Genomic DNA, 57,671 nt, shown 5'->3' with positions numbered 1-57,671 from the left:
ACTCTGGTCTGACCAATGACGAGCTGCAGCGATGTCATTATCACGTGCACATCCCATCAGACCCTGAATTCAGCTCGCTGAACCTCGGGGCAGCGGTGCAGGTGTTGAGTTATGAAGTGCGCATGGCCTGGCTGGCAGCACAAGGCCAGCCGAGCAAAGTGGAGAAGGACGAGGTTGCATCCACCAAAAGTGGCGAATTGGCCACCATGGATGAGCTGGAGCGGTTCTATGAGCACTTGGAGCAAACCCTGGTGGCCATCGAATTCCTCGATCCGGAAAAACCGAGGCACTTGATGGCGCGCCTGCGAAGGCTTTACGGACGTAGCTCGGTCAGCCGGGCAGAGATGAATATATTGCGTGGCATCCTCACGGAGACCCAGAAAGCGGCCCGTGGCGAGCTTCTGAAGCGGAAGGATTAAAAATGTTCGAGCGTCTGCGAGAAGATATCCAAAGTGTTTTCCATCGTGACCCGGCGGCGCGCAATGCCTTTGAAGTGCTGACCTGCTACCCGGGCATGCATGCGATCTGGATTCACCGCTTGTCCGGCGCCTTGTGGGGCATGGGCTGGAAGTGGTTGGCGCGGCTGGTGTCGAACTTTGGGCGCTGGCTGACCGGGATCGAGATTCATCCGGGGGCCAAGGTCGGTCGTCGCTTCTTCATCGACCATGGCATGGGCATCGTGATTGGTGAGACGGCCGAGATTGGTGATGACGTGACCCTGTACCAGGGCGTGACGCTGGGCGGCACCACCTGGAACAAGGGCAAGCGTCACCCGACCCTTGAAGATGGTGTGGTGGTCGGGGCGGGCGCCAAGGTCCTGGGCCCGTTTACGGTCGGTGCCGGTGCCAAGGTTGGCTCCAATGCCGTGGTCACCAAGGCTGTGCCGCCAGGCGCAACCGTAGTGGGGATTCCGGGGCGGATCATCGTCAAGCCGGAAGTCGGCACTGAGCAGGAGGCCAAGCGTAAGGCTATGGCCGAGAAGATCGGCTTCGACGCTTATGGTGTCAGCGAAGACATGCCGGATCCGGTGGCGCGCGCCATTGGCCAGTTGCTCGACCACCTGCAGGCGGTGGACGGCAAGCTGGATGGTATGTGCGGCGCGTTGAAAGATCTGGGTAGTCCTTACTGTGCGAAAGATCTGCCTGAGTTGCGCGAAGAAGACTTCGCCGAGATCAAGGATGAGGCCGGTGCCACCAAGGTGGGTTAGGTTTTAAGATTGATAAAGTCCCCTGTGGGAGCTGGCTTGCCGGTGATAGCGGTCTGCCAGTCATCCCATGGGCGGCTGATCCGCCGCCATCGCAGGCTAACCCGCTCCAGCATTTGACCTCCGTTGGTCTTGAGGTTGGGCCCTCGCCAGGTTCCTGCTGTTCGATTCCACCCCACCCTGCTATGATTCGCGCGCCCTTTTTACGGGTATTCCTGACTAAAGTACTAGGTCTTATAGTTGACTTAAATACTCGGGAATCGCATACTTGCTCCCATTCTGAAACACCTTGGTACTTGTCCATGAGACTGACTACAAAAGGCCGATACGCGGTGACCGCCATGCTCGATCTGGCCTTGCACGCGCAAAACGGGCCGGTGTCCCTGGCCGATATCTCCGAGCGCCAAGGCATTTCCCTGTCTTATCTTGAGCAACTGTTCGCCAAGTTGCGCCGCAGCAACCTGGTTTCCAGTGTGCGTGGCCCGGGCGGCGGTTATCAGTTGTCCCGCGACATGCAGGGCATCCAGGTCGCCCAGGTGATCGATGCGGTCAATGAATCCGTCGATGCCACCAAGTGCCAGGGCCTGGGTGATTGCCATGCCGGCGACACCTGCCTGACGCACCACTTGTGGTGTGACCTGAGCCTGCAGATCCATGAGTTTTTGAGCGGTATCAGCTTGGCTGATCTTGTGACTCGCCGTGAGGTGCAGGAAGTAGCCCAGCGTCAGGACCAGCGCCGATGCAATACCAAGGCGCCGCGTCTGGACAAGATTGAAGCGTCCGCCGTCGAGTGACAGCCGAAGAGCTAACGGCACGCCAGCCAGCCTGATTTAGGAGAAAGTCCATGAAATTGCCGATTTACCTTGATTACTCAGCGACCACCCCGGTTGATCCGCGTGTCGCGCAAAAGATGAGCGAATGCCTGCTGGTTGACGGAAACTTCGGCAACCCGGCGTCCCGTTCCCACGTTTTCGGCTGGAAAGCCGAGGAAGCGGTGGAAAACGCTCGTCGCCAGGTCGCCGACCTGGTCAATGCTGACCCGCGTGAAATCGTCTGGACCTCCGGTGCCACCGAGTCCGACAACCTGGCAATCAAGGGCGCCGCGCATTTCTACGCGACCAAGGGCAAGCACCTGATCACCACCAAGATTGAGCACAAGGCTGTCCTCGACACCATGCGCCAACTGGAGCGTGAAGGTTTCGAGGTGACTTACCTCGAGCCCACCACTGACGGTATCGTCACCCCGGCCATGATCGAAGCCGCGATGCGTGAAGACACCATCCTGGTTTCCGTGATCCACGTGAACAACGAAATCGGCACCATCAACGACATCGCCGCCATTGGCGAGCTGACCCGCTCCAAAGGCGTGTTGCTGCATGTCGATGCTGCCCAGTCTACCGGCAAGGTCGACATTGACCTGTCCAAGCTGAAAGTCGACCTGATGTCGTTCTCGGCCCACAAGACCTACGGCCCTAAAGGCATTGGTGCGCTGTACGTGAGCCGCAAGCCTCGCGTACGTATCGAAGCCACCATGCACGGCGGCGGTCACGAGCGCGGCATGCGTTCTGGCACCCTGGCGACCCACCAGATCGTCGGCATGGGCGAAGCCTTCCGCGTAGCCAAGGAAGACATGGCTGGCGAAAACGTGCGCATCAAGGCCCTCAGCGATCGCTTCTATAAGCAGGTCGAGAACCTTGAAGAGCTGTACATCAATGGCAGCATGACCGCCCGTGTACCGCACAACCTGAATTTGAGCTTCAACTACGTCGAAGGCGAGTCGCTGATCATGGCGCTCAAGGACCTGGCGGTTTCGTCCGGTTCGGCCTGCACCTCGGCCTCCCTCGAGCCGTCCTACGTCCTGCGTGCCCTGGGCCGCAACGACGAGTTGGCACACAGCTCGATCCGCTTTACGTTCGGCCGTTTCACCACCGAAGAAGAAGTCGACTACGCAGCGCAGAAAGTCTGCGAAGCGGTCACCAAGCTGCGCACCCTGTCGCCGCTGTGGGACATGTACAAAGACGGTGTCGATATTTCCAAGATCGAGTGGGCGGCACACTAAATATAGAAGCCGCCACCCAAGCTCTGTAGGAACGTGGCGGAAAACGCAGGCGTTTTTACAGGGTTCCAGAGCGGCCCTGATGAGTGAGGATTCAGTACCATGGCTTACAGCGAAAAGGTCATCGACCACTACGAAAACCCGCGCAACGTCGGCAAGATGGACGCGGAAGATCCTGATGTGGGCACCGGCATGGTCGGCGCCCCGGCGTGCGGCGACGTCATGCGCCTGCAGATCAAGGTCAACGACGCTGGCGTTATCGAAGACGCCAAGTTCAAGACCTACGGCTGCGGTTCAGCCATCGCCTCCAGTTCCCTGGCGACCGAATGGATGAAAGGCAAGACCCTGGATGAGGCTGTCACTATCAGCAACACCCAGTTGGCTGAAGAGCTGGCCCTGCCGCCCGTGAAAATTCACTGCTCGGTACTTGCAGAGGACGCCATCAAGGCGGCCGTTCGCGACTACAAGCAGAAGAAAGGCTTGATCTAAGCATTTGGCGACGAGTAAGGAGTCAACGATGGCTATCAGCATGACAGAAGCGGCTGCGCGGCACGTGCGACGCTCCCTGGATGGGCGCGGTAAAGGTGAGGGGATTCGTCTGGGTGTGCGCACCACAGGCTGTTCCGGCCTTGCCTATGTGCTGGAGTTCGTCGACGAGGTGGTTGCGGAAGATCAGGTGTTCGAAAGTCACGGCGAGAAAGTGATCATCGACCCGAAAAGCCTGACCTACCTGGACGGCACCGAGCTCGATTTCGTCAAGGAAGGGTTGAACGAAGGCTTCAAGTTCAACAACCCTAACGTGCGCGGTGAATGTGGCTGCGGCGAAAGCTTCAACATCTGAGGCTATTTGTGGGTACTCCTTGTCATTTCGCTTTATTCGAGTTGCAGCCGAGTTTTCGCCTGGACCTCGAGCAGCTTGCCACGCGCTACCGTGAATTGGCGCGTGGAGTGCATCCGGATCGCTTTGCCGACGCTTCCGAGCGTGAGCAGCGCCTGGCGCTGGAGCAGTCAGCCAGCCTCAACGAAGCCTATCAGACGCTCAAAAGCCCTCCCAAGCGCGCGCGTTACCTGCTCGCCATGGGGGGTGGCGAAATGCCGCTGGAAGTCACGGTCCATGACCCTGATTTCCTGATGCAGCAGATGCAATGGCGTGAAGAGCTCGAAGACCTGCAGGACGAGGCCGATCTGGCTGGCGTCGCGGTCTTCAAGCGGCGTCTGAAAGTGGCCCAGGATGCACTCAACGAAAGCTTCGCAGCCTGTTGGGACGATGCAGCGCAACGTGAGCAGGCCGAACGCCTGATGCGGCGCATGCAGTTCCTCGACAAGCTCACTTACGAAGTGCGCCAGCTAGAAGAGCGCCTCGACGATTAACCCAGTGCTGCACAGATTGCACGCCTGATAGACAGATAAGACCTGATTACCATGGCTCTACTGCAGATCGCCGAACCCGGCCAAAGTCCTCAACCGCACCAGCGTCGCCTGGCGGTTGGCATCGACTTGGGTACTACCAATTCACTGGTCGCCGCACTGCGCAGCGGTCTCTCCGAGCCGTTGCCCGATGCTGATGGCCAGGTGATCCTGCCGTCGGCGGTGCGCTATCACGCGGATCGCACCGAAGTGGGCGAGTCCGCTCGACTGGCGGCGTCTACCGACCCGCTCAATACCGTGCTGTCGGTCAAGCGCTTGATGGGTCGTGGGTTGTCCGACGTCAAGCAATTGGGCGACCAACTGCCATATCGCTTTGTCGGCGGCGAATCCCATATGCCGTTCATCGACACTATCCAGGGGCCGAAAAGCCCGGTGGAAGTATCGGCCGATATCCTCAAGGTGCTGCGCCAGCGTGCAGAAACCACCTTGGGCGGTGAATTGGTTGGCGCGGTAATCACTGTTCCTGCCTATTTCGACGATGCTCAGCGCCAAGCCACCAAGGATGCAGCGAAACTCGCTGGCCTCAATGTGTTGCGCCTGCTCAACGAGCCGACTGCGGCCGCCGTGGCATACGGCCTGGACCAGCACGCTGAAGGCCTGGTTGCGATTTACGACCTGGGCGGCGGCACCTTTGATATTTCGATCCTGCGCCTGACCGGCGGTGTGTTTGAAGTGCTGGCTACCGGTGGCGACAGTGCCCTGGGCGGTGATGACTTCGACCACGCCATCGCCGGTTGGATTATCACCAGCGCCGGCTTGTCCGCCGACCTGGATCCGGGCGAGCAGCGTAACCTGCTGCAAACCGCCTGCGCCGCCAAGGAAGCCCTGACCGACGCCGCATCTGTTGAAGTTTCCTACGGCTCCTGGTCGGCCCAACTGACCCGTGACGCCTTTGATGCGCTGATCGAGCCAATGGTTGCCCGCAGCCTGAAAGCCTGTCGTCGTGCGGTTCGTGATTCCGGCATTGAGCTGGAAGAAGTGGGTGCGGTGGTCATGGTTGGCGGTTCGACTCGTGTGCCACGGGTTCGCGAAGCGGTGGCTGAAGCCTTTGGCCGCCAGCCGTTGACTGAAATCGATCCGGATCAAGTGGTGGCCATTGGGGCTGCGATCCAGGCCGATACCCTGGCCGGCAACAAGCGTGACGGTGGCGAATTGTTGCTGCTCGACGTGATTCCGTTGTCCCTGGGCCTGGAAACCATGGGTGGCCTGATGGAGAAGGTGATTCCGCGCAACACCACCATTCCCGTCGCCCGCGCCCAGGACTTCACTACTTACAAAGATGGCCAGACGGCCATGATGATCCATGTGCTGCAAGGCGAGCGCGAGCTGATCAGCGACTGCCGCTCCCTGGCGCGTTTTGAATTGCGCGGCATCCCGGCCATGGTCGCGGGTGCGGCGAAGATCCGCGTGACCTTCCAGGTCGACGCCGACGGCCTGCTCAGCGTAGCTGCACGCGAACTAGGTTCGGGCGTTGAGGCCAGCATTCAGGTCAAGCCGTCCTACGGCCTGACTGACGGCGAAATCGCCAAGATGCTCAAGGATTCGTTCCAGTATGCCGGTGACGATAAGGTCGCCCGTGTGTTGCGTGAGCAGCAAGTCGATGCCCAGCGCCTGCTTGAAGCGGTGCAGGGCGCGCTTGAGGCAGACGGTGAGCGCCTGCTGGATGCTGAAGAACGCCTGGTCATCGACCTGCAGATGCAGGAGCTGGCCCAATTGATGAAAGGCACCGATGGCTATGCCATCGAACAACAGACCAAGCGCCTTTCACAAGTAACCGATGCCTTTGCCGCCCGTCGTATGAACCAGACGGTGAAAGCCGCCCTGGCGGGACGCAACCTGAATGAAATCGAGGAATAACTGATGCCGCAGGTCATTTTTCTGCCACACGCCGAGCATTGCCCGGACGGTATGGTCGTGGAGGCTGAGACCGGCAAGTCCATTCTCGAAGTTGCCCACGACAACCACATCGAGATCGAGAGTGCTTGTGGTGGCGTTAACGCCTGTACCACGTGTCACTGCATTATCCGCGAAGGTTTCAATAGCCTTGAAGAGGCCGATGAGCTGGAAGAGGACTATCTTGATAGGGCGTGGGGCCTGGAACCGACGTCGCGTCTGAGCTGTCAGGCCAAGGTGGGAACAGAGGACCTTACCGTCGAAATTCCGAAGTATTCGCTCAACCATGCGGCCGAAGCGCCGCACTGATTCAAGGAAGTGTCATGAGTCTTAAATGGGTTGATGTGCAAGAGATCGCTATTCTGCTGGCCGATGGCCATCCGGATACGGATCCCTATTCCGTGAACTTTGTAGCTTTGCGTGACATGGTCATGGCCTTGCCAGGGTTCGAAGACGAGCGGGATCGCGGCGGTGAAAAGGTTCTTGAAGCTATCCAGACTGCCTGGAAAGAAGAACAGGACTGAAGCCTCCCTCACGCAGTTAGGCAATACCCAAGAACCCGCGTATAATTCGCGGGTTTAATTTTTCGCAAATTACCGTTTCTGGAGTTACACCATGGCTGTTCAACGTACTTTCTCCATCATCAAGCCTGACGCTGTTGCAAAAAACGTCATCGGCGAGATCACCACTCGTTTCGAAAAAGCCGGCCTGAAGGTTGTAGCTTCGAAACTCAAGCAACTGTCCAAGGCTGAAGCTGAAGGCTTCTACGCTGAGCACAGCGCTCGTGGCTTCTTCGGCGACCTGGTTGCCTTCATGATCTCCGGTCCTGTTGTTGTACAGGTTCTGGAAGGCGAAAACGCTATCGCTCTGAACCGTGAGCTGATGGGCGCTACCAACCCTAAAGAAGCTGCTGCCGGCACCATCCGTGCTGACTTCGCTGACTCCATCGACGCCAACGCTGTACACGGTTCGGACTCCGAAGCCGCTGCTGCTCGCGAAATCTCGTACTTCTTCGCAGCTACTGAAGTAACCACTCGCTAAGCATTGGCTTAAAGAGTGAAGGTGAATCCATGACTACATCGACTGTAAAAACCAACCTGCTGGGTCTGACTCAACAGGAAATGGAAAAATTCTTCGACTCAATCGGGGAGAAGCGTTTCCGTGCCGGTCAGGTAATGAAGTGGATTCACCACTTTGGCGTCGACGATTTCGACGCCATGACGAACGTCAGCAAGGCCCTGCGCGACAAGCTCAAGGCGATTGCCGAGGTTCGTGGTCCCGAGGTTGTCAGCGAGGACATCTCCAGCGATGGCACCCGTAAGTGGGTGGTGCGCGTGGCGTCCGGCAGTTGCGTCGAGACCGTCTACATTCCCCAGGGCAAACGCGGCACCTTGTGCGTTTCGTCCCAGGCAGGCTGTGCCCTGGACTGCAGTTTCTGCTCCACCGGCAAGCAAGGCTTCAATAGCAACCTCACCGCCGCCGAAGTCATCGGCCAGGTGTGGATTGCCAACAAATCCTTTGGCAGCGTACCGGCGACCGTCGACCGTGCCATCACCAACGTGGTGATGATGGGCATGGGTGAGCCGCTGCTGAACTTCGACAACGTGATTGCGGCCATGCATCTGATGATGGACGACCTGGGCTACGGCATTTCCAAGCGCCGTGTGACCCTGTCGACCTCCGGCGTGGTCCCGATGATCGATGAGCTGGCCAAGCACATCGACGTCTCCCTGGCGTTGTCGCTGCATGCGCCCAATGACGCATTGCGTAACCAATTGGTGCCGATCAACAAGAAGTATCCGCTTAAGATGCTGCTCGAATCTTGCCAGCGTTATATGGCGACCTTGGGCGAGAAGCGCGTGCTGACTATTGAGTACACCATGCTCAAGGACATCAACGACAAGGTCGAACACGCGGTCGAGATGATCGAACTGCTTAAGAACACCCCGTGCAAGATCAACCTGATTCCGTTCAACCCGTTTCCCCATTCTGGCTACGAGCGGCCGAGCAACAACGCCATTCGTCGTTTCCAGGATCAACTGCACCAGGCAGGCTACAACGTCACTGTGCGCACCACCCGTGGTGAAGACATCGACGCCGCCTGTGGTCAATTGGTAGGACAGGTGCTGGATCGCACCCGTCGTAGCGAGCGTTATATCGCCGTGCGCGAGTTGAGCGCCGACAGCGATCTGGCGCAGAACGCCGCGACACGAACCTGAGAGAGGAACTCTATGCCCCTGCGCCTTGCGCTGCTTTTGCTTGTTGCCAGCCTCTCGGTTGGCTGTGTTTCATCGGGCTCTGACAGCCCGCTGCAAACTGGCAAGGGCCGCGACGAAGCGCGTGCTGCCTATGTGCAGCTGGGGTTGGGTTACTTGCGCCAGGGCTTGAGCGAGCAGGCCAAGGTTCCGCTGCAAAAGGCCCTGGCCCTCGATAATCAGGATGCCGACGCCAATGCTGCGCTAGCGCTGGTGTTCCAGGCCCAGGCCGAGCCCGAGCTGGCCGACCAGTATTTCCAGAAGGCCCTGGCGGTTCGCCCCCATGATCCGCGCCTGCTTAACAACTACGGCAGCTTCCTGTTTCAGCAGGAGCGTTATAAGCACGCGGCCGGTTATTTCCAGCAAGCAGCTACTGATACCCTATATCCTGAGCGTTCGCGGGTTTTCGAAAACCTGGGAGTGACCTCCATGCGCCTTGGCCAACGTGAAGACGCCCGCCGGCAACTGGAAAAAGCCCTGCACCTGAACCAGCGCCAGCCACGGGCCTTGCTTGAAATGGCCCAGTTGTCGTTTGAAGACAGGCATTATGTGCCGGCACGTGACTATTACGAGCGTTTTAGCCTGCTCAGTGGGCAAAATGCACGTAGTCTATTGCTTGGTGTGCGCCTGGCCACAGTTCATGAAGAACGCGACAAGGCCGCACGTTTTGGCCAGCAACTAGAACGACTCTATCCCGGTACGCCGGAATATCAGCAATACCTGTCGGAGCAATGATGAAAGCCGCGCACCCGGAAGTTGTAGCCGCTAATCGCGTAAACCCAGGCGAGACCTTGCGTCAGGCCCGCGAAAGCAATGGTTGGTCGCTCGAAGAAGTGGCCCTCAAGCTCAATTTGACCACCACTTCCCTGGGCAACCTGGAAAACGGCGCGTTCGACAAACTGCCCGGGCATACCTTCGCCCGCGGTTATATCCGTGCCTACGCCAAGCTGCTGGGCACCGACCAGGCCATCCTGGTCCAGCAATTCGACCAGTTCACCGGTACTGATTCCCAGGGCAGCAACGTACACGGTCTTGGTCGTATTGAAGAGCCCGTGCGTGTTTCCCACACGATTTTGCGAATTGTCAGTCTGTTGCTGCTGATTGCGGTGATCGGTGGTGGTTTTGTCTGGTGGCAGGACCAGACCTCGCTGCGCAGCAAGGACTTGATCAGCAACGCTATGGAGCACGTCGAAGTCGAAAGCGCCGACGGCACCACCCAGATTCATCCCCTGGACGAGCCGGAAGACCAGGCTGTCGCCCAGGGCGAGGCCACGGCTGAAACCAATCTTGACCTGCAAGCAGGCCAACCGCCTGCCGAAGCCGGCACCGAGTCGGCCCCGGCCGTCGTTGCAGCCGCTCCAGCCGCGCCCGCAAGCCAGGTTCCGGCCACTGCGGCCCAGGCCCCCGTTGTGCCGGCACCGGTCGCACCCGTCGCTCCAACGGTCGCCGCACCTGCCGCCCAGGCGCCTGCCAGCGTGGCGGGCGATGGCCGTCTCCAGATTACCTACGTCGCTGACTGCTGGACACAAGTCACCGATGGCAATGGCAAGGTCCTGTTCAGTGCTTTGAAGCGTAAGGGAGATACGCTTGATCAGGTCGGCAAGCCTCCTTTGACGCTGCGTCTGGGCTTCGCCCGTGGCGCGCAAGTGGCCTACAACGGCCAGCCTGTGGACGTGGCGCCGTTCACCAGTGGCGAGACCGCTCGCCTGAAGTTGGGACAATAGTCATGCACGGCGAATCTCCAATCAAACGTCGCGTATCGCGCAAGATCTGGGTCGGCTCGGTGCCGGTGGGTGGCGATGCCCCCATCGCCGTACAGAGCATGACCAACAGCGACACCAATGATGTGGCTGCCACAGTGGCCCAGATCAACCGCTTGGAAGCCGCCGGCGTCGATATCGTGCGGGTTTCCGTGCCGGATATGGACGCTGCCGAGGCGTTTGGCCGCATCAAGCAATTGGTCAAGGTGCCACTGGTCGCCGATATCCACTTCGACTACAAGATCGCGTTGCGCGTGGCCGAACTGGGTGTCGACTGCCTACGGATCAACCCGGGCAACATCGGTCGCGAAGACCGCGTGCGTGCCGTGGTCGATGCGGCCCGTGATCGCGGGATCCCGATCCGTATCGGCGTCAACGCCGGTTCCCTGGAAAAAGACCTGCAAAAAAAATATGGCGAGCCTACCCCGGCAGCCCTGGTCGAGTCTGCACTGCGCCACGTTGAGCACCTTGAGCGCCTGAATTTCCAGGACTTCAAGGTCAGCGTAAAGGCTTCCGACGTGTTCATGGCGGTAGAAGCCTACCGCCTGCTGGCCAAGGAAATCGTGCAGCCGTTGCACCTGGGCATCACCGAAGCCGGTGGTTTGCGTTCAGGCACAGTGAAATCTGCGGTGGGTCTCGGTATGCTGCTGGCCGACGGGATTGGCGATACCATTCGCATCTCCCTGGCGGCGGACCCGGTAGAGGAAGTGAAAGTCGGCTACGACATTCTCAAATCCCTGCATTTACGCTCCCGTGGCATCAATTTTATTGCCTGCCCGAGTTGCTCGCGGCAGAACTTCGACGTGGTGAAAACCATGAACGAGTTGGAAGTACGCCTGGAAGACCTGCTGGTGCCGCTGGATGTCGCGGTGATCGGTTGCGTGGTCAACGGGCCGGGTGAGGCCAAGGAGGCGCATGTGGGCCTGACCGGCGGTACCCCGAACCTGATTTACATCGACGGCAAGCCGTCGCAGAAATTGACGAATGATAATCTGGTGGATCAGTTGGAACGGCTGATTCGCGAGAAAGCGGCCGAGAAGGTCGCCTCTGACGCAGCGCTTATCGCTCGCGGCTGATCGAACGAATTTAAGGATTTGATGTGAGCAAGTCTCTGCAAGCCATTCGTGGCATGAACGACATCCTGCCCGAGCAGACGCCCCTGTGGCGCTATTTCGAGAGCACGGTCGCGCGCCTGCTGGATAACTACGGTTACAAGCAGATCCGCATGCCAATCGTCGAGTTCACCGAGCTGTTCAAACGCTCCATCGGTGAAGTGACCGACATCGTCGAAAAAGAGATGTACACCTTCGAAGATCGCAACGGCGACTCCCTGACCCTGCGTCCGGAAGGTACCGCTGCGTGCGTGCGCGCTGTGCTTGAGCATGGCATCACCGGTGGTGGCCAGACCCAGAAGCTGTGGTACATCGGCCCGATGTTCCGCCACGAGCGCCCACAAAAAGGCCGTTATCGCCAATTCCACCAGATCGGTTGCGAAGTCTTCAACCTCGATGGTCCGGACATCGACGCCGAGTTGATCGTGCTGACCTGGCGCCTGTGGGGCCAATTGGGCATCCGCGACGCGGTCAAGCTCGAGCTCAACAGCCTGGGCACCAGCGAGTCCCGTGGCCGTTACCGTGAAGCCCTGGTCGAGTACCTGTCGGCCCACCTGGACAAGCTCGATGAAGACAGCCAGCGTCGCCTGAAGACCAACCCGTTGCGCGTCCTCGATACCAAGAACGCCGACACCCAGGCCGTGCTGGTCGACGCGCCGAAAATGGCCGACTACCTGGATGACGAATCCCGCACCCACTTCGAGGGCCTCAAGGCTCGCCTGGATGCGGCCGGTATTCCCTACGTGATCAACCCCAAGTTGGTGCGCGGCCTCGATTACTACAGCAAGACCGTGTTCGAGTGGGTCACCGACAAGCTCGGCGCCCAGGGCACCGTGTGTGCCGGTGGGCGCTACGACGGCCTGGTCGAGCAGATGGGCGGCAAGCCGACCACGGGCGTGGGTTTTGCCATGGGCATCGAGCGGCTGATCCTGCTGCTGGAAACCCTGGAGCAGATCCCTGAAGAAATTTCCCGTCAGGTGGACGTGTACCTGTGCGCCTTTGGCGAGGCAGCTGAATTGGCTGGCCTGGCCTTGAGCGAACAGCTGCGCGACCAACTGCCGAGCCTGCGCCTGCTGGTCAATGCCGGCGCTGGCAGCTTCAAGAGCCAATTTAAGAAAGCCGACAAGAGCGGCGCGTTGTACGCGCTGATCCTGGGCGACGATGAACTGGCCCAGCAAGTGGTAAGTGTCAAACCCCTGCGTGGCCAGGGCGAACAACAAAGCATTGCCTTTGATGCGCTTGCCGCGCACTTGGCCACCTGCATCGTGCAGGGTTGAAGCTGTCAAACAGCCGAATTTAGCGATTAAGGAGTATTGGGGTGTCGAGTACTGAAGATGATCAGCTGGCCGAGTTCAAAGACTGGTGGCAGCGTAACGGCAAACCCTTGGTAACTGGCGGCCTGCTGGCGCTGGTGGTGGTGTTCGGTTGGCAGGCGTTCCAGAAGTATCAGGGCAATCAGTCGCAAGGCGCCTCGATGCTCTATCAGCAGCTGCTGGAAACCACGCTGACGCCCACTGGCAAGCCTGATCCTGCCCAAGTGGCGGACCTGGCCGGCAAGCTGAAAAACGAATTTGGTGGTAGCACCTACGCCCAATACGGCAGCCTGTTCGTCGCGAAAGTCGCGGTCGATACCGGTAAGCTGGATGATGCAGCCTCCGAGCTCAAAGCCATCGCCGACAAACCGAGCAACCCGACCCTGGGTGAAATCGCACGTCAGCGCCTGGCCCAGGTCCTGGCCGCACAGAACAAAGCCGACGAAGCACTGAAACTGCTCGACGGCGATGCTGACAAGGCATTTGTAGCCACTCGCGAAGAGCTCAAGGGCGACCTGCTGGTCCAATTGGGTCGTACCGACGAAGCCAATGCTGCGTACCAAAAAGCCAAGGCTGCGCTGTCTGATGAAGCAGCGGTCGGTGGCTTACAAATCAAGCTGGACGACTTGGCCAAAGGGGATGCGTGACGTGATCCGTTGGAAACATGCAGCATTGCTGGCTCTGGCCGTTTTGGCCGCGGGTTGCAGCAGCAACAGCAAAAAAGAACTGCCTCCGGCCGAGCTGACCAGCTTCAAGGAAGAAGTGGTCCTGCAAAAGCAGTGGAGCCGCTCCATCGGTGACGGCCAGGGCGACACCTACAACATGCTGGTACCGGCAATCGACGGTGACAACATTGTGGCCGCTGACGTGACGGGCGTGGTGATCTCCATGGATCGCATGAACGGCGACGTCAAGTGGAAGAAAGACCTCGAGCTCCCGGTTTCCGGCGCCGTCGGCGTGGGTTACGGCATGGTGATGATCGGCACGCTTAAAGGCGAAGTCGTGGCCCTGGATTCGAGCAACGGTGAAGAGAAATGGCGCGCTCGCGTGACCAGTGAAGTCCTCGCACCGCCTGCCACCAACGGCGACATCGTCGTGGTGCAGACCCAGGATGACCGTGTCATCGGCCTCGACGCCAACACCGGTGAGCAGCGCTGGCTGTATGACAGCACCCCTGCGGTGTTGACGTTGCGCGGTACCAGTGGTCCGGTTGTGACCAATAACCTGGCGCTGGCAGGTCTTTCGACCGGTAAAGTGGTCGCCCTGGATACCCAGAACGGCGTGCCGGCCTGGGAATCGCGGGTCGCCATTCCACAAGGTCGCTCCGAGCTGGACCGTGTCGTGGACATCGACGGCGGCTTGCTGCTGTCGGGCGAAACCCTGTACGTCGCCACTTACCAGGGCCGTGTCGCGGCGCTGGACCTGCAAAGCGGTCGTGTCCTGTGGCAGCGTGATGCTTCCAGCTACGCCGGTGTCGCCCAAGGGTTTGGCAGCGTCTACGTGAGCCTGGCATCCGGTACCGTTGAAAGCGTCGACGAACGTTCCACCACAGCCCTGTGGAGCAACGACTCGTTGGCTCGCCGTCAACTGTCGGCTCCGGAAGTATTCTCCAGCTATGTAGCGGTAGGCGACCTGGAAGGTTACCTGCACCTGCTGAGCCAGGTGGATGGCCGCTTTGTCGGCCGTGAGCGTATCGACAGCGACGGCCTGCGTGCGCGTCCGCTGGTAGTAGGCAACATGCTTTATGTGTTTGGTAACAGCGGCAAGCTGGAAGCCCTGACCATCAAGTAAGAACTATGCTTGGGGTAACCCCCAGGCGGCCCTGCTTCGGCAGGGCATGCGGCACCTTCGGGTGTTGCCCCGAGCACCAGCCGCTGCCTTGCAGCGGCTTTTGTATTTTCTGAAATAACGCAGTGGAGAGCCGCATGGTTCCCGTAATCGCCCTGGTGGGCCGACCTAACGTCGGCAAGTCCACCTTGTTCAACCGCCTGACCAGGACTCGCGACGCCATCGTCGGCGACTTGTCCGGTCTGACCCGTGATCGCCAATACGGTGAGGCAAAGTGGCAAGGGCGCTCCTACATTATTGTCGACACCGGTGGTATCTCCGGTGACGAGCATGGCATGGACGAAAAGATGGCCGAGCAGTCGCTGCTGGCCATTGAAGAAGCCGATGTCGTGTTGTTCCTGGTGGACGCCCGCGCGGGCTACACCGCTGCCGACCAAATGATCGGCGAGCACTTGCGCAAGCGTAACAAGCGCTCCTATTTGATCGCCAACAAGATCGACAACATCGATCCTGAGGCGGCCCGTGCCGAATTCAGCCCGATGGGCCTGGGTGACGCGATTCCTGTCGCCGGTGCCCACGGCCGCGGCATCACCCAGATGTTGGAAATCGCCCTGAGCGACTTCCCCAAGGATGACGCCGAAGAAGTTGAAGGTGAAGAAGAGATCGTCGCTGAAGGTGAGGAAGCCAAGCGCATTCCTGGCCCGAGTGAAAAAGACGGGATCAAGATCGCCATCATCGGCCGCCCGAACGTCGGCAAGTCGACCCTGGTCAACCGCATGCTCGGTGAAGACCGGGTAATCGTCTATGACCAGCCCGGCACCACCCGCGACAGTATCTACATCCCGTTCGAGCGTAACGACGAGAAGTACACGCTGATCGACACCGCCGGTGTGCGCAAGCGCGGCAAGATCCACGAGGAAGTTGAAAAGTTCTCGGTGGTCAAAACCCTGCAGGCGATCAAAGACGCCAACGTGGTGATCTTCGTCATGGACGCCCGCGAAGGCGTGGTCGACCACGACCTCAACCTGCTGGGCTTTGCCCTGGAGGCCGGTCGGGCATTGGTGATCGCGATCAACAAATGGGACGGCATGACCCCGAGCGAGCGCGACTTCGTCAAGGTCGAGCTGCAACGTCGGTTGTTCTTCGTCGACTTCGCCGATATCCACTTTATCTCGGCGCTGCACGGCACTGGCGTGGGCAACCTCTACGCTTCGGTACAGAACTCGTTCAAGTCGGCGGTCACCCGCTGGCCGACCAACCGTCTGACCCAGATCCTCGAAGACGCCGTGGGCGAACACGCGCCACCGATGGTCAACAACCGTCGGATCAAGCTGCGTTACGCCCACTTGGGTGGTGCCAACCCGCCGATTATCGTGATCCACGGTAACCAGATCGAGAAGGTGCCCAAATCCTACGTGCGTTACCTGGAAAACACCTACCGCCGTGTCCTGAAGCTGGTCGGTACACCGATCCGCATCGAGTTCAAAGGTGGTGAAAACCCGTACGAAGGCAACAAGAACAGCCTGACTGACCGCCAAGTGAACAAGAAACGTCGCTTGATGAGCCACAACAAGAAGGCTGACAAAAAGCGTAAAGATCGCCGCTAGCCCTGGGAGCAGGCTTGTGTGGGAGCAGGCTTGCCCGCGATAGCGACAGGTCAGACACCGATGTGCTGACTGACCCAGCGCCATCCCAGGCAAGCCAGCTCTTATGTAAGTTAGGCGTTACCCAAGAAGGGGCTCTGAACGAGCCCTTTTTTGTGCCTCACGATTGACCCTTCGGCGCTTGCAGCTTACAACTTGTAACTCACCGCCAGGGGCCCACCGAATGATCACCAGCAAGCTGCCAAATGTCGGCACCACCATTTTCACCACCATGTCGCAACTCGCTGCCGAAACCGGCGCGTTGAACCTGTCCCAGGGATTTCCCGACTTCAATGGCCCCCAGGCCTTGCTCGACGCGGTGGGCAAACACGTTGCCAGCGGCCATAACCAATACGCGCCGATGACCGGCGTACCGGCCCTGCGCCAGCAAGTGGCGGCCAAGATCGCCCGCAGCTATGGCGTGCAGGTCAGTCCCGACAGCGAAGTGACCATCACCCCCGGCGCCACCCAGGCGATCTTCTGTGCGATCCAGGCGGTGATCCGCAGCGGTGATGAAGTGATTGTCTTCGACCCGTGCTACGACAGCTACGAACCTGCGGTGGAGCTGGCCGGTGGGCGTTGCGTGCATGTGCAGTTGGGGCTGACGGACTTCAGCCTGGATTTCGAGCAGATCGAGGCGGCGCTGTCACCGCGTACGCGGATGATCATCCTCAACACCCCGCACAACCCCAGCGGCGCCCTGATCAGCCGCACCGAGCTGGACCAATTGGCCGAGCTGATCCGCGACCGCGATATCTACCTGGTCAGCGATGAAGTCTACGAACACCTGGTTTTCGATGGCGTGCCCCACGTCAGCGTCCTGGCCCACGAAGAGCTGTATCAGCGCGCGTTCGTGGTCAGCTCCTTTGGCAAGACCTACCACGTCACCGGCTGGAAGACCGGCTACGTGGTGGCCCCAGCGGCCTTGAGCGCCGAGCTGCGCAAGGTACATCAATACGTCAGCTTCTGCGGTGTGACGCCGTTGCAGTTCGCCCTGGCCGACTTTATGGCCGAGCACCCGGAGCATGTCGAGGAACTGCCAGCCTTTTACCAGGCCAAGCGCGACCTATTCTGCGATCTGCTGGCCCCCTCGCGTTTCAGTTTTACGCGGGTGGCCGGTACTTACTTTCAACTGGTGGATTACTCACAGATTCGCCCGGACCTGGATGACGTGGCCATGTCGCTGTGGATGACCCGCGAGCATGGCGTGGCGACAATTCCGGTCTCGGTGTTCTATCGGACCCCACCCCAAGGCCAGCGCCTGGTGCGCCTGTGCTTTGCCAAACGCGAGGAGACGCTGCGCCAAGCAGCCGAGAAACTATGCGTGATCTAAGTGCTTTACCCGACCTGAATATCGCCCTGGTACAGACCACCCTGGCCTGGCATGACCGCCAGGCCAACCTGGAGCATTTCGAGCTGCTGCTGGAGCAGGCCGCGGGCGCCGACCTGATCGTGCTGCCAGAAATGTTCACCACCGGATTTTCCATGGAATCCCAACTGCTAGCCGAAGCCGAAAACGGCCCGACCCATGAATGGCTCAAGGCTCAGGCACATAAGCACAACGCGGTGATTACCGGCAGTGTGATCATCCAAGCCGCCGATGGCAGTCACCGTAATCGCCTATTGTGGGCACGGCCTGACGGTGAGGTGTTGCACTACGATAAGCGCCACCTGTTTCGCATGGCCGGCGAGCACAATCACTACACGCCTGGCGAGCGTCAGGTGCAGTTCGAGCTCAAGGGTTGGCGGATACGCCCGCTGATCTGCTATGACCTGCGCTTCCCGGTGTGGAGCCGGGACGCCCAGGACACCGACCTGCTGCTGTACACCGCCAACTGGCCGGGGGCGCGGCGCCAGCACTGGAACCGCCTGTTGCCGGCCCGGGCCATCGAAAACCTGTGCTATGTGGCGGCGGTGAATCGGGTGGGAACGGATGGCAAGGGTTTTGCCTACACCGGGGACAGCCAGGTCCTGGACTTCCAGGGTGAAAGCCTGCTGAGCGCGGGGGAGGCGGACGGGGTGTTCCAGGTGTGCCTGGAGGCGGCGCAATTGGCGGAGTACCGCACGCGGTTTCCGGCGAATCTGGATGCCGATAGCTTTCAGTTTGTCTGACAGGAGCCCGTTGCCAGTGAGGTAGCTATCGCGGGCAAGCCCGCTCCCACAGGGTACTGCATTGCAAATGTGGGAGCGGGCTTGCCCGCGATAAGGCCATCAGCACCACCACAACCACAAATAAAAAAGGCCCCTGGGTTCTCACCCAGGGGCCTTTTACATTCCAGCAGGCAGTTACGCCGCTTTCGCTTCCAGCTGGCTCAACGAACGGTTCAGCGCGCTGAACACTGCCTTGAAGCTGGCCGTGGTGATGTTTTCATCAATCCCCACACCGTGCACCGGACGCTCGCCGTTCACGCGCAGTTCAATGTAAGCGGCAGCCTTGGCGTTAGTACCCGCGCCAATCGCGTGCTCGTTGTAGTCCATGATCTCGACCCCAATCGGCAGGCCGGCCACCAGCGCTTCCAGCGCGCCATTGCCCTTGCCGTGCCAGCGCAGGTTGGTTTCGCCCTGACCTTTGCCGGACACTTCAACTTCTACCGAGCTGTTGCCGTTCTCTTCCTGCAAGCGGTGGCTGACCAACGCGTACGGGGTGTTGGCCTGCAGGTATTCACGCTGCAACAATGCGTGGATCTGCGCGGCGGTCATTTCCAGGCCCACGCGATCGGTCTCGGCCTGTACCACCTGGCTGAACTCGATCTGCATGCGGCGTGGCAAGCTGATGCCGTATTCCTGCTCCAGCAAGTAGGCGATGCCGCCCTTGCCCGACTGGCTGTTGACGCGGATCACCGCCTCGTAGCTGCGGCCAATGTCGGCCGGGTCGATTGGCAAGTACGGTACTTCCCACAAGGTGTCCGGTTTCTGCTGGGCGAAGCCCTTGCGGATCGCGTCCTGGTGCGAGCCGGAGAACGCGGTGTGGACCAGGTCGCCAACATACGGGTGACGCGGGTGGACCGGGATCTGGTTGCATTCCTCGACCACTTTGCGCACGCCGTCGATGTCGGAGAAGTCCAGCTCAGGGTTCACGCCCTGGGTGTAGAGGTTCAACGCCACGGTGACGAGGTCGACGTTACCGGTACGCTCGCCGTTGCCGAACAGGCAGCCTTCGACACGATCGGCGCCGGCCATCAGGCCCAGTTCGGTTGCTGCAACGCCAGTGCCACGGTCGTTGTGGGTGTGCAGGCTGATGATCACGCTGTCACGACGGTTGATATGGCGACCGAACCACTCGATCTGGTCGGCATAGATATTCGGCGTGGCGCATTCCACGGTGGCCGGCAGGTTGAGGATCATCTTGTGCTCGGGCGTCGGGTTCCACACCTCGATCACCGCGTCACACACTTCCTTGGCGAATTCCAGTTCAGTAGCGCTGAAGGTCTCCGGGGAGTACTCGAAGGTCCACTGGGTTTCCGGCTGCTGGGCAGCGTACTTGACGAACAGCTTGGCTGCGTCGACTGCGATGGCCTTGATCCCATCCTTGTCCTGGTTGAACACGATACGGCGGAACGACGGCGAAGTGGCGTTGTACAAGTGCACGATGGCTTTCTTGGCGCCGCGCAGGGATTCGAAGGTACGGGCGATCAAGTCTTCACGGCCCTGGGTCAGCACCTGGATGGTGGTGTCCTCGGGGATGTGGTTGTCTTCGATCAGGGTGCGCACGAAGTCGAAGTCGGTTTGCGACGCGGCCGGGAACGAGGCTTCGATCTCTTTCACGCCCACCGCGACCAGGGTTTTCCAGAAACGCAGTTTTTTCACCGCATCCATGGGCTCGATCAGCGACTGGTTACCGTCGCGCAAGTCGGAGCTGCACCAGATCGGCGCGGTGGTGATGGTCTTGGATGGCCAGGTGCGGTCCGGGATATCAATGGTCGGGAACGCGCGGTATTTCGAAGACGGGTCTTTGAGCATGCTCATCAGAAGAATCCTTGTTGTAGGGCCGAGAAGAGGCGGCCTGCCAGAAAGCGTTTATTAGGGATGCAAATCGGGGACGAGGCAGATCGATTCAGCCTGGCAGTCGTGCGCTTACGAGGCACAGGCTGCGGTGCTGGCGGAGCTGAATGAGGGTGTGAGAGGTTTTCATAAGCTCAACCCTAACCGCCGGGGTGAAAGATGGCAAGCAGTCGGAAAAAATTGAGAGAAGTTCTGCTATTGCTGTAGGAAACGAGATTTTATTGTGGGAAAAGTCGGGAGGCTTTGTTCTATTTGCGTTGGGGTTTCCAGATGCGCAATCAGTGGCGACTGATCGGGCGCCATCGCATGCAAGCCCGCGACGGCGCCAGTAAGCTCAACGATCACATCAAGGTTGGAACGCGCCAATAAAGATCGCCGGATCCACCCGCGCATCATTCAAGCTGATATTCCAGTGCATATGCGGCCCGGTCGCCCGGCCCGTCGCCCCGACCTTGCCGACCACCGCCCCTCGCACCAATTGCTGGCCCACCTTCACGTCAATCTTCGACATATGGCAGAACATGCTGATAAAGCCCTGGCCGTGGTCGACGAACACCGTGTTGCCGTTGAAGAAGTAATTACCCACCAGGATCACCTTGCCATTGGCCGGCGTCTTGATCGGCGTGCCGGCAGGCACCGCGAAGTCCAGGCCCGAGTGCGGGTTGCGCTCTTCACCGTTGAAGAAGCGGCGCACGCCGAACCTGCTCGACAGCGGACCATTCACCGGCTTGTCCAGTACCAGGTTGCTCGGCAGGTTCGGGCTGAAGCTGCGGTAAGCCTTGAGCTGCACCGCCAACTCGCCCTCGATGCGCTTGAGTTGCGCCGGCTCAGGGTTGACCTGGCTTTTGTTCTTCAGGGTGATGCGCTGTTCCGGATACTTCTTGAAACCAACGATAAACGGCAGGGTGCGCCCGCCACTGCTGATCCGCTCGTTACCGGGCTTGACCGTCAACGGGATGCCGACAATCGCCAGCCAGTTGTTCTGTTCCTTGACCACCAGCACCGGTTTGCCTTGGTAAGTGGCTTTCGGCGCGGCGGCTCCAGGGCCCAGGTCGACCACGGCCACACCGCCAGGCACCGGCTTGTTCAGAGTGCGGGTGATGTAGCTGTCGGCGTGGGCATTGAAGGTCAGGCACAGCAACATCAACAGGCTAAATAGACGAGGCATCAATCAATCCAGTAATGAAAGGGTGACGGGTGTCAGGTGGTTGTCTTCCACCCGCACTTGCAATTGGCCTTCACCGAGGCGCGCGGTCAGGCGCTGGCCGGTGTGGGTTTGTGCGGCATTGCGAATGGCCTGGCCGCGCTCGTCCAGCAGGATGCTGTAGCCACGGCCCAAGGTCGCCAGCGGGCTGACCACCTGCAACGTCTGCACCTGGCTTTGCAGTTGCAGGCGGCGCGCCTTGAGGCCTTCGCGCATGGCCCGGGGCAGGCGTTCGGCGAGGCTGTCCAGCCTTTGGCGCAGTAGCGCCAATTGCCGCCCCGGATGCTGGCCGGCCAGGCGGGTTTCCAGGCGGATCAGGCGTTCGCGGCGGGTATTGAGGCTGCGCTCGAACGCGCGGCGCAGGCGCATATCCAGGTCATCCAGGCGCTGGGCCTGCTGGCGCAGGCGCTCACCGGGGTGGCGCAGGCGCCGGGCCATGCCTTCCAGGCGCAGGCGGTCGTGGGTCAGGCGATTGCGCATCAGCATCACCAGCCGGCGATGCAGGCTTTCGACCTGACGCACCAGGTTGCTCGCATCCGGCGCCAGCAGCTCAGCAGCCGCCGACGGCGTGGGCGCGCGTACGTCGGCCACGAAGTCGCTGATGGACACATCGGTCTCATGGCCCACGGCACTGACGATAGGCGTGACACAGGCATCGATGGCCCGCGCCACGGCTTCTTCGTTGAAGCACCAGAGGTCTTCCAGCGAGCCACCACCACGGGCCAGGATCAGTGCATCAAAACCACGGGCATCGGCCAACTTGAGGGCGCGGACAATCTGCGCCACGGCCTCGCGGCCCTGCACGGCGGTGGGGATCAGGGTCAGTTGCACATTCGGCGCGCGGCGGCCGAACACACTGATGATGTCGCGAATCACCGCGCCCGTAGGTGAGCTGATAATGCCGATGCGCCGCGGGTGGGCCGGCAGTGGCACTTTGCGCTCGGCGCTGAACAAGCCTTCGGCGCTGAGTTTTTCCTTCAGTGCATCGAAGGCCAGGCGCAGCGCACCATCACCGGCCGGTTCAACGGTGTCGAGAATCAACTGATAGTCGCCACGCCCCTCGAACAGCGAGACCTTGCCGCGCACCTTGACCGCCAGGCCATCCTTCAACGCCTGGCGCACCCGCGCAGCGTTATTGCGAAACAGTGCACAACGCACCTGCGCGCCACTGTCCTTGAGGGTGAAATACACATGGCCGGAGGCCGGGCGAGCGAGGTTGGAGATCTCGCCCTCGACCCAGATATTGGTGAACACGTCCTCCAGCAACACCCGCGCGCGGCCGTTGAGCTGGCTGACAGTCAGGACTTCGCGGTCCAGGCCCAGGCGGGCAAACGGGTCTTTAATCATGAGAGGCGATCTTTAGTCATGGGCGGCAGTTTATAGGCATTCGCCCAGTGTTTGACAGAACTGCGCAACCAGCGCGCTCGGCGCCTGCGCACAGGCCAGGGCCACAGTGCTGTGGCAATCGGGGTCGGCCAGGGGCAGGAAGTGAATGTTGGCCGGGGCGATATCGCGCATCGACTCGGGCAGCAGGGCAATGCCAAACCCCGCCTGGATCAGTTGCAATTGGGTGGTCTTGCGCGACATCACCCGCGCCGCCTTGGGGAAAAATCCGGCGCGCATGCACAACTCGGCTGACAGGTAACTCAGGCCGCCGCGTTGCGGATGGGGGATCGAGATAAAGGCTTGGTCCTGTAACTGCGCCAGCTCAATGGCCGAGGAATGCCGGGCCAACGAATGGCCTGGCGGGACTGCCAGCAGCAGCGGCTCCTTATATAAAGGCAGGATGCGTACCCCCTCGCGCTGGCGCAGCACCGGCAGGCGCAGCAGGCCGACTTCCAGGCGACCCTCGGCAATGTCTTCCAACTGCGCTTCAGAGGACAGTTTGACGATATCCAGCGACACCCCGGGGCACTGTTCCAGCCAGGCGCTGATCCCGCGCAGTACACGTCCACTCATCGGCACTGTGCTGGAGTGGCTCAGGCGCAGGGTGCCGAGCTGGCCGTGGCCGACCTGGGTCGCCAGTTCACTGGCCTTGTGCAACTCGCCCAGCAGGTTGCGCGCCCGTGGATAAAACGCCTCGCCGGCGGCGGTCAGCCTGGGTTGGCGGGCAGTGCGTTCGAACAGCGGGGTGTGCAGGAGATTTTCCAGCTCCTTGATCTGCCGGCTGAGGGCCGATTGCGCGACAAACAGGCGCTCGGCGGCGGCGCTGAAGCTGCCGCTCTCGGCGATTTCAACGAAGTAACGCAGTTGCCGGGTGGAAATCACGAGTCATGCCTTTTCGAGATAGGTGGAGGGCCTGGAAGATATTAGTCGCAACTCACCGGCTTGGCTAAAGTGAGTGCCATCGCTGACAAGGAATATTGCATGAGCCTGGTTGAATTGATGGGACAGTGGTCGTTCGGGACGTTGGACTGGCTGGTAATCGGCCTGGGGATTGCCCTGGCTTATATCGTGTTTGGCATCGCCGGCTTTGGCACGGCGCTGGTGGCCGGGCCGATCCTGATTATGTTTATGCCGCTGTCGAAGATCATCCCGCTGCTGGTGCTGCTGGATTTCGTCGCGGCCTTTGGCAACCTGCTGCAATCGCGGCGGGATGTGGTCAAGCCGGAGCTGTTGCGGTTACTGCCGTGCATGGCGATTGGCTGCACGCTTGGCGTGATCTTCTTGCTCAACCTGCATTCGGATCTGCTCCTGCTGTTGATGGGCCTGTTTATCAGCGCCTATGCCATCTACAGCCTGACGGTAAGGGCCAAGCCCACAGCCCTGGCTGCCGGCTGGTCGGTGCCGATGGGCGTGGTGGGCGGACTGTTTGGTGCCTTGTTTGGCAGTGGCGGCTTTTTATATGCGATCTATCTGAACAGCCGCCTGCCCAAGGACGGGGCGCGAGCGACCCAAAGTGCGCTGATCAGCGCGAGCACGGTGGTACGCCTGAGCCTGTTTTTGATCGCCGGGGTGTATGCCGAGTTGCCGCTGTTGATGTTGGCCGTGTGCCTGCTGCCGGCGATGGCGCTGGGGCTGTGGGCGGGGCGGCGATTGACCCTGCGCATGTCCCGCGAGGCGTTTGTGCGGTTGGTGACGTGGCTGGTACTGGCCAGTGGCATTGCCTTGATTGGACGGTATTTGAGTACTTGACCTGTGTGGGGCAGAGATTAAGCTGCCAGCCTTCAGGGCCTCTTCGCGAGCAAGCCCGCTCCCACATTCGACTGCATTTCTCCTGTAGGAATGCAGTCGAATGTGGGAGCGGGCTTGCTCGCGAAGGCGTCAGACGCCACACCGCAGGACTCTCATGAATTCCCAAAGCATCCTTGTCCCGAAAATCTCCACCTTGCCCGTCCACGAACCCCGCGCCCGGGCCATCGTGCGCTGGCTGGTGCGCAAGAACATCATCAAGGAAGAACTGACCACCTGCGGGCGCACCGGCAACCGCATGGGCTATGCCCTGGCCGATGGTGCCCGCGCGGTGGTGCTGCACCCCGAGGCGCTGCCGTTCAACGAACCGGTCAACGGCCTGGAAATCATCTACAAACGCTGCATCTATACCCCCGCCAAGGGTTTTCTCGAAGAAGCCGGCTGCCCGCAATGCCTTAAAGAAGTTGGCGAGGCGCTGTTCGACAGCCTGGAAGACTGGATGCCCGGCCACACCGACAACTTCACCTGCCCGCTGTGTGGGCATGAAGATGACATCAACGGTTTCCTGTTCCTGCAGGAATGCGGCTTTTCCAACCTGGGCTTTATCTTCAACAACTGGGCGGAAGCGGGCTTCAAGCAGAGCTTTATCGACGAGTTTGCCGATTGGCTCGATCAGAAAATCAGTTGGGTCAAAGTCGAACTCTAAAACCACTGCCGCCCCCTACCTGTAGGAGCCGGCTTGCCGGCGATGGAGCCTGGGCCGTGCGCCAAACCAGAGACTGGTTTTACCCATCTATCAGTATTACCAAGTTTGTCAGAGTTTTACGTTGAGGCCCGAGGGGTGTCTGAGTATAATGACGCGCTTCCATTTTCCCGCTCGGGAGCCCCCGCGATGCTGCGTATCAGCCAAGAAGCTCTGACATTCGACGACATTCTCCTAGTGCCCGGTTATTCCGAGGTGCTTCCTAACGAAGTCAGTCTCAAGACCCGCCTAACCCGTGGCATCGAGCTGAATATTCCTCTGGTTTCCGCTGCCATGGACACCGTCACTGAAGCCCGTTTGGCAATCGCCATGGCTCAGGAAGGCGGCATCGGCATCATCCACAAGAACATGACCATCGAGCAGCAAGCTGCCGAAGTGCGCAAGGTCAAGCGTTACGAAGCCGGCGTGGTGAAAGATCCGATCACCATCGAAGCCGACGCCACCGTGCGCGACCTGTTCGACCTGACCCGCCTGCATAACATCTCCGGTGTTCCAGTGCTGCACGATGGCGACCTGGTCGGCATCGTCACTTCCCGTGACGTGCGCTTTGAAAACCGTCTTGAAGTCACCGTCCGTGAAGTGATGACGCCTAAAGAGCGCCTCGTTACTGTCAAGGAAGGCGCCGACAAGAACGATGTGCGTGAACTGCTGCACAAGCACCGCATCGAGCGCGTGCTGATCGTCGACGACAAATTCGCCCTCAAAGGCATGATGACCGTCAACGACATCGAAAAAGCCAAGGCTTACCCGCTGGCCAGCAAGGATGACCAAGGTCGTCTGCGCGTTGGCGCCGCCGTTGGTACCGGTAAAGACACCGGCGACCGCGTTTCGGCCCTGGTCGCTGCCGGGGTTGACGTGGTGGTGGTCGACACCGCCCACGGTCACTCCAAGGGCGTGATCGACCGCGTGCGCTGGGTCAAGCAGAACTTCCCTGACGTACAGGTGATCGGCGGCAACATCGCCACCGGCGCTGCCGCCAAGGCCCTGGCCGAAGCCGGCGCTGACGCCGTCAAGGTCGGTATCGGCCCTGGCTCGATCTGCACCACGCGGATCGTCGCCGGTGTGGGCGTGCCGCAAATCAGCGCCATCGCCAATGTTGCCGCTGCCCTCGAAGGCACTGGCGTACCGTTGATCGCCGACGGCGGCATCCGTTTCTCCGGTGACCTGTCCAAGGCCATCGTGGCCGGTGCTTCCTGCGTGATGATGGGCTCGATGTTTGCCGGCACTGAAGAAGCGCCAGGCGAAATCGAACTGTTCCAGGGCCGTTCCTACAAGGCTTACCGTGGCATGGGTTCGCTGGGCGCCATGTCCCAGGCGCAAGGCTCTTCCGACCGCTACTTCCAGGACTCCTCGGCAGGCGCCGAGAAGCTCGTACCGGAAGGCATCGAAGGCCGTGTGCCGTACAAAGGCACCCTGAGCGCCATCATCCATCAACTGATGGGCGGCCTGCGTTCCTCGATGGGCTACACCGGCAGCGCCGACATCGAAGAAATGCGCACCAAGCCAGAGTTCGTACGGATCACCGGCGCCGGCATGGCTGAATCCCATGTCCACGACGTGCAGATCACCAAGGAAGCGCCAAACTACCGCGTAGGTTGAGGCTTCCAGCAAAACGTTAAGTAACCGGGGCTGTTCTTTCAGCCCCGAGTTGTTTCTGATTCATTAGACGAGACTGACTTCATGGCCCTCGACATTCACGCCCACCGCATCCTGATCCTCGACTTCGGTTCCCAGTACACCCAGCTGATCGCCCGCCGCGTGCGTGAAATCGGCGTGTACTGCGAACTGCATCCGTTCGACATGGATGACGAAGCGATCCGCGAATTCGCCCCTAAAGGCGTCATCCTCGCCGGTGGCCCCGAGTCCGTGCACGAAGCCAACAGCCCGCGCTGCCCACAAGCGGTATTCGACCTGGGCGTGCCGGTATTTGGTATCTGCTACGGCATGCAGACCATGGCCGAGCAACTGGGCGGCAAGGTTGAAGGTTCCGAGCTGCGTGAATTCGGTTATGCCCGTGTCGACGTGGTCGGCAAGAGCCGCCTGCTGGACGGCATCGAAGATCACGTCGACGCCGACGGCCTGTTCGGCCTCGATGTCTGGATGAGCCACGGTGACAAGGTCACCCGGATGCCGGAAGACTTCCACATCCTGGCCAGCACCCCGAGCTGCCCGATCGCCGGCATGTTCAGCGACGAGCGTCGTTACTACGGCGTGCAGTTCCACCCCGAAGTGACTCACACCAAGCAAGGCGGGCGCATCCTGTCGCGCTTCATCCTCGACATCTGCGAGTGTGAGGCCCTGTGGACCCCGTCGAAAATCGCTGAAGACGCCATCGCCAACGTGCGCGCCCAGGTTGGTACCGACAACGTCCTGCTCGGCCTGTCCGGCGGCGTTGACTCCTCCGTGGTTGCTGCGCTGCTGCACAAGGCCATCGGCGACCAACTGACCTGCGTGTTCGTCGACAACGGCCTGCTGCGCCTGCACGAAGGCGAGCAAGTGATGGCCATGTTCGCCGAGAACATGGGCGTCAAGGTGATCCGCGCCAACGCCGAAGATCAGTTCTTGAACAACCTGGCCGGCGAGTCCGACCCGGAGAAGAAGCGCAAGATCATCGGCCGCACCTTCATCGACGTCTTCGATGCCCAGTCCAACAAACTGGACAACATCAAGTACCTCGCCCAGGGCACCATCTACCCCGACGTGATCGAGTCGGCCGGCGCCAAGAGCGGCAAGGCCCACGTGATCAAGTCCCACCACAACGTGGGTGGCCTGCCTGAGGAAATGAACCTCAAGCTGGTTGAGCCGCTGCGCGAACTGTTCAAGGACGAAGTCCGTCGCCTGGGCCTGGAACTGGGCCTGCCGTACGACATGGTCTACCGCCACCCATTCCCGGGCCCGGGCCTGGGCGTGCGCATCCTCGGTGAAGTGAAGAAGGAATACGCCGACCTGCTGCGTCGCGCCGACCACATCTTCATCGAAGAACTGCGCAAGGCCGACTGGTACCACAAAGTCAGCCAGGCCTTCGTCGTGTTCCAGCCGGTGAAATCGGTTGGCGTGGTTGGCGATGGCCGTCGCTACGCCTGGGTCGTGGCCCTGCGTGCCGTAGAAACCATCGACTTCATGACCGCCCGCTGGGCACACCTGCCGTACGAACTGCTGGAGACTGTCAGCGGCCGTATCATCAATGAAATCGAAGGCATCTCGCGCGTGACGTATGACGTGTCGAGCAAGCCGCCGGCGACGATTGAGTGGGAATGATTGGGCGTCCGGCATTGTCCGGCACCCTCTAGCAAAAAGTACCCTGAAGCCCGCTTAATTGCGGGCTTTTGGCTTTTTGGGGCTCGCCATAATGCCCGTCAGTTAAGCCTTTTTGTAGGAGCGAGCTTGCTCGCGAAGAACTTGAGAGCGCCGCGTTTACCTAGCAAACACGCGTTATCGTTGACGTCCTTCGCGAGCAAGCTCGCTCCTACAGAAAGCAGAATCCGCTTAACTGACTGGCATCAGGGCTCGCCAGGTTCGCCGGTGATGGCGGTCGAGAAGGCGCAACTGTCCAGCGCTACTACCACCAACCCCCCCAATGGATTACCGGCGGCCTTCGCACACCGGTGATTCGCCGATGCGGCCTTCCTTGCACAGGTCAATGTTATCTGTGCGCTTGAAACCGGCGTCTTTCATGCAATAAAACCGCGTGAGTACCTGGTCAATCGGCGTCCTGTCCCCCGTCCCTATCAGGTTGGTATAGCCGCAGGCGGTCATAGCACTCTTGACGCCTTCTTCAGACACCCCGATTTTCTTCCAATTGGTAAATTCCGGCGGCGGAGGTTGAAAGCCCCTGCCCGTGCAGCCAACCAATAACACAGCGCAAAAACTCAGCAACAGGCTCTTGATGAGCATGGCGTTCTTCCTCATGGTTTGACTCATATATCGGATGCGTCGTATCAGCGAGCTTGTCGAGGTAGTGTCGAGGGCTGCTCAGGAGCAATTAGAAAAACTCATCCAACAGGCAGTAAAAAGCCATTCGCTGCTCATCAGGCTCCACACCATACAGCTCAAAGAACGGCCTTACCCATTCCCGCCCCAGGTTGCGTTCGACACTGCGTGCCGCCAGGGCCAGGTCTTGATAGCGGTCACTGACCCCCAGGCGGCCGCAGTCGATGAAGCCGCTGAAGTGCGCGTCCGCCGCCATGAAGTTTGGCAAGCACGCATCGCCATGGGTCACTACCAGGTCATGGGTGGCAGGCCGTGTCGCGAGGAGTTCGGCAAACACATCGCGGACGCTGCGTCCCAGTCGCTCATCGTCGAAGTCCGTCCCATCAATCAACCCGGCGTCGACGTGTTCCCGGGCGACGGTGATGCGCTGTTCCAGGTTGTGATCGAAGGGGCATTGCGCCACGGGGACCTGGTGCAATGTGCGCAAGGCGGTGGCCAGGACGTCGATGACCTGCGCGGCAGAAAGCGCGCTGCTGCTGGCCAGGTCCTGTCCCGGCATGGCGCTCATCAGCAGCCAGTGGTGATGGTTTTCCTGCATTTGGTCCAGTACCACTGGCGCTGGCAGGCCCTGTTGCTGCAGCCAGTGCAGGCGTTCGATTTCGTCGGCAAGCTCGGCGTGTTCGACCAGGGGCTCGGCTTTCAGGAACAGGTCTGGGCCGTTGTCCCTGCGCAGTCGAAACACGTCAGCCCGGGACTCGCCGATGGCCTGTTGTTCGATGAGCGCGAGGGGGAACTGTTCACGCCACTTTTCTGGAATGTTCACGGTGCTGTCCCGGTCCTCGCCTGAGCGTTGTCAAACGCCGATTAAACAACGTTTGGCCTCGGCTTGTCATGGGCGCCCCGCGCCGCAGGCGTTTTACTGCCTGGCGCGCGCGGGGGGCGTCAAGCGGGCAGCCGGCATTGCAGGTTCAAGCCCATATTGGTGAGGGCGCTGGACAGCTTTTCCAGGGTCGCGAAGTGCACGTTATGTACCCCGGGCCAGGCCGGCCGGTCGATGGAGAAGCTACCATCGGCCAATCGGTTGATGGGGGTGCGGACGACGCTCATGGCGCGGCTGTGATGCAGCAGGGTATAGCGGCCCTGGCTTGCATCGATCAGGTACGTGCCCTTGCGAAACAGCAGCCGCTGGTTTTGCTCCAGGGTCCTGTGCACCAGCGGGGCCTCCACTTGCACCCGCAGGTCGGCATGCAAGGTGTCGAAGCTGTCACCGACGTGTTCGTGGGCAGGTGCACTGTCGCGGTCGATGTCGATGCCGGGGTCAATGCGTATGTCGCTGCCTTGCCCGGGAAGCACCTCCTCGACCCGCAGTCCGATGCCGCCGTGCAGTTCACTGATACCGGCAAAGCCATTGAAGGTATTGATGTTTCGCGCGCCAGTGAGCACCAGCCACTTGCCGCCGCCATTGAGGGCCTGGTCGGCCTGGATAATGGTATGGGCGAGGTAGTTACTCATCGCTTGCTCTGAAAGGTTGGCGGTGGGATTGGGGTACTTGTAGTGGGCGACGCAGTCCAGAGCCTGCACGCGGATGCCATTGGCCCTGGCAGTCTTGACCAACTCCAGCTCGTTGTACTGGCCTGCTGGGTCGGTGCCCAGCCGGTTCAGGTAGCTTTCCAGGTCTTCGGACATCACCCCGGTGCGCGAATAGAGGTTCAAGTCATCCTGGACAAAATCGTTGAGCAGGCGGCGCAGATATAGGGTCTTCACACCTTTGCGCGCGAAGAGGGGCAGGTTGTCGATCACCAGGCGGGTGCTGGCGATGCGGTCCAGGGTTTCACCGATGACGTATCCGGGTATGTCTTCGGGCAGGCGCTCGATGATTTCGGCAAAGGGCGTAGTGGGCTCGAACGCGGGGATGTCCGGGCGCGCTGGAAGTCGGTTCCAGGGCAGTTCGGTAAAGAAGTCTTTCGCCGTTTGCAGCAGTTTGTCGTGAGTGACGCCGAAGTAATACGTGAAGCGGTCGATGCGCCCGAAGCGGCTTTGAACATGGGTTTCAGGCAGGCCCAGTACCCACTTTCTTATGTGCGTGCGGGTCGAGGGCGGGGTGTCGAAGGGGGTAGTGACCCGGCGCAGCGGGTTGACGGGGGCAGTCACCGGTTCCTCGCTAGGGGAGGGCGCTGGCGTGTGTGCGGCCTTGCTGGAGTTGCCGCCACCGCCTTTCAACCCTTTGCTGGCGCTGACGGGTTCCCATTCGTTGAGTTCGTTCAGGCGCACTGGCAGCGAGCCGGAAAAGCCATGGGGGTTACTTGGGTCGACGATCGCCCAGAAACCGTGGCCGTTGGGGTCGGCTTCGTAGCGTACGTAATAGGCTTCATCGTTGAGCATAATGGCGTGCTGCGGCATGCCGCTGGAGGTTTTGAGGGTATAGACCTGGCGAAACTTGCCGGGTGCGGTGTTGAGGGTTTCACCTTCCAGGATCAGGTTGCTTTGGTAGCTGGCAGGTACGGTCGGTTCTGGCGACATGGGTATAACGGCGGGCGTAGTGTGTTCAATCGCCACGGTATCGACTGTTTCGGCGATCTGCGGCATGACGCCGTCGGCCTTCAGCAGCGTCAGGTTGAACACCGCATCGATAGCACTGAGGACCGCGCCCAGCGCTCCCGCGCGGCGTTCGGCCGGGGTTTTGCCATTGATCGCCTGGTCGATATTCAGGCCCAGACTGGCCACGCTGGCGCCCATCACCACCAGGGCCACCGGCCAGCCTGCCACGGCCATTGGTCCGAAGGTCTTGCCAAAGGCGGCCAGGTAGCCGATCCACAGCTTCTTGCGCAAGTCGCCGTTGCTCTGCAGGGAGAACTGCGCATCGTTGTCCATGCGCGCACGGCTCGACTGTGCGAGCCAGGTAAAGGCGTCGCTGTCGAGGGGCTGGTCGGCTTGATTGATCAGGTGGTGGTCCCACGTGCCCCAGTCGGTAAACAGCTGGTCGAGTTGGTGGTTCAGGCCTTTGTCCACCCAGTCTGGCGGCAGCGTGCCGGCCACGGCCTGGGCGGTGCGGTAGATCAGCACGGGCGTCAGCAGCATTTGCTTCCAGGTCACGGCGTCGGTGTCGTCCTGCTGGACCTGGGCCGACAAGGGGAAATGGGCCATGAAACGCGCGCGGTTATCGGCGCGGTTGGTCTGGTTCAACAGCCAGAAATGCAGGTCGGCAGGCGTCTCAAGGCAGTGGAAGGCTTGGGCCTCGCCGGGCACGTAGAGGATTTGCCGACCATCGCCATCGACAATACGCAGGATGTCCGTGGCGATATGCCCGCCAATATCCAGTGCCGCCACGCGTAGCCCGCTTGCCGGGGTTGCCTCGGCTTGCAGGTCGGGCAGGGTCGGCGGCCAGCCCAGGTTGCCGGCAAGGGCCTTGATCACCTTCTGCAACTGCTCCTCGTCGAGGTGCCCGGCCTGTCGCGCTTGCAGGGCCTGGGCCAGGCAATTGACCTTGGCCAGGGTGCGGAAATGGTGGTGGTGGGTACTCCAGAATTGCTCCACGCGCGTGGTGTAGCGATCGCTGAAATTGATCGCCCAGAAATCATGGAGCACGGCGCTGGCGGACAGCTGCACTTCGTTGTGCTGATCGAACACTCGCGCCTGGGCACCCTCGCTGTAGAAGCCGCCATCGCCGTCGAGCAGGTCGGCATTATCCTGGTCATGCACCTCGAAGCGGTGCATGACCAACTGCGTCAGGGTCATCGACGCCTGGGGTTTTTCGTTATGGCTCCAGCCGGTAAAGGTCGCCGGATCACCGGTGCCGCGGTTGAAGCGGTGCCAGTACACCTGATCGGGATCCAGGTGCGCCAGGCCATGTTTCGTGAGGATTTCACCGGCGGCCTCGATGGCCATCGCCTGCATGTTCGGGCAGGCATCCAGTACCACGGGGGCCAGGGCGCGAAGTTGTTGCTGGGCGGCGGGGGATGTGTCGGCAAGTGGCATGCTGCTCTCCTTGAGGGGGGGAGGCGAGCATGCCAAGCGCTTCAGAGTGGGTGTGGGTAGATAATTAACGCCGGGCGATATCGGAGAAGTAGAACTTATCCAGGGTATGCCGCGACTCGGTGTACTCGAACTGGCGCCCATCCTGCAAAAACGTCTGGTTGCTCACCACGATCACATGGCTCTGGCCGTCGAGGTCCAGGTGCGCCTGGTCGTCCTTGCTGCGGGGCAGGGCTTCGATGGTGCGCTGGGCGTAGCTGATCTGCAGGTGCAGGGTTTGTTCGATGAAGGCGTAGATCGACTGTTCGGCAATCGTCTGGTCCAAGCCCGGGATCAGCTCGGCAACGAAGTGGTTGATATCGAGGATCACCCGTTTGCCGCCAATGCGCCGCACGCGCTTGATGCGGGTGATCAGGGTGCCGGGGTCGGCCTCGATGTGTTGCAGCAGCGAACCTTCCAGCGGGAGTTGGGTGAACTCAACCACTTCGGTGCGTACGTCATCGCCCAGGTCGGCGTGGGTTTCGTGGAAGCTGACGATGCCGCCCAGTTGAAACTCAATCGGGTTGGGCGACAGCACGAAGGTGCCCTTGCCGTGGATTTTTTGCGCAAACCCGCGCTCCTGCAACTGCTCGATGGCCCGGCGCACGGTGCCGCGGCTGGCCTGGTAGGTCTGCATCAATTCGGTTTCGGAAGGCAGGCGCGTGCCGCGTTGCAGGCGTTCGGTGGTGATGCTGGCAAGCAGATCGGTGTAGATCTGGTTGTATTTACTCATGGAGAGGGCTCTGTGCCGCGTTTGCGTTCAAGGCAGGAACCTTAGTGGCACAGGTGGGCTTTGTCCATTGGACCCTTGGAAAGCGCTGGGCGAATATTTTTACAACTCGTACAGACGAGTTGTTGCTTTAACTCGTACAGACGAGTACTTTTGCCCTCGGCGTGCTGCCAATAACAAGAATCTAAAGTGGAAGACCAAGCATGAGCCACGACTATTCCAACATTGCCCGCGAGATTCTCCTGAACCTCGGCGGCAGCGATAACCTTGAGCAAGCGGCCCACTGCGTGACGCGCCTGCGCCTGGCGCTCAAGGACCCGAGCCTGGTCAACGCCAGTGCGTTGAACCAGGTCGACCTGGTCAAGGGCTCGTTCTTCACCGGCGGGCTGTTCCAGATCGTCATCGGCCCCGGCGAAGTAGAAAAGGTCTACGCCGCCCTGCGCGAACAGACCGGCCTGGCCGCCGCCACCATCGCCGACGTGAAGAAAAAGGGCGCCGACAAGACCAACGCCATGCAGCGCCTGGTGCGGGTGTTCTCCGATGTGTTCATGCCCATCCTGCCGGCGCTGATCATTGCCGGCCTGCTAATGGGCATCAACAACCTGATGGGCGCCAAGGGCATGTTCATCGAGGGCCAGACGTTGCTGGAGGCCTATCCGAACCTGGATGGCCTGTGGAGCCTGATCAACCTGATGGCCAACACCTCGTTTGTGTTCCTGCCGGCGCTGGTGGGCTGGTCGGCGGCCAAGCGTTTTGGTGGCAGTGAAATCCTCGGCATCGTGCTCGGCCTGATGCTAGTCCACCCGGACCTGCTCAATGCCTGGAACTACGGCAAGGCGGTGGCCGGGCTCGACGGCCAGAGCCTGCCGTACTTCGACATTCTGGGCTGGTTCCAGATCGAGAAGGTCGGCTATCAAGGCCAGATCCTGCCGATCCTGATGGCCGCCTACGTCATGAGCGTGATTGAAAAATGGCTGCGGGCGCGGGTGCCGAATGCCATTCAATTGCTTGTCGTGCCGATCACCACCATCGTCGTCACCGGCGTGCTGGCCCTGGCGATCATCGGCCCGGTCACCCGGCACCTCGGCATCCTGATCACCGAAGGCGTGGTCACCCTGTTTGACCTGGCGCCAATGGTGGGCGGGGCGATTTTCGGCCTGCTGTATGCACCGCTGGTGATTACCGGCATGCACCACATGTTCCTTGCCGTGGACCTGCAACTGATCTCGACCCAGGGTGGCACGTTTATCTGGCCGATGATCGTCATGTCCAACCTGGCCCAGGGCAGTGCGGCCCTCGGCGTGTTCTACATGAGCCGCAACGCGCGAGACAAAAGCATGGCCTCGACCTCGGCGATTTCCGCCTACTTCGGCATCACGGAGCCGGCGATGTTCGGGGTCAACCTGCGCTTCAAGTTTCCGTTCTATGCCGCGTTGCTGGGTTCGGCCCTGGGCAGCATTTTCCTCTCGCTGAACAAGGTCCAGGCCTCGGCCATCGGGGTTGGCGGCTTGCCCGGATTCATCTCGATCATCCCGCAATACATCCCAAGCTTTGTCATCGGCATGGCCGTCGCGATTGTGGTGCCGTTTGTTCTGACCTGTGGGTTGAGCATGAAAATTGTGCGGCCGGGTTATCGCGTCGCCTGATAGATCGCTATCGCAGGCAAGCCAGCTCCCAAAGAGGAATGCATTTCAACTGTGGGAGCCGGGCTTGCCCGCGATGAGGCCCGCAAGGCCGCTACAACACTCAATTGAAGGAACCCACCATGCAAGACTGGCAACACTCGGTGATCTACCAGATCTACCCCAAAAGCTTCCACAGCCACGCGGGTAACGCCACCGGTGACCTGCTGGGCATCATGGACAAGCTCGACTACCTCCAGTGGCTGGGCGTCGATTACCTGTGGATCACCCCGTTCCTGCGCTCGCCCCAGCGCGACAACGGCTACGACATCAGCGACTACTACGCCATCGACCCCAGCTACGGGACCATGGCCGACTGCGACCTGCTGATCAGCGAAGCAGCCAAGCGCGGCATCAAGCTGATGCTCGATATTGTGGTCAACCACACCTCCATCGAGCACGAGTGGTTCCAGCAGGCACGCAGCAGCCTCGACAACCCGTACCGCGACTTCTACATCTGGCGCGACCAGCCGAACAACTGGCAATCCAAGTTCGGCGGTTCGGCCTGGGAATACGAGGCGCAGACCGGCCAGTATTTCCTGCACCTGTTCGACCACACCCAGGCCGACCTCAATTGGGACAACCCCAAGGTGCGCGCCGAGGTCTACAAACTCATGCGCTTTTGGCGTGACAAGGGCGTGGGCGGCTTCCGTCTGGACGTGATCAACCTGATCTCCAAGCCGGCGGATTTCCCCGAAGACAACAGCGACGGCCGGCGCTTCTACACCGACGGCCCGAACGTGCATGCCTACCTGCAGGAAATGCACCGCGAAGTGTTCGAGGGCCACGCGCTGATCAACGTCGGCGAGATGTCCTCCACCAGTCTCGAACATTGCATTCGCTACTCTCGCCCTGAGTCGAAAGAACTGTCGATGACCTTCAACTTTCATCACTTGAAAGTCGATTACCCCAACCTGCAAAAGTGGGTGCGCGCCGACTTCGATTTCCTGCAGCTCAAGCAGATTCTTTCCGACTGGCAAATGGGCATGCAGGCCGGTGGCGGCTGGAACGCGCTGTTCTGGTGTAACCACGACCAGCCGCGGGTGGTCTCGCGGTTTGGCGATGACGGCGAGCACCGCGTGGTCTCGGCCAAGATGCTCGCCACCGCTTTGCACTTCCTGCAGGGCACGCCGTTTGTGTACCAGGGCGAAGAGCTGGGCATGACCAATCCGGGCTTTGACAGCATCGAGCAGTACCGTGATGTCGAGACCCTGAACATCTACCGCCTCAAGCGCGATGCCGGTGAGTCCGAGGCCTCGAGCATGGCCGCGATCATGCAGAAGTCCCGTGACAACGGGCGCACGCCGATGCAGTGGAACAGCCAGGCCAATGCCGGTTTCAGCCGCGCTGAACCGTGGATCGGCATCCCGGCCAATGCGGCGCAGATCAATGTCCAGAGCCAGCTGGATGACCCGGATTCGGTGCTGCATCACTACCGGGCCTTGATCGTTTTGCGGCGCCTTGAGCCGCTGATCCAGGAGGGTGTTTACCGCCAACTGCTACAGGACCACGACAAGGTCTGGGCGTACCTGCGCGAAGGCCATGGCGAACGCCTGCTGGTGCTGAACAACTTCTACGGCCAGCCCTGCGAAATCCAACTGCCTCACAGCGTGATTGGCTCGGCGAGCGCGCAACGCCTGCTGATCAGCAACTACCCCGACTGCCCGGTGCGCACCGACACGCTCATCTTGCGTCCTTACGAGTCTTTTGTGCTGCACCTGACCGACTGAAACATCCCCTTTTCAGGAGCCGGTTTGCCGGCTCCGACAGGGAAAAAATAAAAAAAATAATGGAGCGCTTCATGAAAACAACAATAAAGCTGGGCCTCGTCGCATCCTGCCTGACCCTGCCCCTGGCGGCCCACGCCCTGGAATTTGCCGGCTACCTGCGTAGCGGCGCCGGCACCTCGACCGGCAGCGGCCCGCAGCAATGTTTCCAACTGCCGGGCGCTCAATCCAAGTACCGCCTGGGTAACGAATGCGAGCAATATGCCGAGCTGGAATTGCGCCAGGACCTGTTCACCCTGGACGACGGTTCGGTGCTGAGCGTGGATGCCATGGCCTCGCTGTATAACAAATACGACCGCGAACTGAAGTTCCAGGGCGAAAACAACGGCTCGGCGCGCATGCCACAGATGTATGCGCAATGGTCGAACATGCCCAGCCTCAACGGCGGCTCACTGTGGGCCGGTCGGCGCTACTACAAACGTAACGACATCCATATTTCCGACTTCTACTACTGGAACCAGAGCGCCACCGGCGGCGGCATCGAGGACGTGCTGATCGGCGATCTGAAGTACAGCTACGCCCTGTCGCGCAAGGACAACCTGTACCAGAAGCAATACGCCACCCGTCACGACTTCAACGTCGCAGGCTTCAAGACCAACCCCGGCGGCGAACTGGAACTGGGCCTGAGCTATATCGAACAGGCGGGCGGGCGCGACACCCACAGTGGCTGGGCCCTCACTGCGCAGCATGTGCAGGCCGCGTTCCTCGGTGGCAAGAACAAGTTCGCCCTGCAGTACGGCGAAGGGCCGGGCACCGGCCTGGGCTACACCGGGAATACAGCTCTGGAGCGCAGCAGCAAAAGCTACCGCGCGGTGGAGTTTTTTGACTGGCAAGTGACCTCGCGTTTTGGCGGCCAGGTGGAGGCGGTGTACCAGAAAGACGTGCGCCCCGGCAGCCAGGACCAGACCTGGATGTCTGTCGGTGTGCGCCCGGCGTATGCCATCAGCGAGCAGTTCAAGCTGGTCACCGAACTGGGCCACGATCAGGTCGATGCCAGCGGCGGCACGCGCAAACTCAGCAAGTTCACCTTCGCCCCGACCTGGTCGCCCAAGGGCCCGGATTTCTGGGCGCGGCCGGAGGTGCGCTTGTATTACACCTATGCCACCTGGAACCAAGCAGCCAAGCGCGCGGCCAATGAACTGGCGGCGGGTTCGGCGTTGTCCGACACCGGCTCCTATGGCACCGCGCGCCACGGTTCCAACTTCGGTGTGCAGGTCGAATACTGGTGGAAATAAACACCGGCTTTATGTGGGAGCCGGGCTTGCCCGCGATACAGGCGGCTCGGTATTCCAATGAGACCGCGTTGATGCAATCGCAGGCAAGCCAGCTCCCACAGGGGCCCATTTCACCCCGGGATGTGTACTCGGCCCATGTTTTTTACAGAACCAAACAGCAGGTGATGTCATGACCACAACTCAACCCCTGGAACTGCTGGCGCCCCTGGCGGGGGTGCTGTTACCCCTGGACCAGGTGCCCGATCCGGTGTTCTCCAGCCGCCTGATTGGCGACGGCGTGTGTATCGATCCCACCTCGCAGACCCTCTGCGCGCCGCTGGCCGGGGTGATCAGCAACATTCAGGACAGTGGGCATGCGGTCAGCGTCACCGACGACCAGGGCGTGCAAGTGCTGATGCATATCGGCCTGGACACCGTGAACCTGGCGGGCAAGGGCTTCACCCGGCTGGTCGAGGAAGGCCAGCGGGTCGAGGCGGGCCAGCCTTTGATCGAATTCGATGGCGACTTTATCGCGCTTAATGCCCGTAGCTTGCTGACCCTGATGCTGGTGGTCAGCGGCGAGCCATTTGTGCTGCTGGCGGCGGGCGCGGGATTGGTGGAAACCGGGCAACCGTTGTTGCGTGTGACGCCGGTAATACGCGCCGCCAACGATGACGAGGAGGAGGAGGGTGACGCACTGTTCTCCAAGCCCCTGAAGCTGCCCAACGCCAACGGTTTGCATGCCCGCCCGGCGGCGGTGCTGGCCCAGGCGGCCAAGGCTTTTAAGGCGAGCATCTGCCTGCACAAGCAAACCCAGAGCGCCAACGCCAAGTCCCTGGTGGCGATCATGGGCTTGCAAACGGTACGGGGCGATACCCTGCAAGTGAGCGCGGCGGGGGAGGATGCCGCGGCGGCGATCCAGGCGTTGGTTACGCTGTTGACAGAAGGCTGTGGCGAAACCGTTGCGCTGGTGGCCGAGGTGGTTGAGCCAGTTGCGCCGCTGTCATCGGCAAGCGTGCTGCGTGGCGTATGTGCATCGCCGGGTTCGGCGTTTGGGCAGGTGGTGCAGGTGGCTGAGCCCGAGCTGAATGTGCCTGAGCAGGGGGCTGGCGAGACGCTGGAGCATGCCGCCCTGGCACGTGGCTTGCGCGCTGCAACCCAAGCGCTGCAAGTGTTGCAGGACAAGGCCGGCGGCAGTGCCCAGGCAGAGATTTTCCGCGCCCATCAGCAATTGCTCGAAGACCCGACCCTGCTTGAACAAGCCCACGGCCTGCTCGCCCAAGGCAAGAGCGCCGCCTTTGCCTGGAACAGCGCCACACTCGCCACCGCCGGGCTGTTCGAGCAATCCGGCAGCTCCCTGCTGGCCGAACGCGCCGCCGATATGGCGGATGTTGGCCAGCGTGTGCTCAAGCTGATCCTCGGGGTGCAGGACGGCGCCTGGGAGTTGCCGGAGCAGGCAATCCTGATTGCCGAGCAACTGACACCCTCGCAAACCGCCAGCCTCGACCCGCGCAAGGTGTTGGGATTTATCACCGTTGCCGGCGGCGCCACCAGCCATGTCGCCATCCTTGCGCGTGCTTTGGGCTTGCCAGCGATGTGCGGGGTGCCAGCCCAGGTCCTGGACTTGCCCGAGGGCAAGCAAGTGTTGCTGGACGCCGATAAAGGCGAACTGCACCTGGACCCGGACCCGACGGTAATCGAGCGGCTACGGGCCGTGCGCGCGCAACAGGTGTTGCGTCACCAGCGCGATGTGCAACAGGCCGCCTTGGCGGCTACCACGCGCGATGGTCATCATGTCGAGGTGACAGCCAACGTCGCTTCGCTGCAAGAAGTGCAGCAAGCCCTGGTCTTGGGGGCTGAGGGTGTGGGGCTGTTGCGCTCGGAGTTTCTCTACCTGGACCGCAACCGTGCGCCGAGCCCGCAGGAACAGGCCCAGACCTACAGCGCCATTGCCGGTGCCCTGGGCACCGAGCGCAACCTGGTGGTGCGCACCCTCGATGTGGGCGGTGACAAGCCTTTGGCCTATGTGCCGATGGACAGCGAGAGCAACCCCTTTCTTGGCCTGCGTGGCATTCGCCTGTGCCTGGAGCGTCCGGAACTGTTGCGCGAGCAGTTGCGGGCAATCCTCGCCAGCGCGGGCTTGGCCCGGTTGCACATCATGTTGCCGATGGTCAGCCTGCTGTCGGAGCTGCGCCAGGCCCGCCAGATCCTCGAAGAGGAAGCGGCGGCCCTGGGGCTCACTGAACTGCCGAAACTGGGGATCATGATCGAGGTGCCGTCAGCCGCGTTGATGGCGGATGTGTTCGCGCCCCACGTGGACTTTTTCTCGATCGGCACCAATGACCTGACCCAATACACCCTGGCCATGGACCGCGACCACCCGCGCCTGGCCAGCCAGGCCGACAGCTTTCACCCGGCGGTGCTGCGCCTGATCGCCACCACGGTCAAGGCCGCCCATGCCCACGGCAAGTGGGTGGGGGTGTGTGGCGCGCTGGCGTCCGAAACGCTGGCGGTGCCGATGCTGATCGGGCTGGGGGTGGACGAGTTGTCCGTCAGCGTACCGCTGATCCCGAGCATCAAGGCCACGGTGCGTGAGCTGGACCTGGCGGACTGCCAACTGATCGCCCACCAGGTGTTAAACCTGGAAGAAGCCGCCCAGGTGCGCGAGGCCTTGAGCCAGTACCACGCGGCGACTGTGGAAACCTCACTGGTTGTGGAGAACTGAATATGTTCGAGAAATTGCAGCAGGCGTTCTGGAAAGCCCTGACCCCGGACCTGGTGGCAGAAACGGTGGTTGCCGAGCCGGCGGCTGATGCGATGCTGGCGCCTGAGGTGCTGAGTGCGTTGGGTGGGGCGAGTAATCTCAAGTCACAGCAGCGCGTGGCATTGACCCGGATCCGCGTGCAGCTACAGGACCCGGCGCGGGTGGACGAGGCGGCGCTGAAGGCGGCGGGTATCACGGCGGTGATGGTGCTGGCGGGCGGGGTAGTACATCTGATCACCGGCCTGTAGAACACCACAAAACAAATGTGGGAGCGGGCTTGCCCGCGATAGCGGTGGGTCAGTCAAATACTCATCAACTGGCCCACCGCGATCGCGGGCAAGCCCGCTCCCACATTGGGTTTTGTGGTGTCTGGTCGTTCCCAGGGGTCAGAGTTGGGGGGTATCTTGCGGCGGCTTGGTCTTGTCCACGCCCGGCACATGCAGATTGCCTTCCACCACCTGGTTGCCCTCCAGCTGCGGCTGGGTCACCCAGGTCAGGATGTCGTAGTAACGGCGGATGTTGGCCACGAAGTGCACCGGCTCACCGCCCCGGGCGTAGCCGTAGCGGGTCTTGCTGTACCACTGCTTCTGCGACAGGCGCGGCAGCATTTTCTTCACGTCCAGCCATTTGTTCGGGTTCAGGCCTTCCTTTTGCGCCAGCTTGCGCGCGTCATCCAGGTGACCGCCGCCGACGTTGTAGGCCGCCAGGGCAAACCAGGTGCGATCAGGTTCGAGAATCTTGTCGTCCAGTTCGCTCTTGATCATCGCCAGGTACTTGGCGCCACCCTTGATGCTCTGCCGGGCGTCGAGGCGGTTGGATACGCCCATGGCCTGGGCGGTGTTCTGGGTCAGCATCATCAGGCCACGCACGCCGGTCTTGGAGGTGACCGCCGGCTGCCACAATGACTCCTGATAACCAATGGCCGCCAACAGCCGCCAATCGACCTTTTCTTCCTTGGCCGAGGTCTTGAAAAACTTCTCGTACTTGGGCAGGCGCTGCTGCAAGTGCTGGGCAAAGGTGTAGGCGCCCACGTAGCCCAGCACATCGACATGCCCGTAATAACGATCCTTGAGGCGCTGCAGGGTGCCGTTCTTCTCGACCTTGTCGAGGTAGCTGTTGACCTCGTTGAGCAGGCTGTTGTCTTCCCCGGCTGCCACGGCCCAGCTCTGGTTGCTGGCGTCGCCCAGGTCAAAGGCCACCCGCACGTTGGGGAAGTACACCTGGTTCATCGCCACTTCATTGGAGTCGACCAGGGTCAGGTCGATCTGCCCTTCATCGACCATGCGCAGCAGGTCGACTACTTCAACGGCGTCGGACTCTTCGTACTCAATCGCAGGATTCTGCTTTTTCAGCTCGGCCAGTTGCTCGGCGTGGGTGCTGCCCTTGAGCACCATGATCTTCTTGCCCACCAGGTCCGCTGCGTTGGTGGGGCGGGACTGGCCGTTGCGGTAAATGATCTGCGGGGTCACTTCCAGGTACGCATGGGAGAAGCGCACCTGCTGTTTACGCTGTTCGCTGCTGACCAGGCCGGCAGCGGCCAATACCGGGCCGTTGGGTTTGCCCAACTGGCCGAACAGGTCGTCGAGGTTGTCGGCAGTCTCGATTTCAAGCTTGACCCCCAGGTCGTCGGCAAAGCGCTTGACCAGTTCGTATTCGAAACCGGTTTCGCCGTTGCGGTCCTGGAAGTAGGTGGCCGGACTGTTTCGGGTAATCACCCGCAGTACGCCATCCTCCTTGATTCGCTCGAGCGTGCTGGGCTTATCAACACAGGCGCTGAGCATCAGGAAGAGTCCGGTGGCGAGGAGCCATTTGGCACATCGCGGGCGCAAAGCAGTTGGGGAGAACATCTGCGCAGTATACGCAAACGGCCCATGGCGCCATATCTCGACAGCATCGGCGTTGTCTGCTAGCGCCCGCGAAACTGTGCTGCAGCCCGCAGAAACGTGGCCTGGGGCGCGATTGTGACGGTTAAAATAACTGCGCCGCCGGCCCTGGAAAACGCCCCGATACCGTGCAATCGGTGCCAACTGACGTTCGGCAGCGGCCAGCGGTGCCGTTTCGGGTGCCGTTGGCGCAGGTTTACGCTAGAATGCACGGCCTCAAAGCACACCCCCTTCCCGAGGCTGTCCCGAAGATGTTGATCCTGCGCGGCGCTCCTGCCCTTTCTGCCTTTCGCCACAGCAAACTCCTTGAGCAACTGAGCCAGAAGGTTCCAGCTGTCACAGGCTTGTATGCTGAATTTGCTCACTTCGCCGACGTTAACGGCGTTTTGACCGCCGACGAACAGCAAGTGCTGGCACGCCTTCTGAAGTACGGCCCCAGCGTTCCCGTTCAAGAGCCGACCGGCCGCTTGTTCCTGGTTCTGCCGCGGTTCGGCACCATCTCGCCCTGGTCGAGCAAGGCCAGCGATATCGCCCGCAACTGTGGCCTGGAAAAAATCCAGCGTCTGGAACGCGGGATCGCCTTCTACGTGGCTGGCCAGTTCAGCGACGCCGAGGCCGAGCTGATCGCCAGCAGCCTGCACGACCGCATGACCCAGATCATCGTCAGCCAGCTGGAACAGGCTGGCGGCCTGTTCAGCCACGCCGAGCCCAAGCCGCTGACCGCAATTGACGTGCTCGGCGGTGGCCGCGCCGCCCTCGAGAAGGCCAACACCGAGCTGGGCCTGGCCCTGGCCGAAGACGAGATTGACTACCTGGTCAACGCCTTCAACGGCTTGCAGCGCAACCCCCACGACATCGAACTGATGATGTTCGCCCAGGCCAACTCCGAGCACTGCCGCCACAAGATCTTCAACGCCAGTTGGGATATTGACGGCCAGAGCCAGGAAAAAAGCCTGTTCGGCATGATCAAGAACACCTACGTGATGCACAGCGAAGGCGTTCTGTCGGCTTATAAGGACAACGCCTCGGTGATCGTCGGCTCTGTCGCCGGCCGTTTCTTCCCGGACCCGCAGACCCGCCAGTACGGCGCGGTGCAGGAGCCGGTGCACATCCTGATGAAGGTCGAGACCCACAACCACCCGACCGCGATTGCCCCGTTCCCGGGCGCAGCCACCGGCTCGGGCGGCGAGATCCGCGACGAAGGTGCCACCGGTCGTGGCGCCAAGCCCAAGGCCGGCCTGACCGGTTTTACCGTGTCCAACCTGCAGATCCCAGGTTTCGAACAACCGTGGGAAGTGCCATACGGCAAGCCTGAGCGCATCGTCACCGCGCTGGACATCATGATCGAAGGCCCTCTGGGCGGCGCCGCGTTCAACAACGAATTCGGGCGTCCGGCCCTGACCGGTTACTTCCGTACCTTCGAGCAGTCCATCACCACCCCCCGTGGCGATGAAGTGCGCGGTTACCACAAGCCGATCATGTTGGCCGGCGGCATGGGCAACATCCGTGAAGACCACGTGCAGAAGGGCGAGATTCTCGTCGGCTCCAAGCTGATCGTCCTCGGCGGCCCGGCCATGCTGATCGGCCTGGGCGGCGGCGCGGCTTCCTCCATGGCCACCGGTACCAGCTCGGCGGACCTGGACTTCGCTTCGGTACAACGGGAAAACCCTGAGATGGAACGCCGTTGCCAGGAAGTCATCGACCGTTGCTGGCAGTTGGGTGACAAGAACCCCATCAGCTTCATCCACGACGTCGGCGCCGGCGGTCTGTCCAACGCCTTCCCGGAACTGGTCAACGATGGCGACCGTGGCGGCCGTTTCGAACTGCGCAATATTCCAAACGACGAGCCGGGCATGGCCCCGCACGAGATCTGGAGCAACGAATCCCAGGAACGCTACGTGTTGGCGGTGGGGCCTGCGGACTTCGAACGCTTCCAGGCGATCTGCGAGCGCGAGCGTTGCCCGTTTGCGGTCGTCGGCGAAGCAACCGCCGAGCCGCAACTGACCGTCACCGACAGCCACTTCGGCAACAGCCCGGTGGACATGCCGCTGGAAGTGCTGCTGGGCAAGGCTCCGCGCATGCACCGCTCGGCGGTACGTGAAGCCGAGTTGGGCGATGATTTCGACCCAAGCAGCCTCGACCTGGCCGACAGCATCGAGCGCGTGCTGCACCACCCGGCCGTGGCGAGCAAAAGCTTCCTGATCACCATCGGCGACCGCACCATCACCGGCCTGGTGGCCCGTGACCAAATGGTCGGCCCATGGCAGGTGCCGGTAGCTGACGTTGCCGTGACCGCCACCAGCTTTGACGTGTACACCGGTGAAGCCATGGCCATGGGCGAGCGCACGCCGCTGGCCTTGCTGGACGCCCCGGCGTCGGGCCGCATGGCCATTGGCGAAACCATCACCAACATCGCCGCGTCGCGCATTGGCAAGCTGTCCGATATCAAGCTCTCGGCCAACTGGATGTCTGCTGCCGGCCACCCCGGTGAAGATGCGCGCCTGTACGACACCGTCAAGGCGGTCGGCATGGAGCTGTGCCCGGAACTGGGAATCACCATTCCGGTGGGCAAGGACTCCATGTCCATGGCCACTCGTTGGAACGATGAGGGCACCGACAAGAGCGTCACTTCGCCGCTGTCGCTGATCGTCACCGGCTTTGCGCCGGTCACCGACATCCGCCAGACCCTGACCCCGCAACTGCGCATGGACAAGGGCACCACCGACCTGATCCTGGTTGACCTGGGCCGTGGCCAGAACCGTATGGGCGCCTCGATCCTCGCCCAGACCCACGGCAAGCTTGGCAAACAGGCGCCGGACGTCGATGACGCCGAAGACCTGAAAGCCTTCTTCGCCGTGATCCAGGGCCTGAACGCCGACGGCCACCTGCTGGCCTACCACGACCGTTCCGACGGTGGTTTGCTGACCAGCGTCGTGGAAATGGCCTTTGCCGGTCATTGCGGCCTGAGCCTGAACCTCGACGGCCTGGCGGAAACTTCCGCTGACATCGCTGCCATCCTGTTCAACGAAGAACTGGGCGCGGTGATCCAGGTGCGCCAGGACGCCACCCCGGACGTGCTTGCACAGTTCAGCGCTGCTGGCCTGGGCGACTGCGTGGCGGTGGTCGGCCAGCCGATCAACAACGGCGTGATCAACATCGTCTTCAACGGCGACACCGTGTTTGAAGGCCAGCGCCGCCTGCTGCAACGCCAGTGGGCCGAGACCAGCTACCAGATCCAGCGCCTGCGCGATAACGTCGACTGTGCCGAGCAGGAATTCGACGTGATCCTGGAAGAAGACAACCCGGGCCTGAGCACCAAGCTCAGCTTCGACGTCAACCAGGACATCGCCGCGCCGTACATCAAGAAAGGCATCCGGCCACAGGTTGCCGTACTGCGTGAGCAGGGCGTCAACGGCCAGGTGGAAATGGCGGCCGCGTTCGACCGTGCAGGCTTCAATGCGATCGACGTGCACATGAGCGATATCCTCGCCGGTCGCGTCGACCTCAATGAGTTCAAGGGCCTGGTGGCCTGCGGTGGTTTCTCCTACGGCGACGTATTGGGTGCCGGTGAAGGCTGGGCCAAATCGGCCCTGTTCAACAGCCGCGCGCGCGATGCGTTCCAGGGCTTCTTCGAACGCAACGACAGCTTCACCCTGGGTGTGTGCAACGGTTGCCAGATGATGTCCAACCTCAGCGAACTGATCCCGGGCAGCGAGTTCTGGCCGCACTTTGTGCGTAACCGTTCCGAGCAGTTCGAGGCCCGTGTGGCCATGGTGCAGGTGCAGGAATCGAACTCGATCTTCCTGCAAGGCATGGCCGGTTCGCGCATGCCGATTGCCATCGCCCACGGTGAAGGCCATGCCGAGTTCGAAAGCGAGGAAGCGTTGCTGGAAGCCGATCTGTCCGGCACCGTGGCCCTGCGTTTTGTCGACAACCACGGCAAGGTCACCGAAAGCTACCCGGCCAACCCGAACGGCTCGCCGCGCGGGATCACCGGGCTGACCAGCCGCGACGGTCGCGTGACCATCATGATGCCGCACCCGGAGCGGGTGTTCCGCGCCGTGCAGAACTCGTGGCGCCCGGAAGAGTGGAACGAAGACGGCGCGTGGATGCGCATGTTCCGTAACGCTCGTGTGTGGGTGAACTAAGGCGGTGTACAAGCTCAGCTTCTTTGTGCCCGACAGCCATGTGGAGACGGTGAAAAGCGCCGTCTTCGCGGCCGGTGGCGGGCGCATCGGCAACTACGACAACTGTGCCTGGCAAGTGCTGGGCCGCGGCCAGTTCCGCGCGATGGATGGCAGCCAGCCGTTTATCGGGCAGGTGGGCCAGGTCGAGGTGGTTGCAGAATGGAAGGTTGAGCTGGTGGTGGCCGATGCGTTGATCGTGGCGGTAGTTGCTGCGTTGAAGCTGAGTCATCCCTACGAGACACCGGCTTATGAGGTCTGGCAATTGGCGGATTTCTGATCCGCTGGCCGCTAGAACAAGAAACCCGCTGGGCCAGATTGGCCAGCGGGTTTTTTTTGCCTGTCAGATCGCCGAAATCAAAGCCTCGTGATGTCTGGCGCAGGTTTTAGTCCCACCTCCACCTCCAGGGCGCTGATCAACGTGTTTTCGTAGCTGAAACGCTTGCCCTGCATCGGCGCCCAGCGTTCGACATAGAACAGGCCGTCGTGGTCGACCTTGATCGGCGTCGACACGATTTCGCCGCTGCGCGAGCGGTGCAGCAGGTTGGTCTGCGAAGGCGACGGGCGTTCGATCAAGTACAGGCCCGCGAGATTCAATCGACGACGGTCTACCGGGACAAAGGGCGCTGGCGCACGAATCCCCTCCACACCGGCTTCTAAAACAAGGTCGCCGCGTAACGCCCGCCTGAACGGCTTTATGCCCGAGGTCGAAACCTCCCAGGTTCCCGGGCGAATATTCTGCGCCAGCGCCGGGGCGGTATCCCGCACATGCAGGCTGACTGCACCTTGCAGTTCCGCAAGCCCGGCCACGCCCAGGTTGTTATTGGTGTGGGCGCTGCCAATAAAGGCCACCCATTTGTGCGGGCCCTGTGCTGCCTGGTCGGCCTGGATTACTTTTGACGCGAAGTAACTGAACATCTGGTTGCGCCCCAGATCGCCATCCTCCAGGCCCTTGACGTTATAGCTGGCGGTGCAGTCCAGGGCACGGATGCGCAGGCCATGCCTGGCAGCGACCTGGATCACTTCAGTGTAGGAATTTTTACCCTTGTAGTGCGGCATCTGGCCGCGATCAAGCATGGCCAGGTAGCGCTTGAGGTTGTCCGGCAGGTGTTGGGTGCGCAGGAACAGATCCAGATCTTGCTGATGCATATCGGTCAACAGGTGTTCTACGTACAGCGTCTTGAATGCCTGTTCCTTGAGCTTTTTCATATGTTCACGCAGCCAGCGCTTGCTCGACTGCGCCTGGTGCGCTTCACCGACCACCAGCCCGGAAAACTCGCTGCTCCCAACACGTTCGAGCAGCGCCTGCGGGGTGGCCGGTGTGCCCAGGGTGGAGGGATCGGGCCTGGCTGGCGGTACACGCTGCTCCAGGTAAGCCGCCGCATCGCGACTCAGGCGCTCTCGGGCGTCCAGAAAGACGCTGAAAGCCCTTTGCTCGGTGGCGATCGGTGAGGCGTAGTTGCTGTCCAGCCCACGGCCGGCGGTGCTTTGCCGGCTGATGCTGTCCCGGAAAGCGTGGGGGATATCGTAGTCGCTGAAGTGCGTCACGTCCGTCGTAGACGCGACGCTGGCAGAAGCGGCTTGCCCGGGCTCCTTGTACGCCGTGTGCAGGGCCAAGCGATAATCGCCCTTGGCCAACGGGTCACCGGCTATGGCGCCGGGCGTGTCGACCCAGAGGCCCACCGGCTGGCCCGCCGCCACATCCTCCACGCGCAGGGCCACTGCTTCTTGCAAGTCGGCCAGGCCCGGCGTGCCCTCGAACGTGCGCAGGCGGCTGTGATCCACCAGGGCCACCCAACGTTCGTCCTGTTCGACAAGGGCATCGGCCCCGATGGCTTTATGGGAGTAGAAATTCCTGATGCTGTTGCTGCGCGGGATGGTCGGCGGGGTGTCGCGCATTTGCAGGAAATCGTCCAGCAAGTAGGAGGTGGAAGCGTCCAGGGCCAGGATCTTCACGCCCTTGTCCTTGGCCTTGCGTACCAGGGCAAGGTAGGAGTATTCAGCGTCCGGGGCAAGACCAAAGCCCTTGTCGACCGCTTCGAGATGCTGGCGAATGTTTTCCCAGGTTTTACCCTGATGCAGGCGCTGCAGGCGTGTGCGGAATGCATCGGCGGGCAGGTACTCAATGTACAAGTGTTTGAAGCCGTTGCTGATCAAGGCATCCATCTGCGTGATCAGCAGCTGCTTACTGGCGATGGAGCCCGGTATTGCGCCAATGATCAGGTTTTTGTTGCCGCTGAACGCGTCGCTGGCGATCAGTTGCGAGAATGAGGTGCTGGCGTCCACGGCCGGGGGAGCGGGGCGCGCCGGTAAAGGCGCGAGCTGGGTGAAAAAGTCCTGGGCGTCAGTGCTCAGGCGTTCGACCTGTTGCAGGTAAACCGTACGCAGCGGGTTAAGGTCGAGGGCGAGCACGCCCCTGGCCACCCCCTCTGAGCCCACTAACTCACTCGTGTTCAGCAGCATCTGTGCGCGTGTATCCGGGTTGATGGCCTTACCCAGATCGCGGGCATAGCTCGGTGGCATCTCATAGGCTTTCAGCGGTTCGGGGGGCTCGGGTAGTTTTTCGTACTTGGGTGCGCCACCAGTGACCCCGGTGCGGCGCCACACACCTTGGCTATCTGGCGCGGCCACCCGAGTGGTGGAGACCAGCCTGCCGGTGACAGGATCCAGTCGATACAGCAGGTAACGGCCGATCGGGTCCGGAACGGTTTTGGCCCATAGCGCCTGGCCTTCGAACAGCACCGCTTGCATATTTTCCAGCGCCAGGGGCTTGGGTTGCAGGGGCTGCACCAGCCTCACCGCTTCGCTCGGTGCAGCGTGGCTCCTGGTGACCTGGCGCAGGCCCGGCCGGGCGAGCTGTTTGACCGAGGCCAGGGCCGGGCGCAGATCGGTGACGGCGGCCCCGGCACTGTTAAGCACGTAGCCGAGCAAGTGTTCCAGTGCCGCCCCGGTATCGCCCTGCTGGTACGCGTGCAGGGCCAGCATGCCGTCCTTGAATGCCAGCAGCATGCCCAGGCTCAGGCTGAGGCTGGGAAACGGCGCGGTGGCAATCGCGGTGACCCATTCCACGCAGTTCCACAAAATGGCGCTGATCATTTGGTTGCGATTGACCGTGGTGCCTTGCACGTCATCGATCTTGCGCTGCAACGGCATGTTGTACAGGGCCTCGCGTAGATCCTGCAGCGGGGGTTGCCCGTGGGTCGAGTCATAGCGTGCCGGGCTGGTGTCGGTCTGGCTCAGGTCTTCGGGTAATTGGGCCTTGGCGTTTTCCAGGAAGGCCCGGACCCGCACCTGGGACTGGGCGCCGACCCGCAGGGTGAAATAGCCCACCATGCCGGGAATCTTTTTCAACCGGTAATTGAACAGCCGCGCTTCGCGAAAGCTGATGCCGTCCGGTGCGTTTGGGGTGTAGAGCAACGTCGGAAAATCGCCATGGCTGAAGAGCAGGTTGCCCATCACCCATTCGCCGTCCACCAGCAGACGATGGATAGCGTAGGTGCCACGGGTCTGGGCGGCGGTGTCGTGCATGCTCGCAATACTGCGTTGCAACCACGTCCAGTCTACCCCGGCGATATACCCCTCCAGCCGGCACTCCAGGGCGGCGTTCTGCAGTTGGTGCTGGGTGATGCTCAAGGTGGCATTGCGCCGCAGTGCATAGTCGGTGCTGCCGGTGTTGAGCAAGCGGGTCTTGACCTGGTTGATGTAGCGCTCGCCGACCCAGGTGTCGGTGACCGAGCGTGCAATTTTTTCTGCGCTTAATTGGCTCAAGTCAACGCCGGGCGGGCCTTTGAAACGAGCCGAACGCGAGAATTTCTCGTCGAGAAAACCCACGCCGTCGGCGTAGCCATCGCGGTACAGCTGGGTGTAAGTCAGGGGCGGCGGGGTCAGCGCGCCGAGCAACGACGGCGGTGAAAAGGCCCACACGGTGTCCGGGTCGACATCGTTCTGGGGGCGGCCCAGTAAGTCGTTGAGGCTTTTTCTCGCCTGTTCATGCAGGTAATGGGTAAAGCTGGGAAATCGGGCGTCAGACAACGGATGTTCATTGTAGGTAAGCAGCGCGCCCTCGCTGTCTTCGGCCAGTTTCAACAGCTGCTGGCGGTTGTCGACGCTGGCGGATCGGTACCAACTCGGGGTGCCGAATTCATAGTCGTCGATGCGGGTCGCCAGCACATGGGCCGACATCGCCTTGAGGCACATGGCGTGGCTGCCGATATTGCCAAAGCCGATCTCTTGGTATTCCTGGTCGTGGAACTTGAAGCTCAGGCCGCTCAAGACCTGCTTCATGGCCCCGCGAAAGCGCAGGGCGACGCGCTTGATCAGATAGTCGGTGAGGGTACCCGGGGGGTGTTTGCTGCCATTGTCCAGGCTCCAGCCGAGGATGTGGTTCTGGCAGGCGAGTTCACTGTCAAACGCCATGAACTGCTGCGCGCGGGGCGCTTCGGGCGTGCACAGCAACAGGCGGATGATTGCGCCGCTGGCATCGCTTTGGCGCAGTACCCACAGGTCCTGCAATTGAGCGGCATGTAGCGACAGAGTGGCGGCGCTCAGGTGCGGGTTGGTGCCCTGGCGCAGGTCCTGCACCAATTGAAAGTCCTCGTCACTGAGGTGGCCTTGCAGCAGGGCGGTGTAGGCCAGTGCGGTGAGCCTTTGGTCGAGCATCCGTTCGATGCTACGGCTGACTTCTGGTTTGGCATGCATTTGCCGTTGCGCGTCGGCAAAGTCGATACGCGGCTGTAAGGTGGCCAGCGTCTGTGCGAGCCAGGTGGGTGTCAGGTCCTGGTAGGCGGTGGGCAGTGTCGCGCCCTGATAGGTGAGCGTGGTTTTGTTCAGGAAGTCCGAGCCCGGCAGGGCATCCCCGTCTTGCAACCCGCGCAGGGCCAGGTCGACCAGGCTGCGATCATGTTCATACTCGCCGATGGGGTAGACATAGCGCCGGGTGTTGATCAACAGGTGCTCTGGCGCCAGGTCCTGAATGTCCAGCTCGTCGCTCAGGCGTTCAAGCAACTGGTAGCGGGCCAGGGACTGCGGGGTGGTGACCGGGCCCAGCAGGTCGAGCAGGTCCTGGCGGGCTTCGTTGTAGTGCCAAAGGTGGGTGGCGAGGGTGGCGCGCCGCGCTTCGCTGGCGCTGCGATACCAGTCCGGCGCGCTGTGGCGCAGGTGGCGCTCCAGCAAGCGGCGCGCGCGCCACGCCAGGCGCGCGCGCAGGTCCGGCAAGGCGCCGGCAATGGCGCGGTCCAGGGCACTGATCAGTTGCGCGGGGCTCTGTGTGGGGTTGTCCACCAGGCTCAAGGCGCGCTCGATGTCCTGGGTGCGCTTGTCGATCAGGGCGTTGTAGGTGTGTTCAAACAGCGGCCTGTCGCTGATCGGTGCCAGTTGCAGCGGCCAGATGGCCTCGGGGCTGACATCGTGATAACGCACGGGCAGCAGTTGCATGAAGTCGCGACGTTGCTCGGCATCGTCCATTCCTTGCAGTAGATGCCGGTTGAGTTGGGCGAGGGAACTGAAGGATGCGATCCCGCGGGAGGGGGTGAACAGCATCACTTCACCCACCGCTGGCCCGGCGTCCAGGTCGGCGACCAGCGGGCTGGATTGCTGTGTCAGGACAAAGGCGCCGGCCAATTCGACGGTGCGCTCCTGGTATTGGAACGACAGGGCGTATAGGCCCGGGCGTTGCGTGCTGCCCAGGGGCACCCGCTCAAGCATGGCCTGTTGTTGCGGATGCAGAAGGCGGTCCTGGGCGCTGAGTTTGGTTTCATGGGCCAGGGCGCTGAACCCGGCTTCGAAGGTCATATAGGACTTGCGTGGTTTGCCGTCGATCTGCTCGTCGCGATCAAGTTGTTGCAGGTACGTGTTCAGGGTGGTCTTGAGTGTCGCCACACGGGCGGGCAGGACGTCGGCTTTGATACCGATATAGAGGACCTGGCTCTTGTTCATGTATTGCTGGCGGTAGCGCGTCAGCTGGCCATTGATTTTTTCCAGGTAGGCCAGTTCGGCAACAGGTTTTTGTTCGGGCAACAGCGGCGCTTCGACCTGGAGCAGGTGATGGCTGATCTGGTTGAGGTGGCCTTTGATGCCTTCAAAGGTCTGGGGTGTTGTGCTCACGGGCACGCTCTCCATGCTTGAGGTAAGAACCCTCAGCATGGGGAGTTGTGCGTTTGGCTGGGCGGTAGATAAGTAGCGGTACGCCGCCCTGGACGCTCTGCGTCCGTTCGGATCAGGCGTTGACCGGGCGGCTAACCAACCGTTCCAAGGCCTCACCCAACCCCGCTGCCTTGTCACCGATCAACAGGTGCCAGACCCCACTTTCAAGCCGGCTCACGCCCTGGCAACCCAGTGCGGTCAACTGAGCTTCGGACAACACCGAATCATCCCCCAGTTCCACCCGCAACCGCGTCATCGCCACCGCTTCCAGCTGGCGTACATTCGCCCGGCCGCCCAAGGCGCCCAGCCATTGTTCGGCCTCCTGCACATTCACCATGACTGGCTTATCCACAGGCACAACCGCCACGGGCGCCGATGCAACAAACGACGGCATGGCCAGGCGAATCTCATCGGCAATGCTGTCGGCCATCGGCCCCACCACCACCTGTAAGCTGCCGCCATTGCCCGGGCGCACCACGGCCATCGCTCCCAGGGCCTTGAGTTCGGCGTCCATGGCCTTGTTGCGGTCCACCATGTCCAGGCGCAGGCGGGTGGTGCAGGCGCCGACGCTGAGCAGGTTGTCGGCACCGCCCAGGGCGCGGATATAGGCACTGGCCCGCTGGTGATCACTCATCGCTTCGGCCTGTGCCACCTGGCTATCTTCACGGCCCGGGGTCTTCAGGTTGAAGCGACGGATGCAGTAGTTGAACACGCTGTAGTAGATCACCGCGTAAGCCAGGCCCACCGGCAACACCAGCCAGCCATTGGTGGACTTGCCCCAGCCCAGGACCATGTCGATGAACCCTCCGGAGAAGGTAAAGCCCAGGTGAATATCCAGTAGGTTGGTGACCGCCATCGACAGGCCGGTGAGCAGCGCATGCAGCAGGTACAGGAACGGCGCGAGGAACATGAAGGCGAATTCGATCGGCTCGGTGACCCCGGTCAGGAACGACGTCAGGGCCATCGACAGGAAGATCCCGCCCATGATTTTGCGCCGCTGCGGCAGGGCGTTGCGGTACATCGCCAGGCACGCTGCGGGCAGACCGAACAGCATCACCGGGAACATCCCGGTCATGAACTGGCCGCCTTTGGGGTCGCCGGCAAAATAGCGGGTCAGGTCGCCGGTGACCACCGCGCCGGTGGCCGGGTCGGTGAAGCTGCCGAACACAAACCAGGCCATGTTGTTGAGGATATGGTGCAGCCCGGTGACGATCAGCAAGCGGTTGAACACGCCGAACACAAAGGCGCCCAGGCTGCCGCTTTCCATCAGCAGCACGCCGAAGCTATTGATGCCGTGCTGCACCGGCGGCCAGATCAGCCCGAAGATCACCCCCAGGCCCACCGCCGAAAACCCGGTGACAATCGGCACAAAGCGTCGCCCGCCAAAGAACGCCAGGTACTCCGGCAGCTTGATGTCCTTGAAGCGGTTATACAGCGCCCCGGCCATCAGCCCGCTGACGATCCCGGCGAGCATGCCCATGTTGATGGTGCTGTCCATCACCTTGAGGGTGGAGACCATCACCAGGTAGCCAATGGCCCCGGCCAGCCCGGCCGTGCCGTTGTTGTCGCGGGCAAAGCCCACGGCGATGCCGATGGCGAAGATCAGCGCGAGGTTGGCGAAGATCGCTTGCCCGGCGTCGTGCATCACCGCGATGTTCAGCAGGTCGGTGTCACCCAGGCGCAGCAGCAGGCCGGCAATCGGCAGGATGGCGATGGGCAGCATCAGCGCACGGCCCAGGCGTTGCAGGCCTTCAATAAACAGTTGGTACATGGCGAGTCTCCTTTTTCTTGTTGTTGTCAGCTCAACGGCCAGTGGTGTTGACAGGCTTGGCGTACGGCCCTGGCGCTGCTCAGGTCGAGCAGGCCCTGGCTCAGTTGCCGGCATTGCGCGGCGTCCAGGTGGCGCACGCGGTCTTTGATTTCGGCAATTTGCGGCGGGCTGACAGACAGCTCGCGCACCCCCAGGCCCACCAGCACCGGGGTGGCCAGCGGGTCAGAGGCGAGGGCGCCGCACACCCCGACCCAGCGCCCGTGTTTCGCCGCGCCAATGCAGGTCTGGGCGATCAGGCGCAGCAGCGCCGGGTGCAGGGCGTCGACCCGCGCGGCCAGGCCGGCGTGGTCGCGGTCCATGGCCAGGGTGTACTGGGACAGGTCATTGGTGCCGATCGACAAAAAGTCCGCATGTTCGGCCAGTTGCTCGGCCATCAACGCGGCGGCCGGCACTTCGATCATCACCCCCAGTTCCGGGCGCTGGGTCAGTTCTAGCTCGGCGCACAGCTGATCGAGGCGCTGGCGGATGTGCAGCAATTCGTCGACTTCACTGACCATCGGCAACAGGATCCGGCAGCGCTGCAGCGGGCAGACCTGCAGCAGGGCGCGCAGTTGCTGGTCGAGCAACTCCGGGCGTACCTGGGCCATGCGAATACCGCGCAGGCCCAGCACCGGGTTGGCCTCGGCGGGCAAGGGCAGGTAGTCGAGCTGCTTGTCGCCGCCCACGTCGATGGTGCGGATGATCACGGATTTGTCGCCCATGGCATCCAGCACCGCCTGATAGGCCTGGCGTTGTTCTTGCTCGTCGGGTGCGGTGCGACGGTCGACAAACAGAAACTCGGTACGCAACAGCCCCACGCCATCGGCGCCGTTTGCCAAGGCAATCTGCGCCTCGCTGCTGGAGGCGACATTGGCGGCCACTTCAATGCCCACGCCATCCAGGGTGCTGGCCGCTGCCTGGGCCTGGGCCTGTTGCTGCTGGCGCCGCTGCTGTTGCGCCTCGCGAATCTGGTGGACCTGGGCGTGGCGGGCATCGTCCGGGGTGAGTTCCAGGCGCCCATTGCCGGCGTCCAGCACGACCCGTTGGCCTTGCGGCACCTCCAGCACTGCACTGCCCAGGGCGACCACGCATGGCATGCCTTTGCCCCGGGCCAGGATCGCCACGTGGGAGGTGGCGCCGCCTTCGGCCATGCAGATGCCGGCAGCATTTTGCGCGCTCAGTTGCAGCAGGTCCGAGGGCGTCAATTCATGGGCGACGACAATCGCCCCGGCAGGCATTTGGAACTGCCAGGCCTCACCCAGCAGGGCGCGTAGCACCCGTTGCTGCAAGTCCCGCAGGTCATTGGCGCGTTCGGCAAACAACGGCTTGCCCAAGCCCAGCAACACCGCGCATTGGGCCTGGATCGCATCGCGCCAGGCATGGGTGGCGGCGCTGCCGTGCTCGATGGCGGCGGTGGCGGCCTCCAACAGGGTTGGGTCTTCCAGCAGGGCCAGGTGGGCGGCGAAGATCTCTTCTTCCTCGACGGCCTTGCGCTGGCGGGCGTGCTCCAGGGTGTTGCGGATTTCCCCGCGTACCTGCTCCAGGGCGCTGTCCAGGTGCTGCAATTGTTCTTCGCGCATGTGGTTGCCCGGGTCTTGCGGCAACTCGATGGTGTGCAGCCGCAACAGCGGCCCGCAGACCAGGCCGGGTGCGGCACACACACCCTGCAATACGCCCGCTTCGGTGTTGAGCGGGCGCGCAGTCACGATCACTGGGGCCTGCTCGTGTTCGTGGGTGGTGACCGATAGGGCTGCGACCAATGCCTGTAACGCCGCGTCGCAATCCTTGCCCAGGCAGGTGACCTGTACCTCGTCCTGTTCACCAATGCCCAGCCCCATCAGGCCGATCAGGCTGGCGCACGACGCCGACTTGCCGGCGAAATGCAGCTGCGACTGGCTGCTGAAACCCTGGGCGGTCTTGCGAACCAGGGCTGCGGGACGCGCATGCAGGCCGCCGCGATGGGTAATGCGCACGCTGGCGCT

General features: G+C 61.6%; 44 protein-coding genes (1 of these 44 running past the window's edge). 32 read left to right on the top strand and 12 right to left on the bottom strand.

Annotation, left to right across the window (positions count from 1 at the left end; translation table 11 throughout):
* The 21 genes from trmJ to HBO11_RS23270 all read left to right on the top strand — a co-directional run.
* Positions 1-419, top strand: the 3' portion of a protein-coding gene (gene trmJ / locus HBO11_RS23370; RefSeq protein WP_169956304.1) for a tRNA (cytosine(32)/uridine(32)-2'-O)-methyltransferase TrmJ. The gene continues 352 nt to the left of window position 1, outside the view; 419 of the gene's 771 nt are visible here — the last part of the coding sequence; its start codon lies off the left edge, out of view; it ends in the stop codon at positions 417-419.
* A 2-nt stretch (positions 420-421) separates the two neighbouring features.
* Positions 422-1,207, top strand: a complete 786-nt coding sequence (cysE, locus tag HBO11_RS23365) for a serine O-acetyltransferase (RefSeq protein WP_169956306.1) — start codon at positions 422-424, stop codon at positions 1,205-1,207.
* A gap of 299 nt (positions 1,208-1,506) precedes the next feature.
* Positions 1,507-1,998, top strand: coding sequence for a Fe-S cluster assembly transcriptional regulator IscR (iscR, locus tag HBO11_RS23360; RefSeq protein ID WP_003210305.1), 492 nt, complete (start codon positions 1,507-1,509; stop codon positions 1,996-1,998).
* Between the two features lie 50 nt (positions 1,999-2,048).
* Positions 2,049-3,263: an IscS subfamily cysteine desulfurase gene (locus HBO11_RS23355; protein WP_169956307.1), complete on the top strand. Its 1,215-nt coding sequence runs from the start codon at positions 2,049-2,051 to the stop codon at positions 3,261-3,263.
* A 99-nt stretch (positions 3,264-3,362) separates the two neighbouring features.
* Complete coding sequence (gene iscU / locus HBO11_RS23350; protein ID WP_028617851.1) at positions 3,363-3,749, top strand: Fe-S cluster assembly scaffold IscU; 387 nt, start codon at positions 3,363-3,365, stop codon at positions 3,747-3,749.
* Positions 3,750-3,777: 28 nt separating this feature from the next.
* Entirely contained in the window at positions 3,778-4,101 is a 324-nt protein-coding gene (iscA, locus tag HBO11_RS23345) for an iron-sulfur cluster assembly protein IscA (RefSeq protein WP_010565230.1), read from the top strand.
* An 8-nt stretch (positions 4,102-4,109) separates the two neighbouring features.
* Entirely contained in the window at positions 4,110-4,631 is a 522-nt protein-coding gene (gene hscB, locus HBO11_RS23340; protein ID WP_169956309.1) for a co-chaperone HscB, read from the top strand.
* Positions 4,632-4,682: 51 nt separating this feature from the next.
* The gene (gene hscA, locus HBO11_RS23335; protein WP_169956311.1) at positions 4,683-6,545 is read left to right on the top strand and encodes a Fe-S protein assembly chaperone HscA; all 1,863 of its coding nucleotides are present in this window, start codon (positions 4,683-4,685) and stop codon (positions 6,543-6,545) included.
* 3 nt (positions 6,546-6,548) lie between these two features.
* Entirely contained in the window at positions 6,549-6,890 is a 342-nt protein-coding gene (fdx, locus tag HBO11_RS23330; RefSeq protein ID WP_016977666.1) for an ISC system 2Fe-2S type ferredoxin, read from the top strand.
* 14 nt (positions 6,891-6,904) lie between these two features.
* On the top strand, positions 6,905-7,105 hold the full coding sequence (gene iscX, locus HBO11_RS23325; protein ID WP_057437937.1) for a Fe-S cluster assembly protein IscX: 201 nt from the start codon (positions 6,905-6,907) through the stop codon (positions 7,103-7,105).
* Between the two features lie 91 nt (positions 7,106-7,196).
* Positions 7,197-7,622 (top strand): nucleoside-diphosphate kinase, encoded by a 426-nt coding sequence (gene ndk / locus HBO11_RS23320; RefSeq protein ID WP_017846179.1) that lies wholly within the window; start codon positions 7,197-7,199, stop codon positions 7,620-7,622.
* Positions 7,623-7,651: 29 nt separating this feature from the next.
* Positions 7,652-8,800 (top strand): 23S rRNA (adenine(2503)-C(2))-methyltransferase RlmN, encoded by a 1,149-nt coding sequence (gene rlmN / locus HBO11_RS23315; protein ID WP_169956313.1) that lies wholly within the window; start codon positions 7,652-7,654, stop codon positions 8,798-8,800.
* A 12-nt stretch (positions 8,801-8,812) separates the two neighbouring features.
* Positions 8,813-9,571 carry a type IV pilus biogenesis/stability protein PilW gene (pilW, locus tag HBO11_RS23310; protein WP_169956315.1) on the top strand — a complete coding sequence of 253 codons (759 nt, stop codon included), beginning with the start codon at positions 8,813-8,815 and terminating at the stop codon, positions 9,569-9,571.
* Positions 9,571-10,560: a RodZ family helix-turn-helix domain-containing protein gene (locus tag HBO11_RS23305; RefSeq protein ID WP_169956317.1), complete on the top strand. Its 990-nt coding sequence runs from the start codon at positions 9,571-9,573 to the stop codon at positions 10,558-10,560. The genes pilW and HBO11_RS23305 overlap by 1 nt, the downstream gene beginning before the upstream one ends.
* 2 nt (positions 10,561-10,562) lie before the next feature.
* Positions 10,563-11,672, top strand: coding sequence for a flavodoxin-dependent (E)-4-hydroxy-3-methylbut-2-enyl-diphosphate synthase (ispG, locus tag HBO11_RS23300; protein WP_057437947.1), 1,110 nt, complete (start codon positions 10,563-10,565; stop codon positions 11,670-11,672).
* A 23-nt stretch (positions 11,673-11,695) separates the two neighbouring features.
* On the top strand, positions 11,696-12,985 hold the full coding sequence (gene hisS, locus HBO11_RS23295; RefSeq protein WP_099169878.1) for a histidine--tRNA ligase: 1,290 nt from the start codon (positions 11,696-11,698) through the stop codon (positions 12,983-12,985).
* 41 nt (positions 12,986-13,026) lie between these two features.
* A complete protein-coding gene (locus HBO11_RS23290; protein ID WP_057437951.1) occupies positions 13,027-13,668 on the top strand; it encodes a tetratricopeptide repeat protein in 642 nt (213 codons plus the stop codon).
* Positions 13,661-14,812 (top strand): outer membrane protein assembly factor BamB, encoded by a 1,152-nt coding sequence (gene bamB, locus HBO11_RS23285; RefSeq protein WP_032858293.1) that lies wholly within the window; start codon positions 13,661-13,663, stop codon positions 14,810-14,812. Before HBO11_RS23290 ends, bamB begins: the two co-directional genes overlap by 8 nt.
* 134 nt (positions 14,813-14,946) lie before the next feature.
* Complete coding sequence (gene der / locus HBO11_RS23280) at positions 14,947-16,416, top strand: ribosome biogenesis GTPase Der (RefSeq protein ID WP_169956319.1); 1,470 nt, start codon at positions 14,947-14,949, stop codon at positions 16,414-16,416.
* A 220-nt stretch (positions 16,417-16,636) separates the two neighbouring features.
* Positions 16,637-17,785: a pyridoxal phosphate-dependent aminotransferase gene (locus tag HBO11_RS23275; protein ID WP_169956321.1), complete on the top strand. Its 1,149-nt coding sequence runs from the start codon at positions 16,637-16,639 to the stop codon at positions 17,783-17,785.
* On the top strand, positions 17,773-18,564 hold the full coding sequence (locus tag HBO11_RS23270) for an amidohydrolase (protein WP_169956323.1): 792 nt from the start codon (positions 17,773-17,775) through the stop codon (positions 18,562-18,564). The genes HBO11_RS23275 and HBO11_RS23270 overlap by 13 nt, the downstream gene beginning before the upstream one ends.
* 174 nt (positions 18,565-18,738) lie before the next feature.
* On the opposite strand, the gene leuA is transcribed toward HBO11_RS23270, so the two are convergent.
* The 4 genes from leuA to HBO11_RS23250 all read right to left on the bottom strand — a co-directional run bounded on the left by leuA (position 18,739) and on the right by HBO11_RS23250 (position 23,926).
* On the bottom strand, positions 18,739-20,418 hold the full coding sequence (leuA, locus tag HBO11_RS23265; protein WP_169956696.1) for a 2-isopropylmalate synthase: 1,680 nt from the start codon (positions 20,416-20,418) through the stop codon (positions 18,739-18,741).
* Between the two features lie 382 nt (positions 20,419-20,800).
* Positions 20,801-21,622, bottom strand: a complete 822-nt coding sequence (locus HBO11_RS23260) for a M23 family metallopeptidase (protein ID WP_169956694.1) — start codon at positions 21,620-21,622, stop codon at positions 20,801-20,803.
* A gap of 3 nt (positions 21,623-21,625) precedes the next feature.
* A complete protein-coding gene (gene xseA / locus HBO11_RS23255; protein ID WP_169956692.1) occupies positions 21,626-23,005 on the bottom strand; it encodes an exodeoxyribonuclease VII large subunit in 1,380 nt (459 codons plus the stop codon).
* Between the two features lie 30 nt (positions 23,006-23,035).
* A complete protein-coding gene (locus tag HBO11_RS23250) occupies positions 23,036-23,926 on the bottom strand; it encodes a LysR family transcriptional regulator (RefSeq protein WP_169956689.1) in 891 nt (296 codons plus the stop codon).
* A 99-nt stretch (positions 23,927-24,025) separates the two neighbouring features.
* Here HBO11_RS23250 and HBO11_RS23245 point away from each other — a divergent pair, with 99 nt between their 5' ends.
* The 4 genes from HBO11_RS23245 to guaA all read left to right on the top strand — a co-directional run bounded on the left by HBO11_RS23245 (position 24,026) and on the right by guaA (position 28,811).
* Positions 24,026-24,793 carry a sulfite exporter TauE/SafE family protein gene (locus tag HBO11_RS23245; RefSeq protein ID WP_169956687.1) on the top strand — a complete coding sequence of 256 codons (768 nt, stop codon included), beginning with the start codon at positions 24,026-24,028 and terminating at the stop codon, positions 24,791-24,793.
* A gap of 154 nt (positions 24,794-24,947) precedes the next feature.
* Complete coding sequence (locus HBO11_RS23240; protein WP_169956685.1) at positions 24,948-25,496, top strand: sugar ABC transporter ATPase; 549 nt, start codon at positions 24,948-24,950, stop codon at positions 25,494-25,496.
* Between the two features lie 186 nt (positions 25,497-25,682).
* The gene (guaB, locus tag HBO11_RS23235; RefSeq protein WP_016977684.1) at positions 25,683-27,152 is read left to right on the top strand and encodes an IMP dehydrogenase; all 1,470 of its coding nucleotides are present in this window, start codon (positions 25,683-25,685) and stop codon (positions 27,150-27,152) included.
* Positions 27,153-27,233: 81 nt separating this feature from the next.
* A complete protein-coding gene (guaA, locus tag HBO11_RS23230) occupies positions 27,234-28,811 on the top strand; it encodes a glutamine-hydrolyzing GMP synthase (protein WP_029298509.1) in 1,578 nt (525 codons plus the stop codon).
* Between the two features lie 324 nt (positions 28,812-29,135).
* Here the strand turns inward: guaA and HBO11_RS23225 are convergent, their stop codons facing one another.
* The 4 genes from HBO11_RS23225 to treR all read right to left on the bottom strand — a co-directional run bounded on the left by HBO11_RS23225 (position 29,136) and on the right by treR (position 34,227).
* The gene (locus tag HBO11_RS23225; RefSeq protein WP_169956683.1) at positions 29,136-29,447 is read right to left on the bottom strand and encodes a hypothetical protein; all 312 of its coding nucleotides are present in this window, start codon (positions 29,445-29,447) and stop codon (positions 29,136-29,138) included.
* A gap of 88 nt (positions 29,448-29,535) precedes the next feature.
* On the bottom strand, positions 29,536-30,306 hold the full coding sequence (locus HBO11_RS23220) for an APH(3')-II family aminoglycoside O-phosphotransferase (RefSeq protein WP_169956681.1): 771 nt from the start codon (positions 30,304-30,306) through the stop codon (positions 29,536-29,538).
* A 119-nt stretch (positions 30,307-30,425) separates the two neighbouring features.
* Positions 30,426-33,458 carry a membrane-targeted effector domain-containing toxin gene (locus HBO11_RS23215; protein ID WP_169956679.1) on the bottom strand — a complete coding sequence of 1,011 codons (3,033 nt, stop codon included), beginning with the start codon at positions 33,456-33,458 and terminating at the stop codon, positions 30,426-30,428.
* 64 nt (positions 33,459-33,522) lie between these two features.
* Positions 33,523-34,227 carry a trehalose operon repressor gene (gene treR / locus HBO11_RS23210; protein ID WP_169956677.1) on the bottom strand — a complete coding sequence of 235 codons (705 nt, stop codon included), beginning with the start codon at positions 34,225-34,227 and terminating at the stop codon, positions 33,523-33,525.
* Between the two features lie 200 nt (positions 34,228-34,427).
* On the opposite strand from treR, the gene treP reads away from it, so the two are divergent.
* From treP to HBO11_RS23185, 5 genes are all read left to right on the top strand, one after another.
* Positions 34,428-35,870 carry a PTS system trehalose-specific EIIBC component gene (gene treP / locus HBO11_RS23205; RefSeq protein ID WP_170042963.1) on the top strand — a complete coding sequence of 481 codons (1,443 nt, stop codon included), beginning with the start codon at positions 34,428-34,430 and terminating at the stop codon, positions 35,868-35,870.
* 119 nt (positions 35,871-35,989) lie between these two features.
* Entirely contained in the window at positions 35,990-37,636 is a 1,647-nt protein-coding gene (treC, locus tag HBO11_RS23200; protein ID WP_169956675.1) for an alpha,alpha-phosphotrehalase, read from the top strand.
* Between the two features lie 71 nt (positions 37,637-37,707).
* Positions 37,708-38,928: a carbohydrate porin gene (locus tag HBO11_RS23195; protein ID WP_169956673.1), complete on the top strand. Its 1,221-nt coding sequence runs from the start codon at positions 37,708-37,710 to the stop codon at positions 38,926-38,928.
* A 169-nt stretch (positions 38,929-39,097) separates the two neighbouring features.
* Positions 39,098-41,632, top strand: a complete 2,535-nt coding sequence (gene ptsP, locus HBO11_RS23190; protein WP_169956671.1) for a phosphoenolpyruvate--protein phosphotransferase — start codon at positions 39,098-39,100, stop codon at positions 41,630-41,632.
* A 2-nt stretch (positions 41,633-41,634) separates the two neighbouring features.
* A complete protein-coding gene (locus tag HBO11_RS23185) occupies positions 41,635-41,919 on the top strand; it encodes a PTS transporter subunit EIIB (protein WP_169956669.1) in 285 nt (94 codons plus the stop codon).
* A gap of 138 nt (positions 41,920-42,057) precedes the next feature.
* On the opposite strand, the gene mltF is transcribed toward HBO11_RS23185, so the two are convergent.
* Positions 42,058-43,518, bottom strand: a complete 1,461-nt coding sequence (mltF, locus tag HBO11_RS23180; protein ID WP_169956667.1) for a membrane-bound lytic murein transglycosylase MltF — start codon at positions 43,516-43,518, stop codon at positions 42,058-42,060.
* A 287-nt stretch (positions 43,519-43,805) separates the two neighbouring features.
* On the opposite strand from mltF, the gene purL reads away from it, so the two are divergent.
* Together purL and HBO11_RS23170 are read left to right on the top strand one after the other, a co-directional pair.
* Complete coding sequence (gene purL / locus HBO11_RS23175) at positions 43,806-47,702, top strand: phosphoribosylformylglycinamidine synthase (protein WP_169956698.1); 3,897 nt, start codon at positions 43,806-43,808, stop codon at positions 47,700-47,702.
* 4 nt (positions 47,703-47,706) lie between these two features.
* On the top strand, positions 47,707-48,018 hold the full coding sequence (locus tag HBO11_RS23170) for a YqfO family protein (protein ID WP_169956665.1): 312 nt from the start codon (positions 47,707-47,709) through the stop codon (positions 48,016-48,018).
* A gap of 77 nt (positions 48,019-48,095) precedes the next feature.
* On the opposite strand, the gene HBO11_RS23165 is transcribed toward HBO11_RS23170, so the two are convergent.
* The 3 genes from HBO11_RS23165 to ptsP (HBO11_RS23155) all read right to left on the bottom strand — a co-directional run.
* Positions 48,096-53,840, bottom strand: a complete 5,745-nt coding sequence (locus HBO11_RS23165; protein WP_169956663.1) for a membrane-targeted effector domain-containing toxin — start codon at positions 53,838-53,840, stop codon at positions 48,096-48,098.
* A gap of 112 nt (positions 53,841-53,952) precedes the next feature.
* Complete coding sequence (gene nagE, locus HBO11_RS23160; protein WP_169956653.1) at positions 53,953-55,650, bottom strand: N-acetylglucosamine-specific PTS transporter subunit IIBC; 1,698 nt, start codon at positions 55,648-55,650, stop codon at positions 53,953-53,955.
* Between the two features lie 26 nt (positions 55,651-55,676).
* Positions 55,677-57,671, bottom strand: a 1,995-nt coding sequence (ptsP, locus tag HBO11_RS23155) for a phosphoenolpyruvate--protein phosphotransferase (RefSeq protein ID WP_170058999.1), incomplete at its 5' end; no start/stop codon positions are given.

The organism is Pseudomonas sp. WS 5010, assembly GCF_012985565.1.
Lineage (GTDB): Bacteria > Pseudomonadota > Gammaproteobacteria > Pseudomonadales > Pseudomonadaceae > Aquipseudomonas.
This window is presented reverse-complemented; position numbering and strand designations above follow the sequence as displayed.

Bases quoted from the DNA above. Each gene is read 5' to 3' on its own strand.
- HBO11_RS23245 (WP_169956687.1), top strand. From the start codon at position 24,026: ATGAGCCTGGTTGAATTGATGGGACAGTGGTCGTTCGGGACGTTGGAC.
- rlmN (WP_169956313.1), top strand. From the start codon at position 7,652: ATGACTACATCGACTGTAAAAACCAACCTGCTGGGTCTGACTCAACAG.
- HBO11_RS23225 (WP_169956683.1), bottom strand. From the start codon at position 29,447: ATGCTCATCAAGAGCCTGTTGCTGAGTTTTTGCGCTGTGTTATTGGTT.
- pilW (WP_169956315.1), top strand. From the start codon at position 8,813: ATGCCCCTGCGCCTTGCGCTGCTTTTGCTTGTTGCCAGCCTCTCGGTT.
- purL (WP_169956698.1), top strand. From the start codon at position 43,806: ATGTTGATCCTGCGCGGCGCTCCTGCCCTTTCTGCCTTTCGCCACAGC.
- nagE (WP_169956653.1), bottom strand. From the start codon at position 55,650: ATGTACCAACTGTTTATTGAAGGCCTGCAACGCCTGGGCCGTGCGCTG.
- ispG (WP_057437947.1), top strand. From the start codon at position 10,563: ATGCACGGCGAATCTCCAATCAAACGTCGCGTATCGCGCAAGATCTGG.
- treC (WP_169956675.1), top strand. From the start codon at position 35,990: ATGCAAGACTGGCAACACTCGGTGATCTACCAGATCTACCCCAAAAGC.
- ptsP (WP_169956671.1), top strand. From the start codon at position 39,098: ATGACCACAACTCAACCCCTGGAACTGCTGGCGCCCCTGGCGGGGGTG.
- HBO11_RS23240 (WP_169956685.1), top strand. From the start codon at position 24,948: ATGAATTCCCAAAGCATCCTTGTCCCGAAAATCTCCACCTTGCCCGTC.
- hscA (WP_169956311.1), top strand. From the start codon at position 4,683: ATGGCTCTACTGCAGATCGCCGAACCCGGCCAAAGTCCTCAACCGCAC.
- fdx (WP_016977666.1), top strand. From the start codon at position 6,549: ATGCCGCAGGTCATTTTTCTGCCACACGCCGAGCATTGCCCGGACGGT.
- HBO11_RS23260 (WP_169956694.1), bottom strand. From the start codon at position 21,622: ATGCCTCGTCTATTTAGCCTGTTGATGTTGCTGTGCCTGACCTTCAAT.
- HBO11_RS23215 (WP_169956679.1), bottom strand. From the start codon at position 33,458: ATGCCACTTGCCGACACATCCCCCGCCGCCCAGCAACAACTTCGCGCC.
- der (WP_169956319.1), top strand. From the start codon at position 14,947: ATGGTTCCCGTAATCGCCCTGGTGGGCCGACCTAACGTCGGCAAGTCC.
- leuA (WP_169956696.1), bottom strand. From the start codon at position 20,418: ATGAGCATGCTCAAAGACCCGTCTTCGAAATACCGCGCGTTCCCGACC.
- bamB (WP_032858293.1), top strand. From the start codon at position 13,661: ATGCGTGACGTGATCCGTTGGAAACATGCAGCATTGCTGGCTCTGGCC.
- HBO11_RS23305 (WP_169956317.1), top strand. From the start codon at position 9,571: ATGAAAGCCGCGCACCCGGAAGTTGTAGCCGCTAATCGCGTAAACCCA.
- HBO11_RS23270 (WP_169956323.1), top strand. From the start codon at position 17,773: ATGCGTGATCTAAGTGCTTTACCCGACCTGAATATCGCCCTGGTACAG.
- xseA (WP_169956692.1), bottom strand. From the start codon at position 23,005: ATGATTAAAGACCCGTTTGCCCGCCTGGGCCTGGACCGCGAAGTCCTG.
- treP (WP_170042963.1), top strand. From the start codon at position 34,428: ATGAGCCACGACTATTCCAACATTGCCCGCGAGATTCTCCTGAACCTC.
- mltF (WP_169956667.1), bottom strand. From the start codon at position 43,518: ATGTTCTCCCCAACTGCTTTGCGCCCGCGATGTGCCAAATGGCTCCTC.
- HBO11_RS23275 (WP_169956321.1), top strand. From the start codon at position 16,637: ATGATCACCAGCAAGCTGCCAAATGTCGGCACCACCATTTTCACCACC.
- HBO11_RS23195 (WP_169956673.1), top strand. From the start codon at position 37,708: ATGAAAACAACAATAAAGCTGGGCCTCGTCGCATCCTGCCTGACCCTG.
- guaB (WP_016977684.1), top strand. From the start codon at position 25,683: ATGCTGCGTATCAGCCAAGAAGCTCTGACATTCGACGACATTCTCCTA.
- HBO11_RS23185 (WP_169956669.1), top strand. From the start codon at position 41,635: ATGTTCGAGAAATTGCAGCAGGCGTTCTGGAAAGCCCTGACCCCGGAC.
- iscU (WP_028617851.1), top strand. From the start codon at position 3,363: ATGGCTTACAGCGAAAAGGTCATCGACCACTACGAAAACCCGCGCAAC.
- iscR (WP_003210305.1), top strand. From the start codon at position 1,507: ATGAGACTGACTACAAAAGGCCGATACGCGGTGACCGCCATGCTCGAT.
- cysE (WP_169956306.1), top strand. From the start codon at position 422: ATGTTCGAGCGTCTGCGAGAAGATATCCAAAGTGTTTTCCATCGTGAC.
- iscX (WP_057437937.1), top strand. From the start codon at position 6,905: ATGAGTCTTAAATGGGTTGATGTGCAAGAGATCGCTATTCTGCTGGCC.
- ndk (WP_017846179.1), top strand. From the start codon at position 7,197: ATGGCTGTTCAACGTACTTTCTCCATCATCAAGCCTGACGCTGTTGCA.
- treR (WP_169956677.1), bottom strand. From the start codon at position 34,227: ATGAGTAAATACAACCAGATCTACACCGATCTGCTTGCCAGCATCACC.
- guaA (WP_029298509.1), top strand. From the start codon at position 27,234: ATGGCCCTCGACATTCACGCCCACCGCATCCTGATCCTCGACTTCGGT.
- HBO11_RS23355 (WP_169956307.1), top strand. From the start codon at position 2,049: ATGAAATTGCCGATTTACCTTGATTACTCAGCGACCACCCCGGTTGAT.
- iscA (WP_010565230.1), top strand. From the start codon at position 3,778: ATGGCTATCAGCATGACAGAAGCGGCTGCGCGGCACGTGCGACGCTCC.